The following is a 56,137-nucleotide window of genomic DNA, read 5'->3' on the forward strand; positions in this document are numbered from 1 at the left end:
TCCGACAGCGCGTCCATCGGCTTCACCAACGACATCTGCCTGAAGATCGTCGACGCGGTGAAGGCCAAGCTGGGCCTGCCCAAGCTCGAGGTGCGCTACACCATGCTCAACTCGGCCAACCGCATTCCGCTGCTGCAGAACGGCACCGTCGACCTCGACTGCGCGACCACCACCAACACCACGCAGCGCCAGGCGCAGGTCGATTTCGCGCCCAGCCACTTCGTGACCAACATCACCGCCGCGGTGCGCAAGGACTCGGGCATCAACACCTTCGCCGACCTCAACGGCAAGAACGTGGCCACCGTCACCGGCAGCACCTCGATCCAGCTGCTGCGCGGCGCGCGCAAGAGCGGCGCCATCGAGGTCCACGAGATCGCGGGCAAGGACACCTCCGACGGCTTCCTGCTGCTGTCCAGCGGCCGCGCCGACGCCTACGTGCTCGACGACGTGCAACTGGCCGGCATGATCGCCAGCGCGCCCAACCCGGGCGACTACAAGATCCTCAAGGAATCGCTGCGCCAGGAGCCCTACGGCATCATGCTGCGCAAGGACGATCCGCAATTCAAGGCCGTGGTGGACGAGACCGTCACCGGCCTCATGAAGTCGGGCGCCATCGAGCAGCTCTACACCAAGTGGTTCATGTCGCCGATCCCGCCGAGGAACGCGAACCTGAACTTCCCGATGACGGATGCGGTGCGCGAGATCTACAAGAACCCCAACAACAAGGGCGTCTGACCGATGGCAGCCGAACACAACCAGCAATACCCGCGCGGCCTGGCTTTTTCCGACGCGCTGATGCGCGAGGTGCGGCAGCGCTTCCTGGGCGTCGAGCATGATCACCACGGGCGCGAGCGCCTGTACTTCGACAACGCCGGCGGCTCGTTCCGGCTGAAGGCGGCGGTCGAGCGCTTCGCGCAGGTCGACGCCATTCCCGACAACGCCGAGCGCATCCACGCCACGGCCGTCGAGCTGCAGGACATCCAGGCCAAGGGCAGCGAAGACCTGCGCACCATCCTCAATGCCAAGGGCGGCAGCGTGTACGCATCGTTCTCCGCCTCGGGCGCCATGTTCGACATGGTGCGCGCCATTGCCGAGAACGTGCCGGGCACGAACATGGTCACCACCGTGCTCGAACACCCTTCGGCCTTCGACGCGATGAGCCTCTACGCCGAGCGCCTGGGTCGCGAGCTGCGGGTGGCGCCTAGCAACCCGGTCACCGGCGGCATCGATGTCGAAGAAATCGTGCGGCTGGTCGACAAGGACACCTGCCTGCTCAACGTGATCTACGCGTCGAACATCTCGGGCGCCAAGCTCGACATGGAGGCCATCGTGCGCCGCGCGCGCGAGATCAAGCCCGACCTGTACATCCTGGTCGATGCCGTGCAGCACGCGCCGCACGGCCTCATCGACCTGCAGAAGACGCCGGTGGACGGCATCAACCTCGCGCCGTACAAGTTCTTCGGCTGCCGGGGTTCGGGGCTGTCGTGGCTGTCGGAGCGCGCGGCCGTGCTGCCGCACCACAAACTGGCCGGCAAGAAGGCCGGCTACTGGGACCTGGGCAGCTCGGCGCCCTGGCAGTTCGCGGTGCTCACCGAGATCGTCGACTACGTGTGCTGGCTCGGCGGCCAGTTCAGCGACGCCACCGACCGCCGAGGCCTGTTCGTGGCCGGCATCACCCACATCGAGCTGCACGAGCGCGCGCTGCTGGCCCTGCTGCTGGACGGCAACGAGAACGCCACCGGCATGCGCGAGATGCGCGGCGTGGAAGTGTTCCTCGACCACGAGGACCTGACGAAGCGCGACCTGATCCTGGGCATCGGCTTCGAGCGCATCGACTGCACGCAGGCGGTGGTCGAGTACGCGAAGCACGGCGTGACGGTCTACGAGCGCGTGGCCACCAGCATCTACTCGAAGCGCATGCTCGAATCCTTCGGCATCGCGGGCACCGTGCGGGTGTCGCCGCTGCACTGCAATTCGGTCGCCGACGTAGAGAAATTTCTGCAGATCACCGCCCGGATCGCCGCTGACACCTGACTGTCATATTCAGTCATATTGCGTCGGTAGGATGTTTCTCGACCCCCGCTCACAGGGGGCGAGGAGCATGAGACTTGGAAATTCGCAAGCTGATCGCGCCGGTGCTGGCCGCGGTCCTGCTGGCCGCTGTGGCGGGCGGCGTCTGGTATTCGAACACCCGCCTGCACGATGACTCGGCCACCGCCGCGGCCGCCCGCATCGAACAAGACAAACAGGTCACGCTGCGCGGCCTGATCGGCTCCGAGAAAGAAACCTTCTTTGCCGACCCGCGCGTGCAGAAGGCCCTTGCCGCGCAGGGCATCACCGTGACAGTCGAGAAGGCCGGCTCGCGGGCCATTGCCAGCCGCTACGACGCCAGCAAGTTCGACTTCGGATTCCCCTCGGGCGCGCCCGCCGCGGCGCAGCTCAAGACGCTGGCCAAGGCGCCCAATGTCTTCAACCCGTTCTACACGCCCATCGTGCTGGCCAGCTGGCGGCCGATCGCGGAAATTCTCGTGGCCAACGGCATCGCGCAGAAGCAGGGCGACTTCTACTACGTGGTCGACCTGCCGGGCCTGATGGCCATGATCGAGAAGGGCACGCGCTGGAAGGAGCTCAAGGCGAGCAGCGCGTTTTCCACCAGCAAGTCGCTGCTCATCAACTCGACCGACGTGCGCACCTCCAACTCGGCGGCCATGTACCTGGCGCTCGCGAGCTACTTGGCCAACAGCCAGCAGATCGTGCAGAGCCAGCAGGACGTGGACCGCGTCATGCCGGTGGTGGCGCCGCTCTTCCTGCGCCAGGGCTTCCAGGAGCAGTCGTCGGCCGGCCCGTTCGAGGATTACCTGGCGCTGGGCATGGGCAAGGCGCCGCTGCTGGTGGCCTACGAGTCGCAGATGGTCGAGTTCTGGCTCAAGAACCCCGACCGCCTCAAGAGCGACATGGTGCTGATGTACCCCAAGCCCACCGTCTTTTCCAAGCATGTGCTGGTGCCCTACACGCCGGCCGGTGCGCGCCTGGGCGCGGCATTGGAGAACGACGCGGCCCTGCGCGAGCTGGCCCACGAATACGGCTACCGCACCGGCGGCGACACCAAGGGCCCCGAGACCTGGGCCGCGCGCGGCGTGAAGGTGCCCGAGGTGCTGGTCGACGTGATCGACCCGCCGAGCTTCGAGTGGCTCGAACGGATGACCGCGGGCATCGAAGCCCGCTTCAAGTGAATCGACGAACAAACAACGAACGGACCGAGGATCGACCATGAACGCGCCTGTCACCACCGCAACCACCACCACCGCAACCGCTCCCATCGACCTGCAGCCGCCGCAGGCCTTCACGCTGGAGCCGCCCGCGCCCGTCGCGCCGGTACCGGTCGAATCGGCCAGCGGCAAAGTGCGCCTGAAGCCCGAAGACGTGGCCGAGCTCGACGCGCAGGTGGCGCGCTTCATCGACGACATCACCCAGCACGACAGCCAGCATCCGCAGTTCAAGGAAGCCGTGGAGCGCATTCATTCGATGGGCAGCAAGGACATCCAGGCCTCGGCCGCGGTGTCCAACCGCATGCTCGACCGGCCCGTAGGCTCGCTGCGCAACGGCCTGTTCGACAAGGGCGCGCAGATCGGCCAGTCGCTCATCGACCTGCGCCACCAGGTGGAAGACCTCGACCCGTCGAAGCAGGGCGACCTGTTCTCCGCGCGCAAGCTGCTGGGGCTCATTCCGCTGGGCAACAAGCTGATCGCGTACTTCGAGCGCTACCAGTCGTCGCAGTCCCACCTGAACGCCATCATCGAATCGCTCAAGCGCGGCAAGGACGAGCTGCTGCGCGACAACACCGCCATCGAGCAGGAAAAGGTCAACCTCTGGACGCTGATGGAGCGGCTCGAGAAATACGTGCACATCGGCAAGGCCCTCGACGGCAAGCTCGATGCCAAGGCGCGCGAACTCGACGCCACCGACCCCGAGAAGGCCCGCGTGATCCGCGAGGAAATGCTGTTCTATTCGCGCCAGAAGGTCACCGACCTGCTCACCCAGCTCGCGGTGAACATCCAGGGCTACCTGGCGCTGGACATGATTCGCAAGAACAACCTGGAGCTGATGAAGGGCGTGGACCGCGCCACCACCACCACCGTGGCCGCGCTGCGCACCGCGGTGATCGTGGCGCAGGCGCTGTCCAACCAGAAGCTGGTGCTCGACCAGATCAGCGCGCTCAACGCGACCACGGGCAACCTCATCGCCAGCACCAGCGAGATGCTGCGCGACCAGAGCAGTGCCATCCACCAGCAGGCCGCTTCCAGCACCATCGAGATCGCCAAGCTGCAGCAGGCCTTCGCCAACATCTACCAGACCATGGACACCATCGCCGACTTCAAGAGCCGCGCGCTCGACTCCATGCAGACCACGGTGGACACGCTGACGAACGAAGTCGCCAAGAGCCGCACCTACCTCGACCGCGTGCGCCGCCAGGAAACGAACGAGGTGCTGCAGGAGCCGCGCGGCGAGGTCGCACTGTGAGCCTGTGGTCGCGCCGGCTGGCGCTCGCGTTCGTCGCGGCCCTGTCGCTGGGCCTCGCGGCCTGCGGCAAGGACGATTCGCAGGGCACCGCAGGCAGCGGGTCGCCCGTCGCCGATACGGCCGCCTTCACCATCCTCGCGGGTTCCGAGCTGAAAGACATCGAAGGCCCCATCGTCGATGCCGCCAAGGCGGCCGGCGTGGAAGTGAAATTCTCATACGCCGGCACGCTGGACATCGTCGAGCGCATCAACGCCGGCGAGCGTTTCGACGCCATCCTGCCGCCCAACGGCGCCTACCCGGCGCTGGCGCTGCAGAGCAAGCCGGTGGCGCGCGACAAGCTCTTCTACTCGCGCATCGCGCTCGGCGTGAAGAACGCCAAGGCCGCGCAGCTCGGCTGGAACAGGAAGCCGCCGGGCTGGGCCGAGATCGCCAAGGCCGCGGGCTCCGGGCAGTTGCGCTACGGCATGACCAATGCCACCAGCTCCAACACCGGCATGAGCGCGCTGTTCGCGGTGGCCTCCGCGCTGGCCGGCAAGACAGAAGACCTGACGGCGCAGGACGTGGACGAGAAAACGCTCAAGGCCTTCCTCTCGGGCCAGAAGCTCACGGCGGGCAGCTCCGGCTGGCTGGCCGACGCCTACGTGAAAGATCCGTCCGCCATCGACGCGATGGTCAACTACGAAGCGGTGATCCTGCGCGCCAACGAGAAGCTGCCCAAGGCCGACCAGCTCGCGCTGATCTACCCGCGCGACGGCATGATCTCGGCCGACTACCCGCTGATGCTGCTCAACGACCGCAAGCGCGATGCCTATACCCAGCTGGTCGGCGCGCTCAAGGCCGCGCCGTTCCAGCGCGATGCGCTGTCGGCCGCCTTCCTGCGCCCCGCCAACCCCGAGGTGCCCGCCGCCGGCGCGCTGCCCACCGCCGCCGTGGCCGAACTGGGCTTTCCCAACCGGCTGGAGGTGATCGACGCGGTACTCGGCACCTACCAGTCGCAGTGGCGCAAGCCCGCCACCTCGATCTTCGTGCTCGACCTCAGCGGCTCGATGCAGGGCGCGCGCCTGGAGTCGATGCGCGAGGCGCTCAAGCTGCTGTCGGGCGCCGACGGGGCCAGCACCGCCGCGGCCACCGCCAGCACGCGCTACAGCGCCTTCCAGAGCCGCGAGCGCGTGGTGCTGATCACCTTCGCCACCCAGGTGCAGGCCCCGGTGTGGGTACGCTTCGAAGCCGACAAGATCGACGCCGCCCGCGCCGAGCTGCGCCAGCGCGCCGATGCCATGAAGGCCGACGGCGGCACCGCCATCTACTCGGCGCTGGCCGCCGCCGAAGACCTCGCGCGGCAAGAGCAGCAGAACGACCCCGGCCGCTTCGTCAGCATCGTGCTGCTGACCGACGGCGAGAACAACTCGGGCCTGCGGCCCAATGAGTTCCGCGACCGCTATGCGGCAGGCGGCCTGCCGGCGCGCATCTTCCCGATCCTGTTCGGCGAAGGCAATGTGGACGAGATGCGGCAGATCGCGCAGCTCTCGGGCGGCCGCGAATTCGACGGCCGCAAGCTGCGGCTGGCGCAGGTGTTCAAGGAAATCCGGGGCTACCAGTGATGCCGGAGCGTTCGCTGAAGTTGCGCGCGCTGCTGTTCCTCTACGGCAACGGCAACATCCTGGGCTGCGCGCTGGCGCTGCTGGGGCCGGCGCTGCTGTTCGCGGGCGTGATCGACCGGGGCTGGCTGCTGATCACCGCGGGCCTGTACGTGGCCGGCGGGTTGATGGGCCGCAAGGCGCCCGAGCTGGAGCGCCGCATCGAAGACAGCCTCAGCGTCGAGCAGACGCTGGAACGGCTCGACCGCGTGGTCGCGCAGGCGCAGCCGCACCTGACCGACGACATGCGCAAGAGCCTGGACAACGTGCGCGGCTCGGTGGGCGAGGTGCTGCCGCGCCTCGTGGGCGCGGGCTCGCACGGCGACGATCTGTTCACCGTGCGCGAGACCGTGCTGCGCTACCTGCCCGAAACGCTCGCCAACTACGTCGCGCTGCCGCCGGCCTTTCGCATCACGCATGCGGTGAAGGACGGCAAGACGGCGCGCCAGCTGCTCGGCGAGCAGCTGGGCCTGCTCGATGCCAAGCTGCGCGAGATCGTCGCCAACGTGGCGTCGAGCGATGCCGCCGCGCTGGTGGCCAACGGGCAGTTCCTCGAAAAGAAGTTCCGCCAGCCCGACTTCCTGGCGGGCTGAACGCAGCGGCCCTGAAGCTCAGAACGGATAGTGACGCGGCGTCGTCTGCACCGTGATCCAGCGCAGCTCCGTGAAGGCTTCCACCCCGGCCCGGCCGCCGAAGCGCCCGTAGCCTGAGGACTTCACCCCGCCGAAGGGCATCTGCGCCTCGTCGTGCACCGTGGGGCCGTTGACGTGGCAGATGCCGGCCTCGATCCGTTGCGCCACGTTCCATGCGCGCGCCACGTCGCGGCCGAACACCGCCGACGAGAGGCCGAATTCGTTGTCGTTGGCGATCGTCACCGCTTCTTCCACGCCGCTGACGCGCACCACGGCCTTCACCGGCGCGAAGGATTCCTCGCGGTAGATTTCCATCGCGGGCGTCACATGGTCGAGCACGGTCGCGGGCATCAGCGTGTTCTCGGCCTTGCCGCCGCACACCAGCTTCGCGCCCTTGGCCAGCGCGTCGTCGATGAGCGCGTTGCAGCGCTTCACAGTGCTCATGTCGACCACCGAGCCGAGCACGACCGGGCCTTCGCGCGGATCGCCGAGCGGCAGCGCCTGCGCGCGCGCCGCGAACTTCGAGACGAATTCGTCGGCCACCGCGTTGTCGACCACGATGCGTTCGGTCGACATGCAGATCTGCCCCGAGTTGGCGAACGAACCGAAGATGGCCGCGTTCACGGCGGCATCGATGTCCGCGTCGTCCAGCACCACGAAGGGCGCCTTGCCGCCGAGTTCGAGCACCGCGGGTTTCAGGTACTTGGCGCAGGTCTGCGCGATGAGCCGGCCCACGCGCGTGGAGCCGGTGAAGTTGACGCGCCGCACGGCAGGGTGTGCCACCATCGCCTCGACCACCGCGCCGGCATCGGCGGGCGCGTTGGTCACGAAGTTGACGACGCCCTGGGGCAGGCCGGCCTCGATGAGCGATTCGATGATGAGCGCATGCGTCTCGGGGCACAGCTCCGAGCCCTTCAGCACCACCGTGTTGCCGCAGGCCAGCGGCGTGGCGATGGCGCGCGTGGCCAGGATCACCGGCGCGTTCCACGGCGCGATGCCGATTACTACGCCCGCGGCCTGCCGCACGCCCATGGCCAGGCTGCCGGGCACGTCGGACGGAATCACCTCGCCGGCGATCTGCGTGGTGAGCGAGGCGGCTTCGGTGAGGATGCCGGCCGCCAGATGCACGTTGAAGCCGGCCCACAGGGCCGAAGCGCCGGTCTCGCGGGCCATCGCTTGCACGAAGGCGTCGGCGCGCGCTTCGAGTGCGTGCGCGGCCTTCAGCAACGCGGCGCGACGTTCGTTGGGGCCGGTGGCCGACCAGGCGGCGAAGGCGCGATGCGCGGCCTCGACGGCGGCGACAGCGTCGGCCGGCGTGGCTGCCGGCGCGCGCGTGGCGACGGCGCCGTCCAGCGGGTTGCGGCGCTCGAAGGTGGCGCCGCCGGTGGCCGCGCGGCGTTGGCCGTCGATGAGCATGGAAATGTCTGTCATGGGTGTCCTTGCAAAAAGAGGGAAGGGAGGGCGTCAGGCCACGCCGAGGTAGGCCTGGCGCACCGCGTCGGAATGCAGCAGCGTCTGCGCGTCGCCCGAGGCGACCACGCGCCCGCGTTCGAGCACGTAGCCGCGGTCGGCGGCTTGCAGCGCCTTGCGCACGTTCTGCTCGACCATCAGCACCGTCACGCCTTGCGAGGCGATGCGGCGCACGATGGAAAGCAGCTCGTCGACCATGCGCGGCGCGAGGCCGAGCGAGGGCTCGTCGAGCATCAGCAGGCGCGGCCCGCTCATCATGGCGCGCGCCACCGCCACCATCTGCTGCTCGCCGCCGCTCATGGTGCCGGCGAGCTGCGTGGCGCGCTCCTTCAGGCGCGGGAAGTCGTCGAAGGCGCGCGCGAGGCGTTCGGCGCGCAGGCGTGCCGGAATGAGCCAGCCGCCGAGCTCGAGGTTCTCGGTGACCGTCATCTGCGCGAACAGCTGCCGGCCCTCGGCCACCAGCGCGAGGCCGCGCCGCACGCAGGTGGTGGCCTCGTTGGACGGCAGCGCCGCGCCGTCGAGCGAGACTTCGCCCGTGCGAGGCAGCAGCCCCGCCAGGGCCTTCAGCAGCGTGGTCTTGCCCGCGCCATTGGGCCCGAGCACCACGGTGACGCCGGGCGCCACGTCGAGGTCCATGCCCTGGATCACCTGGAAGCCGTGGTAGCCGGCGCTCAAGCCGCGCACGGTGAGTCGACTGGCGGCGTTCATGCCGTGGCCTCCATTTCGTCGCCGAGGTAGGCCTCGACCACCTCCGCGTTGCGCACCACCTCGGCCGGCGTGCCGTCGGCGATCTTGCGGCCCTGGTGCAGCACCAGCACGCGCTCGACGTACTTCAGCAGCGTGGCGACCGCGTGCTCGATCCACACGACCGTGAGGCCGTGCTCGTCGCGCAGCCGGCGGATGCGCCGCGCCATCGCGTCGACCTCCGCTTCGGTCAGGCCCGCCGCCACTTCGTCGAGCAGCAGCACGCGCGGCCGGGTGCCAAGCGCCATGCCTATTTCCAGCAGCCGCTGCTGCGACGGCGTCACGTCGGCGGCCATGTTGTTCGCCAGGCCTCCCAGGCCCAGCATGTCGAGAATCTCGCCCGTGCTGCCCAGCCCGGCGATGGGCGCGCGATGCCTGCCCGCGAACTGCATGCCGAAGCGCACGTTGTCCTCCAGCGTCATGCCGTCCATCACGCGTGGCGTCTGGAAGGTGCGCGCGATGCCGTGCGCGGCATAGAGGTGCGGGCCGCGCCGCGTGAGGTCAACGCCGCTCTCGACCAGCAGGGTGCCCGAGGTCGGCATGACCACGCCGGAGATCGCATTGAAGAAGGTCGTCTTGCCCGCCCCGTTCGGGCCGATGATGCCGACGATCTCCCCGGCATGCAGCGCGGCGCTGACCGCGTCGACCGCGGTGAGGCCGCCGAAGCGCACCGTGAGCTCGCGGGCTTCGAGCAGAGGCTGCTGCTTATCCATGGCCGTGCCTCCGCAATGCGGCCGCCTTGCGCTGCCACAGCGACGCCAGGCCGTTGGGCAGGTACATCACGCACAGGATCAAGAGCAGGCCGAGCACCATCATGTAGCCGTAGGGCAACTGCAGGCGCAGCGTTTCCGACAGCAGGCTGAACACGATGGCCGCGGCCACCGGGCCGCCGATGCTGGTGGCGCCGCCGATCATCGCGATCAGCACCGTCTGGAAGCCGATGAAGGGGCTGAACACCGCGGGCGGGTCGATGTAGGTCCAGCGCACCGCCATGGCCGCGCCGACCGCGCCCGCGAAGGCGGCGGTGAGCGCGAAGCCCATGACCTTCGCGCGGCGCGTGTCCACGCCCAGCGTCTGCGCGCGTTGCTCGTCGGCGCCGATGCCGGCCAGTGCCAGCCCGAAGCGGCTGCGCTTGACCAGCAGCGCCGTGGCGATCGCCGCGCCGGCAATCGCCAGCACCGTGAGGTACACCGTCTCGTTCGAAGGCACGACAGTGAGCACGCGCCCCACTGTGCCGGAGACCTGCTTCTCGACGAAGGTCACCGCATGGCGGATCAGCTCCGTCATGCCGAAGGTCAGCACCGCGAAGTAGGTGCCGCGCAGGTGCAGCACGGCCGCGCCCATCAGCACCGCCACCGCGCTCGCGATGGCCGCGCCGCTCAATATGACCAGCGGCCACGGAAGCACGTCGAGCAGCGTGGCGCTCGCATAGGCACCCAGGCCGAAGAAGGCCGAGGTGGCGAGCGACAGGTAGCGCGTGGCGCCGCAGAACAGCGACCAGCTGGTGGCCAGCGCGATGTACATCAGGCAGCCGAGCGCGACCGAGGCCACGAACTCCGACGCGACCCATGGCACGGCAGCCGCCAGCACGAGGCCGATGCACAGCACCAGCCACGGCTTGTTTCTTGGAAGGGAAAGAATCATTTTCTGGAGAACAGTCCGTTGGGCCGCCAGATCAGCACGCCGATGAACACGGCATACGACAGCAGCATCTTGAGCGAGGGGCTCGTGTAGTACATGCCCAGCGCCTCCACCACGCCCAGCAGCAGGCCGCCCACCAGGCTGCCCGCGATGCTGCCGAAGCCGCCGAGAGTGATGACGATCAGCGCCGTCACCGTGTAGGGCTCGCCCATGGAGGGCGAGATCTCGTAGGTCATCGACAGCAGCGCGCCGGCCACGCCCGACAGGCCCAGGCCGATGCCGAACATCAGCGGATGCAGCCGCTTCGTGTTGATGCCCACGAGCTGCGCGCCGGTGGGCGACTGCATCAGCGCGCGCACCGCCTTGCCCAGCAGCGTGAGCTTGAGCAGCGCGATGAGCAGCAGGCTCAGCGCCAGCGCCACGCCGAACAGCACCAGCTTGTTGGCGGTGAAGCGCATCTCGCCAACCTGCACCGGGTCGGCCAGGTAGTCGTAGCCGCGCAGGTCGCCGCCCCAGACGAGCAGGGCGGTGTTCTGCACCAGGAACATCAGGCCGAAGCCCACCATCAGGCTGCGCGCCTCGAACACGTCGACGTTCGGCGCGCGCGCCGCCACCTGCCGGAAGCACAACCAGTGCACAGTCATGCCCAGCGCCATCAGCAGCGCGAAGGCCACCGGCATGAACAGCAGCGGCGAAATGCCCAGCGCGGTGTGCGCCCACCATGTCGCGAAGGCGCCCAGCATCAGGAACTCGCCGTGCGAGATGTTCATGATGCGCATCAGCCCGTACTGCAGGTTCAGCCCGATGGCCACCAGCGCGTAGATGCCGCCCGTGATCAGTCCGCCGGCAAGAAGCTCGGCCCATCCAGTGAGAGACACGTCGTTATTTCCAGGCCGTCTTGGGCATCAGTTGCGCGGTGGCGCGGTCTTTGGGCCAGACCACTTCGAAGTCGCCGCCCTGCCATTGCGACACCGTGCCGGGGATGGACGCGTTCTCGCTGCCCTCGAAGCGGATCGGCCCTAGGATGGTCTTGAACTCGTTCTTCGCGATCTGCTCGCGCAGCGCCTTGCGGTCCAGGCCCACCTTCTCCACCGCCTGCTGCAGGATCTGCAGGCCGGCCCAGGCATGGCCGCTGGCCCAGCGATCGGGCTCCTTGCCGAACTTCTTCGTGTGCGCGTCGAAGTAGGCCTTGGCCTCGGGGCTGGTCTTGCCGTTCCACGAGCCCATGCCGATCACGCCTTCGGTGTTGGCCGCCATCACGTTCTTGTAAAGCTGGAAGGCCGTGCCCACCGACGCATAGAAATACTTCGGATTGAAGCCCACTTCGCGCGCCTGCCGGCTCGCAAGGATGGTGTCCGGCGGATAGGTGATGCCGATGAAGGCGTCGGGGTTCAGGTCCTTCATGGTGCGCAGCACCGGCGCGAGGTCTTTCACGCCCAGCGGGTAGCTCTTGCGGTCGAGCACCTGGATGCTGGTTTTCTTCAGCGCGTTGTTCAGCGCCGCGAAGTTCTCCAGCCCGAACAGGTCGTCCATGTAGACGATGGTGATGGTCTTCACGTTCTGCGACACCAGCATGTCGACCAGCGCGCCCATCATCTTGTCGGGCTGCTGCAGCAGCGAGAAGAAGAAGGGCAGGCGCATGTCGATCAGCTTGCGCGAGAGGGCCGTGGGCGCCAGCAGCGGATAACCGAAGCGGTTGGCCAGCGGTGCCACCGCGAAGTTGGCGCCCGAGCCCCAGGGCGGCAGCACCAGGTCGACCTTGTCGCTGCCCATGAGTTTTTCGAAGGTGCGCACGCAGGTCTCGGTCTCGCTGCGATCGTCGTAGCCGATCAGCTCGATGGGGCGCTTCGTGCCCTTCACCGACAGCCCGCCCGCGGCGTTGACCTGTTCGGCCCACAGCAGGTAGTTGGGTTCCTGGCTCACCTGCGCGCCGGCGGCCCACGGGCCGGTGCGCGCGATGGCGTAGCCGATCTTCACGGGGCCGCCCGAACTGCTGCCTTGTGCGAACAGCTGCGGTGCGACGGCGGCCGCGCCCAGGGCGGTGGCGGTGCCCTTGATCCAGTGGCGGCGATTGGATGGAAGCATTGGGGTCTCCTCCGGGCGTCGACATGCGCCCGCTGCCTGGAATCGTAGAAACGAGGCGCTCCGGGCGCTGTGCCCGCCGCGCACAAAGCACTTGACGCAGCGTGCATGCGCCTAGTGGTTAACCCGCAATCCCTTGGACTTCGAAGGCGCTTCACAATGCGCGGCACCCCGGCTTCGTGTTGAAATCTTTCGTTCTCGTCGTCCTTGCAGTCCCGTCCGCATGACCGCTTCGTTGCTCCTGTCCACCGACCAGATCCCGCCGAAGGAGCGCGGGCCGCTGTGGTGCGAGTGGGTGTGGCGGCACTTCGGCGGCCTGGGCTCCGACCTGTACGACGACAGCGAATTCGACGGCCACCTCGCGGCCTCGCACGCAGGCGACGTGATCCTCACGCGGCTGGAAGCCAACCGCCACCGGGTGCTGCGCACCACGCAGATGGCGCGCCTGAGCGAAGCGCCGTACCTCAAGATCGTCGCGCCCTGGCAGGGCTCGGCCGAAGTCACGCAGCGCGGCCGCGCCGCCGCCGTGCGATCGGGCGGATGGACGCTCTACGACACCACCGCCGACTACACCGTGGCCAACCCCGAACGCAGCGACCACCTCATCGTGATGCTGCCGAAGGACCAGCTCGCGTCACCCGCGCTGCCGCTCAACGACCTGGTGGCACGGCGCATCGGCGGCGCCAGCGGCATCTCGCGCGTGGCGCTGGAGACGATGCGCAGCACCTACCTGGAGCTGCCCTTCATGAGCGAGGCCGCGGCGCGCGGCGCGGGCGAACTGCTCATCCAACTGGTGCGGTTGTCGTTGATGGAACTGGCAGGGCAGGAAACGCCGCTGACGCAACGCGAGGCCCTGAAGGACCGCATCCGTCACCACGTCGCGCAGAACCTGCACGACCCGGCGCTGTCGATCGACAGCATGGCTCTGGCGCTGCGCTGCAGCAAGCGCCTGCTGCACAGCGCCTTTGCAGGCGACGACGAAACGCTGAACGGCTACATCCAGCACCAGCGGCTGGCCGCGAGCATCCGCGACCTGCTCGAGCCGGCGAACGCGGCGCGTTCCATCACCGACATCGCGCTGGCCTCGGGCTTCAGCAACCTCTCGCACTTCAGCCGCGTGTTCCGCGAGCACACGGGCGGGAGTCCGAGCGAGTTCAGGCGGCAGGCGGTGAAGCGCTAGCAACCCATACGAGTCAAGGCATCACCTGAACATGGGATGTTCCTTGATGCATGCGCTCTCGAAGAATGCCGGGATTCCGCATCCTTCCGCTTGCGCAAGATCTGCTTCCGGTGCCCGAGTGGTCGGTGGACAGCGGCAATGAATCTGCTCCTTTTCGGAGTCAAGAACCTGGGTAGCAAGAATCATGGATATGTTGAAAGCCGCCGGCTTCTCATTGCTCGTTGTCACCTCGTTCACGGCTTGGGGCGCGAGTCCGTTCTTCTATCCGCGCACGCCTGATGTTTCCCACTTCGCCGTGCCCCCTGCCTGGTTGCTCAACGCCAAGGGCGATGACGGTTATGTGATGGTCACGGCCGAAACCGATCTGCCGCGGGATAAGGGATGCATCCCGCTTGGCGATGCTGGTTGGCTGAAGACCTTCTTCAAGAAAGAGATTCAGCTGTCGACCTCTGTCGTCGTAGACGGTTTCGATATGCCCCAAAGCGGTCGCGAGTCAATGTTGCTGACGCTGGATGGCAGAAACAACGCCGGAGGATGTGTTCTTGCCAGCACTGCGCGACAACTCATTGTTCCCTTGACTCCGACGAAAAAGATCGGTCCAGGTGATGCGGGCGATTTGAAATTCACGGTACTCGTACGGTCCACGACTGATTCCAAGGCAAATCTCGTTGCTCCGGCGCAATCGATGCTGGCAGTCGCGGCGGTTTTTGCTACCGGAGGCACCGCGGCGACTGTTGCTGGTCTCTCCACGACACTGACCAAACCTGCGTTCGACAGGGCGGAGAAATTCATAGACCTTCAATTCGGCAATACATTGCCTTCGCAGAAGACCGCGTCCCTCACCTGGAAAGATCACATCTACGCAGGTGTTCAAACAATTCAGGTGCCGGTTTATCTCGGGGAGACAAAGAGCGGGCAGACAGTCCTGCAGGCAAGTGAGGCACTCCAAAAAACTACCCCCGAAGAAGCCAAGAAAGCGTTCACGGTCCGACTCCAGTTCCGGTACTACAAATCGGTGTTCGATCCCACGTTGCCGACCGAATCGGCAGTTCCGTCAATCGATTCAGTTGGATCCGCCGAAGTGCTCGCCTATCCGAATCGTCCGGAGCAAATGAGCTTGCTCCAGACTCTGATGAGCGGAGGCGCTGAATCCAACCTGCTTCAACGACTGGGAGCCTCTTCGGGAGGCGAACTCGCTGAGGCATGCTCCGACGTGCTCAAGATCTTGTCCAGATCGGGGCTGAACAAGCTGGATCGTGCAATTACTCTGAAAGCTTTTCTCGACGTAGCCAACAAGGGTACCGGGTGGTATGGCAACGCCAAGTATGAAAGCTGCTTCACCGGGCGCCAGGACATCAGACAAATAATCAGGCAGGTATATGGCGATGAGCCCAGTATCAAGTTCGTCAGTCTTGAATCTCAGTCTTTGCCTGGAGTCGCGGCGGTGGCTCAAAAAAATTGGGAAGAGAGCATCCCTATCTTGAGCCGTATCCAGCGCGCGCTGAGTGCCGAAATTGGTAGAGAAGAGCTGATGATGACGATAGCCGCGAATGGCGACATCGCGCTTGGCGTCAGTTCCGCCGGTTGGCCAGCGCCGGTGGCAGCGGTCGCCGGTGCGAATGCAGCCACACCGAGTACCGCGACGTTTCCTGGTATTCAACGGCTGGTGGCGAAACGGGTCAAATCAGCTGGCTGCTTCATGGCTGGTGCCGATCCTGCGAGGGAGAACGCCATGCTCTTACTCGACGAACAAGACGAGGTATGGCTGGCGAGATTCGGGTACGGAGTGGGAGAAGCTCGAAAAATTCAGAGTGTTGAACTATCGAAACTTGCGAGCATGCCGGAGTGGCGCAATCACGTAGCGACGTTGAAGGGGCGCTCTCTCTTTCCGGAGGGAGGGGAGTGCAGCTCGAAGATCCTGCCCAAGGCTTTGTAGATCCGCTCACCGAATGACGGGGGCATGAGGTTGGTCTGCTATCTGCGGATTTCTGGTGCTTGCTGGCCATTGCCTGTCTGGGGTGCATAGTCTGGCCGCACCGCATCGTCCACGCTCCAGGGCGCATACACCTCCGCGTGCAGATCGGGCGAATTCACCTTGGCCAGCAGGTCGCGCACGTCGTCCTTCACCCGTGCCAGCGACAGGCGCAGGCCGCGCACGCGCACGTAGGCCGCGAAGTCGCACAGCGCCTCGATGCTGGTGGCGTCGAGGTCGGATGATTCCTCCAGGCTCAGTACCATGCGCCGCAGGCTTGGCGTGGCGTCGATGCGCGCGCGGATCGACGCGAACACCGCATCGGCATTGCCGAAGAACAGCGGCACCTCGGGCCTCGCGATCAGCACGCCCGGCGGTACCGCCGCCTCGGGGTGGCGCGCGGTGTCGACATAGTCGTGGCTCTGGCCCAGCCGGCCGAGCCAGCTCACCGTGGTGCGCGAGAAGCCGCGCAGCAGCAGCAGCAGGCTCACGCCGATGGCCGCCAGCAGCCCGTCGAGCACGCCCAGCACCAGCACGGCGGCCACCGCCACCAGCGCCACCAGCCGGTCGCGCCGCCAATGGAAGTAGGGCCGCAGCGCCGAAGGGTTCAGCGAATGGCTCACCGCGTTGATCACGATGGCGGCCAGCAGCGGCTCGGGCGTGTGCGCGATCCACGGCAGCAGCGTGAACACCGCCACTCCCACCACCAGCCCGGCCACGATGCCCGCCGCGCGGCTCTGCGCGCCGGCCGATTCGTTGGCCGATGTGGCCGAATAGCCCGCGCCCACCGGCATGCCCTGGAACAGCGCCGACAGCATGTTCGCGCCGCCCAGCGCCAGCAGGTCGCGGTTGGCCGAGACGTTGTCGCCGTGGCGCATGGCGAAGGTGCGGATCGAGCCGTACGACTCCGCATAAAGAATCAGCGCCATCGCGAACGCGAGTCCGCCCAGGTTCTGCCATTGCGTGCGGTCGAGCTGCGGCACGCCGGGGTGCGAGAAGTCGAGCGAGATCGGCCCCACCGCGGCCACGCCCCAGGCATGGCAAAGCCCGCTCACGTCGAGCGCGATGCCGGCCACGATCACCAGCAGCGCGGCCGGCACCGCGCGCCAGCGCGAGAGCCCGCGCAGCAGCACCAGCGCGACCAGCGCCATCGCCGCGCCGGCCAGGTTCCAGTGCCGCCATTCGCCCAGCAGCCCGCCGATGAGGCGAAAGAAGTCGCTGTGCGCCGGCTGCACCGCCAGCACCTTGGGCAGCTGCTTGACCACGATGGTCAGCGCCAGCCCCAGCGCGAAGCCGCGCAGCACCGGCTTGGCGATGAGGCTGGACACCGCGCCCAGCTTCGCCATGCCCGCGATCACGAAGAACACCCCGGCCAGCCCGACGATGGCCGCGCCCATCGCGAGCCGCGTGGCCATGTCGATGCCCGGCATCGACGTGGTGGCCGCGAACAGCACGGCTGCCGACGACGAGGTGGCCGAGACGATGGCGAAGCGGCTGCTGCCGAAGAGGCCGTAGACCAGCAGCCCGGTAAAGAGCGCGATCACCCCCGCCTGCGGCGGCAGGCCCGCGATGCCTGAATAGGCCACCGCCTCGGGCAGCAGCAGGCCGGCAATGGAGACGCCGGCCACCAGGTCGGCAAGGCCGGGGCGGCGTGTGGCGGTGGGCTGCGGGGCTGCTTCTGCGGTCATGGACAAGGCCTTTTGCTTTTGTTGTGGCGGGATGCTGGCAGCCGCCGGCGGACCGGAAGCTGACGATGAGGACTTTCGTTGGCGATTGCCCTCTGCCCTCTGAAGTGCGCCGGCCGGATGCCGGCGGATTTGGCAAAGCCCAAGCGCATTTTTCAAACTGGCGCTATGGTGCAGTGCCGGCCCCCGATGAAACAAGCAGAAAAGGCAGCGCCATGATTGATATCAATATCAACGGCCAGTCCGTTGTCGTCAACGCTCCCGACGACATGCCCTTGCTCTGGGCATTGCGCGACATCGTCGGGCTCACCGGAACCAAGTTCGGTTGCGGCATCGCGCAGTGCGGTGCCTGCACCGTGCACCTCGACGGCCAGCCCGTGCGCTCGTGCGTGCTGCCTGTCGGCGCGATCGGCAAGAAGGCCGTCACCACCATCGAGGCCGTCTCGCAGACCCCGGCCGGCCAGCGCATCCAGAAGGCCTGGCTCGACGTCGACGTGGTGCAGTGCGGCTACTGCCAATCGGGGCAGATCATGTCCGCCGCGGCGCTGATACAGCGCACGCCCGACCCGAGCGACGCCGACATCGACCTCGCCATGTCGGGCAACGTCTGTCGATGCTGTACCTACTCGCGCATCCGGGCGGCCATCAAACAGGCCGCGACAGGCAAGCCCGAGGTGCTGCAGTCGGTGGTGACGATGCCGGCCAGGAGCGCATCGTGAGCGCCGCCGCCGGGATCAGCCGGCGCGCCGCCCTGCAGGCCGGCGGCCTGGCGCTGGCCTTCACCTGGGTCGGCGGCGGCAAGGCCTTCGCGGCCATCAGTGCCCGCCAGCAACCCGCGGATGCGGCTGCCGCGCTCGCGGACGGCAACCCGGCCTTCGCGCCGAACGCCTTCATCCGCATCGACGCCGACGGCGGCGTGCGCCTGGTGATGCCGATGGTCGAGATGGGCCAGGCCATCTACACCGGCTCCGCGATGCTGCTGGCCGAGGAACTCGGCGTCGAGCTCGACCAGGTGCGCGTGGAGCATTCGCCGCCCAACGAAGCGCTCTACGGCATGCCGCTGCTCGGCGGCCAGATCACCGGCGGCTCGACCAGCACGCGCGGCACCTACGCCGTGCTGCGCGAGGCCGGTGCCGTCGCGCGCACGCTGCTGGTCGGCGCCGCTGCCGCGCAGTGGAGCGTCGACCCCACGAGCTGCACGGTCGCGCGCGGCGTGGTGAGCCATCCGGCTTCGAACCGGCAGCTCGGCTTCGGCGCGCTTGCGGCGGCGGCGGCGAAGCTGCCGATGCCGGCCAAGGTGGCGCTGAAGGAGCCCAAGGACTTCAAGCTCATCGGCCTGCCGCTGCGGCGCGTCGATTCGGCCAGCAAGGTCGACGGCAGCACGCAGTTCGGCATCGACGTGCGCGTGCCGGGCATGAAGGTGGCGACGGTCAAGGCCAGCCCCACGCTCGGCGGCGTGCTGGCTTCGGTGGACGACAAGGCCGCGCGCGCGATTCCCGGCGTGCTCGACGTGTTGCGCATCAAGGACGCGGTGGCCGTGGTGGGCGAGCATTTCTGGGCCGCGAAGCGGGGCCTCGATGCGCTGAAGATCCAGTGGACGCCGGGCCAGAACGCCACGCTCACGACGCAGCAGCTGCGCTCGGCGCTGGCCGATGCGCTCGCGAAAGACAAGGCGATCGTCGGCAAGGAAACCGGCAAGCGGCCCGAGGGCACGCTGGTGCAGGCCACCTACGACCTGCCGATGCTGGCGCACGCGACCATGGAGCCGCTCAACACCACGGTGCATGTGCGGCCCGACGGGTGCGAGATCTGGGTCGGCACGCAGGTGCCGGCGCGCTGCGTGAGCGTGGCCGCAAAAATCACCGGGCTGGCCGCGGACAAGGTCGTGCTGCACAACCAGTACCTGGGCGGCGGCTTCGGCCGGCGGCTGGAGACCGACTCGGTCGAGCAGGCCGTGGCCTTCGCCAGGCAGGTGCCGTATCCGCTCAAGGTGGTGTGGACGCGCGAGGAAGACATCCGCCACGACATCGTGCGGCCGATGTATCACGACGACATCTCGGCCGTGGTCGACGGCGACGGGCAGATCCTGTGGTTCGGCGACCGCATCTCGGGCGGCACCGTGCTGGGCCGCTGGGCCCCGGCCTTCATGGGCAAGGACGGCATGGACGGCGACCTGATCGAATGCGTCGCCGAGCCCTGCTACGACCTGCCGAACCTCAAGGTGGAGTGGGTGCGGCACGACATGCCCAGCGGCCTGAACGTCGGCTGGTGGCGCGGCGTGGGGCCGACGCACAACCTCTTCGTGCTGGAGAGCTTCATCGACGAACTGGCGCAGCGCGCGAAGAAGGACCCGGTGGCCTACCGGCGCGCGATGCTGAAGAAGAACCCGCGCACGCTCGCGGTGCTCGACCTTGCCGCCGACAAGATCGGCTGGGGCAAGGGCGCGCTGCCGCCGCGCGTGGGGCGCGGCGTGGCCGTGGGCGACCCGTTCGGCAGCCGCGTGTGCGCCATGGTCGAGGTCGAGGTCACGCCGCAGGGCGAGGTGCGGCTGCGGCGCGCGGTGGTCGCGCTCGACTGCGGCATTGCGGTGAACGCGAGTTCCATCGAGGCGCAGATCCAGGGCGGGCTGCTGTTCGGCCTCAGCGCCGCGCTGTTCAGCGAGATCACGCTGCGCGAGGGCGCCATCGAGCAGAGCAACTTCCACGACTACCGGATGCTGCGCATCAACGAGTCGCCGCCGGTCGAGGTCCACACCGTCAGGAGCAGCGAAGCGCCCGGCGGGCTCGGCGAAGTCGGCACCGCCATTGCCGCGCCGGCGCTGGCCAATGCGATCTTCGCGGCCACCGGCGTGCGCCTGCGCGCGTTGCCCGTGAACCGCGCGCTGCTGGTCCAGGACAAGGAGGCGCTGAAGAAGAAGATCGCCGATGCCGGGTATGCGGCGCCTGACGAAAGGAGCGCGGCATGAAGCGACTCTTCAAGTTCCTGGTGGCGGTGTTCGTGGTGGGCGCGGCGCTGTATTTCTTTCTCAACCGCGCCGACAAGTCCGAGGGCGAGGCGCCCGTGCTGGCCGGTGCGCCGGCCGATGCGGCGCTGCTGGTGCGCGGCGAATACCTCACCAAGGCCGCCGACTGCATCGCGTGCCACACGGTGCCAGGCAAGGGCGAGCCCTTTGCGGGCGGGCTGCCTTTCGTGCTGCCCTTCGGCACCATCTACTCGTCGAACATCACGGCCGACCCGGCCACCGGCATCGGCAACTGGAGCGACGAGCAGTTCGTGCGCGCCGTGCACGACGGCGTGCGCGCCGACGGGCAGCGCCTGTACCCGGCGTTCCCGTACACCGCGTACACCGCGCTGAGCCGCAAGGACGTGCTCGCGATCAAGGCTTATCTCTTCAGCCTGCCCCAGGTGAAGCAGCCGAACCGCGAGGCCGACCTGGGCTTTCCGTTCAACCAGCGCTGGGCCATGGGCTTCTGGAACGCGGCCTTCTTCAAGAGCCGCCGCTTCGAGGCCGATCCGTCGCAGCCGCCCGCGTGGAACCAGGGCAAGTACCTGGCCACCGCGCTGGGTCATTGCGCGGAGTGCCACACGCCGCGCAACTTCGCCTTCGCGCTGGAGACGAGCAACAACCTGGCGGGTGAATCGGTCCAGGGCTGGCGTGCCTACAACATCACGTCGGACGTGAAGAACGGCATCGGCGCATGGAGCGACGCGGAGATTGCCGCGTACCTCACCACGGGGCACGCCGATGGCCGGGGCTCGGCATCGGGGCCGATGGGCGAGGCGGTGGAGCACAGCCTGCAGCACCTGAAGGCGGAAGACACCGCGGCGCTGGTGAGCTACCTGCGCACGGTGCCCGCGAAGGCCGGCAAGGAGCCGATCGAGATCGACGCGAAGGCGCCCTGGGCCGTGGCCGCGAGCGCGGCGGCGCCGGCGGCCAACACGGCCGAAGGGCATGAGCAAGGCCTCAGGCTCTTCGCCGCGGCATGCGCCAGTTGCCACCAGTGGAACGGGCAAGGGCAGCAGACGAATTACGCGTCGCTGCTGGGAACGCGCGGCGTGAACGACCCGGGCGGCATGAACGTCACGCAGATGATCTTGCGGGGCGTGAAGATGCGCGTGCGCGACAACGAGGTCTACATGCCCGCGTTCGACAAGGCATACACCGACACCGAAGTCGCGGCCCTCGCGAACTACGTCATCGCGCAGTTCGGGAACAAGCAGGGGACGGTGACGCCGGAGTTCGTGGCGAAGCAGCGCGCGCAATGAGTGCTTAAGCAGAGGCCACGCAACGGCCCGCGCGGAACTTAACTCTTCCTACCTATCGGCCATGTCGGCGCGGCGCCGACACCGAAAAAAAGAGCCCCGCCACGGCACGTTCATGCGCGTTCGGGCTGCATCGCACTGTTAAGGTGTGCCCCTGTTTTTTCAATTCACGCACTGCGCCCGCTGTCCACGCATTGGGCAGTTCACATGCCTATCCGTCACGCCAGAATCTTTCCGCGCCACGCGTTCTACTGTGTGATGGGCGGGCTGGCCGTGGTCTATGCGCTGTGCGCGGTGATGCTGGTCCCCGCGCGGATTTTCATTCTTCCTTTCCTGTCCGATGGCGAGCCGGTGTCCGACGAAGGCATGGTCTTCCTCGCGGCGATGGCCGTGCCGGTTGGGCTTTACCTCATCGTGTGGCGGGGCGGCGATTTCTTCGCGTGGTGGCGCACGCCGCCGATGCTGACGCTCGGCGCGCACGGTTTGCAGCTAGGGCGGCGCACCATCGCCTTTGCCGACGTGACACGGCTGCGCCATCGTCACGGCCGCGACCACATGCTGATCACCACGCGCCGCGGCAAGACCACGCGGCTTCGGCTCGGCCTGTGGGACCACGCAGCGGCGCTGCGGGCCGAGGTCGACGAGGCGATCGGCAGGGTGCTGCGCGGCGAGGTCGAGCGGCGCGTGCATGCCGGCGACACGGTGGACTTCGGCGCGCTGGGCATGAATGCGGAAGGGCTGGTGCACAAGGGGCAGCTCATTGCATGGTCGAGCATCGACACGGTGCGCACGCAATCGGAGACCGACGGCGTGCTGGTGGACGAGCATCTGGTGATCGTCGCGAACGGCCAGACGCGCCGCATCGACCGCTCGAAGATCGAGAACGAACCGGTGTTGCTGGCCTGCCTGATGCAGCGTTTGCCGGCCGGTTGATACGGCTTTTGGCGGGCCGCCGGCGCGGGTTCGATAAACTGGGGGTGTGAAATCCTCCTCCGAGCCTCCCAGTAGGCCGCTGGCCTGCGCCAGCTTCCGCCCGTCTCCGTGCGTCGCGACCGACCCTTTCGCGGCTCCCGTCCATCCCGCCTTTTCCCCCTTGTCGCCCGACATGGCCCGCGCCATGCCGGGCCGCACGCGTTTGCGCGTCTTCTTCTTCCACCATGATCGTTGAACTGCTCACCGACCCCGCCGCCTGGATCGGTCTCCTGACGCTCGTCGTCCTGGAGATCGTGCTGGGCATCGACAACCTGATCTTCATCGCGATCCTCGCCGAGAAGCTGCCGCCGCACCTGCGCGACCGCGCGCGGCGGCTGGGCCTGGGCCTGGCGCTGTTCATGCGGCTGGGGCTGCTGTCGGTGGTGTCGTGGCTGGTCACGCTGACCACGCCGCTCTTCACCGTGTTCGGCCAGGGCTTCTCGGGGCGCGACCTCATCCTGCTGATCGGCGGCCTGTTCCTGCTGTTCAAGGCCACGTCGGAGCTGCACGAGCGGCTCGAGGGCGTGACGCACACGGCCAGCGGCTCGACCGCCTATGCGAGCTTCGGCCTGGTGGTGACGCAGATCGTGGTGCTCGACGCGGTGTTCTCGCTCGACGCGGTCATCACCGCCGTGGGCATGGTCGACCACCTGCCGGTGATGATGGCGGCGGTGATCATCTCCATCGGCATCATGCTGTGGGCGTCGAAGCCGCTCACGCGTTTCGTCAACGCGCACCCGACGGTGGTGGTGCTGTGCCTGAGCTTCCTGCTGATGATCGGCCTGAGCCTGGTGGCCGAGGGCCTGGGCTTCCATATTCCGAAGGGCTACCTGTACGGCGCCATCGGCTTCTCCGTGATGATCGAGACGCTGAACCAGTGGGCCAAGCGCAATGCGCTCAAGCACGAGGCGCGCCGCCCGCTGCGCGACCGCACGGCCGAATCCATCCTGCGGCTGCTGGGCGGCCGCGGCCCGGGTGAGCCTGTGCCCGCCGGCGCCACCGCCGACGGCGAAGCGCCGCTGCCCGAGCCCGCATTCGCGATCGAGGAGCGCAACATGGTCAGCGGCGTGCTGTCGCTGGCCGATCGCAACGTGCGCTCGGTGATGACGCCGCGCGCCGACATCTCCTGGGTCGACCTGAACGACGACCCGGACGCGGTGCGCGAGCAGCTGCTCGACACGCCGCACGGCATCTTCCCGGTGTGTCGCGGCTCGCTCGACGAAGTGGTCGGCGTGGCGCGCGCGAAAGACCTGCTGGGCCACCTGCTGCGGCACGGAAAGATCGACGAGAGCGGCGGCCTGCGCGCGCCGATCTACGTGCCGGAGTCGACCACGGTGATCCGCCTCATCGACACGCTGCGCGGCGCGCGCGGGCAGCTCGCGCTGGTCAACGACGAGCACGGCACGCTGACCGGCGTGGTCACGCCCATCGACGTGCTCGAGGCCATCGCGGGCGAGTTTCCCGACGAAGACGAAACGCTGGAAATCCAGCAGACCGCCGCCGACACCTGGACCGTGTCCGGCAGCGCCGACCTGCACCTGCTGGAGCAGGCATTGCAGACGCACGGCCTGCTGAGCGACGACGACAGCTACACCTCGGTCGCCGGCTTCCTGCTCGCGTGCTTCGGCGGCCTGCCGTCGCCGGGCCAGACCTGGGTGCACGACGGCTGCGAGTTCGAAGTGACGGACGTCGACGCGCAGCGCATCCGCACGGTGATCGTGCGGCGCCTGCCTGCGACAGAATCGGCGAACTGAACTGTTTGTTGTTGCCAGGGCCCATGCCATGAACGCCTCCCACCGCCTGTCCGTTCCCCTCGACAAGGCCTACCGCCTGCTGAACCACGGCCCCACCGTGCTGGTGAGCGCGGCGCACGGCGGCCAGCGCAACATCATGGCCGCGGCCTGGGCCATGCCGCTGGACTTCGCGCCGCCCAAGGTGGCTGTGGTGCTCGACAAGAGCACCTGGACGCGCGTGCTGCTCGAAGGCGCCGGCAGCTTCGCGCTGCAGGTGCCCACGCGCGCGCAACTCGACCTGACGGAGGCACTGGGCAACAGCTCGGGCCGTGAGATCGTCGAGCAGTCGGGGCACGACAAGTTCGCCGCCTACGGCCTGCAGACCTTCGCGGGCACAGCCACCGATGCGCCACTGCTCGAAGGCTGCGCCGCATGGCTCGAATGCCGACTGCTGCCCGAGCCGCACATCCAGCAGAGCTACGACCTGTTCCTGGGCGAGGTGATCGCCGCGCAAGCCGATTCGCGCGTTTTCGCCAACGGGCGCTGGAACTTCGACGGGCACGACGAACTGCGCACGCTGCACCATGTGGCGGGCGGCCACTTCATCGTCGACGGCGAGGCGGTCGATGCACGGCCGCTGCCGCCGGTTCGTTCCTAGCGAGGATCGGATCGGAGCTTGCTGCCCGCTTGTGCGGACAGCGGCGTGACGTCCCCGGCCCTATCCCGGCTGGTACATCCAGAACCGCGCTGCATCCGTGGGCGGCAGATGCTCCTTGGCGCGGCGGCCTGAAATGCAGTCGTCCAGATCCGGGAAGAAGCCGGCCTTCCCGTCGTAGCCAAGCAATCCGGTGTCGGGCTCGTTGATGTACAGCCTGGCGTCGGTGCCCAGCGTTCCACCGCATGCGATGCCGTGTCGCCCGACAGAGATGTAGCATGCCCAGCGACCGGTGGCGGCCACGTCGGCCTCGGCCAGCCGGGCGGCGTCGAACTGCTTGATCTGCTTGATGCCCGTGGGCATTCCCAGCTTCTCGAACCGCGCGACATGGCTGTCGATGTGCTCGCCGAAGTCTTGCACCATGGTGGCCTGATAGCGCAGGAAGTCGGTGTAGTAGTCCTCGTAGAGTGCGGGGTCGGTCGTCTCGGGAACGCCGTTGAGAAAGGCGACGACCCATGTGGAAGCGATGCCCTTGCCGATTTCCTGTGCGTCGGGATTGGTGCTCGACGCGGCCAGACGGTCCAGCGTGTCGTCGTTCTTGAACCAGTCGGCCGCCGAAGGCGTGCGGTTGCCGCCATGCGTCGCCTTGTTCCGATAGCGGCTGGAAAGCTCAGGGTTCGCGTTGGGGAAGTGAGGCATGTCCGTGTTCCTGGTTGCTGTCAGGCCGAGGTGCGCCGCGCCGGCCTGGCCACCAGCATCAGCCGCAGCACCAGTGTGCCGCACACGGCGGCCGTCAGCGCCAGCAGCGCAACCCACAGCAGGCGCGCGGGCGACGCGGCGTCGAGCCAGTCCGCGAACAGCAGCGTGGCGCTGTTGTACGCGGCATGCAGCGCAATGCAGGGAATGAGCGAGCGCGTGCGTTCGTAGAGCCACGCCAGCACCGTGCCCATGACGAAGCCGACCACGAACTGGTAGATGTTCATGTGCGCCGCACCGAACAGCAGGGCCGAAAGAAAGATGGCCTGCCAGCGCGGATAGCGCTGCAGGAAGCCGCGCAGCACGATGCCGCGGAACAGCATTTCTTCCAGTAGCGGCGCGACCACGCACACCGCCAGCACGGCCGCCACGCTGCCGTCGGCCATGCGGCTGAACATGGCTTCTTCCCACGCCGACAGGGGCGCGATGCGCACCAGCAAATTGAACGCGGAGGTGATGGTCAGCAGCAGCGCGGGCACCAGCAGCAGCACCGGCGGCACCACCAGCAGCAGCGTGACGCGGGCGGACGCGCGCGATTGGTGGAACAGATCGCGCCATGTGAGCTGCTGCGCATGCATCACCGCCGCGAACACGCAGCCGTTGCCCAGCACGGCGGAGAGCACGCCGATCTGCATGCCGTTCAGGCCCAGCCACCGGTTGGCGTCGCGCAGCGCCGCGCCCACGACGATCTCGCACAGGCACAGCGCCAGGAACAGCAGCGCGGCTTGCGCCGCCGAGGGGAAGGCGGTGCTTTTCGGGGAGGGCATGGGGCGTCGGGCTGCGCGGGTGAGGAAGAGGCGCGGATGTTAGCGCCCCCATGTTGCATATGGCGCGGGGCCCGGGGCCGTGGCTATCGTGCCGGCGGAGCGAGCGTCGTGTGGCCGGCGTCCGCCACCGCCGGATCAGGCGATGAAAGCGATGAAGATGACGATGGCAAGTCGGGCCTACGCATGTACGAGTTCGCCGTGCCGCAAGACCTGCGACAGCGGCGTGATCGCGATCTCGCCGGCCTGCCCGTGCCCCTGCAGCGAAAGCACGCGCAGCACCGCGTATTCGCGCATGCGCGCTGCGCCGTGCGGGTCGCCGGGCTGGATGCTGGTCGACGGATGGCACATCAGCACGTCGCCCGTGCGGCAGGCCGCGAGCCACTCGGCCAGGTGCCGCTCATAGCTCTGAATGTCGCCGGTGAAGTCGTACACGCCCAGCAGGCGCCGGCTCACCGGAATGCCGTGCTTCGTGGCGAGCGCCGCCAGCCCCGCGCCGCCCAGTGCATGGATCACGCGGGCCTTCAGCCGGTCGGGGCCGCGGCGGCTGCCCGGTGCGGTGTAGCGCACCCACGGCGGGGACGTCGGGTAGCGGCGCAGGATTTCGTCGACCAGCAGTTCGCGCACCACCGGGAACTGGTGCACGTGCCGGTGGCCGTCGACGTACGCGGGCGGGCGGCCCATGGCGTCTTCGAAGCGGGTGAACTGGTCGCGGATGTCGGCGTAGAGCACGGGCGAGAACACGGTGCGCGAGTAGGTGCGCGCGATCAGCCCCGCCAGGCCGGGTTCGGGGCCGTCCGGCGTTTCTGGGCGGGTGAGGTCCAGGTGCAGGCCCACGTCCAGCCGCGCGGGGTCGAGCCGGCGCAGCGCCCGCGCGCCCGTGGCCCACGCCCCGCGCCGCACCATGCCGCTGGTCGCGGAGATCTTGCCGAGTTCGGCCAGGTCGAGCACGGCGGCGTTGACGCCGGTGCTCATGCCGAAATCGTCCGCGCACACGCAGAGGTGGCGCAACGTCGGCCCCGGAGGGCCGGAAGTGTCAGTCATTGCCATTCGTCTTGGGCACGGGCGCGGAAGGAGAGGGTGCGGTGGTCGTGGAAGCGGCGGCCGCGGCGGTGCCCAGGCAGCCCGGGTCGCTCGTGGCGCTGCCCGGAAAGCGCCAGGCGGCGATGCTTTCGTTGAGCGCCACCACCTGCGCCTTGCCCAGCCAGGGGTTCGACAGCTGCGAGGCGATCGGCCCGACCAGCCAGGTGGTGTGCGGCACGCACAGCACGGGCGCTAGCTCCGTGCGATTGACCAGCGTGGCGTCGGCGCGCGCGGGCTCGAAGCGGCTCGCGTCGTAGATCTCCTTGCGCCAGTTGTCGCGGGTGTCGGTGGCGGCGGCCTTCCAGTCGTCCGAGATGAGCACCGGCGAGCGCAGGTTCCAGTAGAACGGGATCTCGTAGTAGTAGCTGTCGAGCATCATCACCTGGTCGCCGGGCGCGACCACCTGACCCGCGGGCAGCCGCAGCCGGGTGCCCGGCGGCACCGAGTAGATCGCGACCGCGCCCACGCACGCCACGCACAGCACGGCGGCGGCCACGGCCGTGGCGCGCATCCTGGGCAGCATCTTCTCGACGACGCGGCCGGCCAGCACGCGCTGCGCGACCAGGTAGGCCAGCGGCGGCAGCGCGGGCAGCACGTAGCCGACCAGCTTGGATCGCGGCATCGAGAAGAAGGCCACGATCACCACCAGCCAGATCCACATGAGCCAGTCGACATCCGACAGCCGCGAGCGGGCCTCGCCGTTCTTGCCGCGCGGCACGAACACCCAAGCGAACCACGGCAGCGTGAGCACCGCCAGCACCGGTATGTAGAACCAGAACGGGTGCTCGTTATTGAAGCCCGACGAAGCGAAGCGCCGGAAGTGCTGCGTGATGACGAAGTAGTCGAAGAACTCGGGGTACTTCAGCTGCATCGCGACGAACCACGGACCCGCCACCGCCAGCAGCACCGCCCACCCCGGCAGCCAGAGCGCGAGCTTGAGCACCACGGTCTTGCGCGTTGCCGCGCACCACAGCACCAGCACCGCGCCGGGCAGCACCAGGCCGATCAGCCCCTTGGCCAGCAGCCCGGCCGCGGCCATCAGGTAGGCGCCCGCGAGCAGCGCGCGCCAGGGCTCGTCGCGCTCCCGGGCCAGCGCCGCGCCGGCGCCCAGCAGCACCGTGGCCGAGATGCACCCGGCCACCAGCATGTCGAGGTTGGCGAACTGCGCACCCAGAAAGAAGAAGGGCGTCGTCACCAGCACCACGGTCGACAGCAGCGCCTGCCATGCTGTCGACCAGCGCCGCAGGAACAGGAACAGCGCCGCCGCCGCCACACCCGCGCCGATGATCGAAGGCAGCCGCGCCGCCCATTCGGTCGGGCCGGTCAGGGACATCGCCGCCGCGCCGATCCAGTAGAACAGCGGCGGCTTGTGGAAGAACGGCAGGCCGTCGAGCCGAGGCACCAGCCAGTCGCCGGAATGCAGCATCGCGAGCGCCACGCCGCCGTAGCGCCCTTCGTCGGGAGCCATCAGCGGCCGCACCCATGCGGTCGCGAGCAGCCACGCGAACAGCGCGGCAATGAGCCAGAGGGGTCGGGGCGAGTTCCACCAGGCAGAGCTGGGCCTGCTCATGGCTTCCCGGTCCGGGACTCGAGTCCCTTGCCGTGTTCGCGCCGGACCACGTACAGCGGACGGCCCTTGACCTCCTCGTAGATGCGGGCGATGTACTCGCCCACGATGCCGGTGGAAATCATCTGGATGCCGATGAAGAACATCAGGCTCACGACGATGGTGGTCCAGCCGGACACGGAATTGCCGAACAGCAGGTGGTCGATGGTCACGTAGGTGCCGTAGCCGAAGGCCGGCACCGCGAGCAGCAGGCCCACGACGCTCACCATGCGCAGCGGCCAGGTGGTGAAGGCGGTGAGGCCGTCGATGGCCAGGCCGACCAGGCGGCGCGCGTTGAACTTGGTGGTGCCTTCGGCGCGCGGCGCGGGCGTGTAGGGCAGCGCCACGGCGCGGAAGCCGACCCAGGCGTACAGGCCCTTCATGAAGCGGCTGCGCTCGGGCATGCTCATGAGCGCGTCGACCACCTTGCGGTCCATCAGGCGGAAGTCGCCCGCGTCCTTCGGCACCTCGAAGCGGTCCGACGAATTGACGAGGTTGTAGAAGAGCTTGCTGCCGAACTGCTTGAAGCGGCTTTCGTCGCTGCGCTCCTGGCGCACCGCGTACACCACCTCTGCGCCGGCCGTCCACTGGGCCAGCATCGCGTGGATCAGCTCGGGCGAATGCTGCAGGTCGCCGTCGAGCAGCACCACGGCGTCGCCGGTGGCAGCGGCAAGGCCGGCGGTGAGGGCGGCTTCCTTGCCGAAGTTGCGCGACAGCGAAACGCAGCGAAAGCCCGCCAGCTCGCACCAGGCCTCGGCCACGGCGGCGGTGTCGTCGGTGCTGCCGTCGTCGACCACGATGATTTCCCAGCGCAGCCGCGTGGCCCACAGGATGTCCTCGAGCAGCGGCAGCATGAGGCGCAGGTTGGCGGCCTCGTTGTAGCAGGGGATGACGCACGAGATGCTGCGCGCGTCGGCGGCGGGCGCGTCAGGCACGCCGGATTGGGCCAGCGGCTCGGGGGCACCGGGTGTGCCGGCGGGGGCGGCCATGTCGGAGGAAATGCCGGCGCCGGCGCGCGAATGTCTTGCGGTGGACGATGAGATCATGAGGGTCTCCAGAGAGAGCTGGTCGCCGGGCTGTCGCCGGGGGCGCGGCCAGTTCGCGGGACGAAGAAGAGAAAAAGCCAGCGCGCGATGGCGATCGCACCGGCAACCACCGCGCCCAGCAGCAGGCCGGCGACGATGTCGACCGGGAAATGCACGCCCACGTAGACGCGCGCCCAGCCGGTGAGGGCAGCCAGCGCCAGCAGCGGCACGCCGATCCGGCGCAGGCCGGGGCGCAGCAGGAAGGCCAGCGCGACCATGAACATGACGGCCGCGTGCGTGCTCGGCAGCGAGCCGCGGCTGGCGTGCTCGATGTAGGCCGGCCCGAATCCCGCCATGAAGGGGCGGGGAACATTGAGCGCGGTGGCGATGGCATGTGACAGTAACGAGGTCGCGCCGGCCGCAGCCGACACGACGAGCAGGTAGGCGCGGTCGGCGCGTTGCCGCCACAGCGTGACGGCGACGATGCCCGCGCAGAGCCAGCTGCCCCAGAGCGCGAAGGCGATGGCGACCGCAAGCACCCAGGGCGTGGGATGGCTGCCGGCGGAAATCCATTGAAAAAGAGCGAGGTTCAGGGCGTTCATGGCGCCACCCCTTGCGGGCGATTGAAATTGACGGGCGCAGTGCCCCGCGCAGTGCGGTCGGCACGACGTAAAAATCTGGACATGGCAGTCCTTTCGACGAGGAAAAGAGGCCCGCCGCCAGAAGCAGCGGGGGGACGCGACGCGAACGAGGCGTCGGCTTCTCAGATCCCGTAGGGGGGCGCGGCCGAGGGCGGCAGGCGCAGCCAGGGCTGCGCCGGAGGCGGGGCGCCGCCGTGCGGCGGCACGTGTTCGGGCGCCTCGCGCACGATGGGCGCGGACAGCCGCGCAACGGCTATCGCCAGCGGCAGCATGGCCAGCACGATCGCCATGAACGTGCTCAGCGCAAAGTCGAAGGTGTCGGGATGGTCGATGCTCGCCGGGGTCTGGGCGAAGACCGTGGTCTCGCGGTCGCTCGGATGGTCGGCGCGGTCGTCGGGCTCGAACTGGGTGGTGTCGCTGGCGCTGCGCACCCGCAGCATCGGCTCGTCTTCCAGCCCGTCGCTGCGGAAATGCACCGCAATGAAGGGCTGCAGCAGGATCAGCAGGACGCCCGCGACGCACCACAACCTGTGGTGCGTTTCAGCGAAATGGCGGACGCGTGCGAGCAGCATGCGCGGATGCTAGAAGGTTCGTGTGAACGGAACCTGATCGGCCTCGTCAGCATCCCGCAAGGTAGTGGCAAGCGCCTGGGGTATAAGGCGCGCCCCTGGCCGGGGCGGCTACAGCACGAACGGAATGAAGCGCCGCGTGCCGCGCATGTAGTCGCGATAGGCATCGCCGAAGTGCGCGATGCATTCCTGCTCGTCGCGCAGGGCGGTGAGCACCAGCAGCACCGTGGCCGCGAGCACCAGCGCCAGCGTGAGCCAAGTGAACTGCTTGAGGAACGCGCCCCAGGCCAGCAGCAGCAGCGCTGTATACATGGGGTGGCGGATGTAGCGGAAGGCGCCGGTGCTGACGATGGCCGAGGTTTTCTCGAAACCGTAGAGCGCGGGGTCGTCGCCGCGCACTTCGCTGGGCTTGCCCTTGGCCTTCAGCAGCCGCACCGCGTGGATCGGCAGCCAGATCGACAGCACGAAGAAGGTGCTGGAGATGATCTGCTTGGCCGAGAACGGATCGTCATGCCACCACGGCAGGTTCACCAGCGCCAGCACGAGCATGCATTCCCATGCGAAGAACCGGTAGAAGCCGTGCGAGCCGGGCCGGCTCAGCGGGCCGCGCGAGACATAGAGCAGCGCGGCGGTGCCGGCGACGAAGGCGAAGATCTGGAACCAGAAGAGCATGGCGGCCGAATTTACACGGCCACGGTGAACTATCCGGCTATAGAAAACCCGCCGTCCACGGGAATCGCGGTGCCGGTCACGTAGTCCGAGGCGGCGCTCGCGAGGAACACGGCCGTGCCGGCGATGTCCGCGGGCTGGCCCCAGCGCCCTGCGGCGGCGCGAGCCGTCACGCGCTCGTACAGGCCCGGGATCTGGCTGCGCGCGCCGTCGGTGAGTTCGGTCTCGAACCAGCCAGGCAGGATGGCGTTGACCTGGATGTTGTCGGGCGCCCACGAGAGCGCGGTCGACTTGGTGAGCTGCACGATGCCGGCCTTGCTGGCGGCATAGGCAGGCGCATAGGGAGCGCCGAAGATCGACATCATCGAGCCGATGTTGATGATCTTGCCGCCGCCCGCGGCCTTCAGGTGCACATGCGCGGCGCGGCTGCACAGGAAGGCGCTGGTGAGGTTGGTGTCCATCACCTTGTGCCACTCGCTGAGGGCAAGCTGGTCGACGGGCTTGCGCACCGTGGTGCCGGCGTTGTTGATGAGGATGTCGAGGCGGCCGCAGCGCGCGGCGGCCTCGTCGAACAGCCGCTGCACCGAAGCCTCGTCGCTCACGTCGGCCTCCAGCGCGAAGCTGTCGCTGCCCAGCGCCTTCAATGCCTCGACCGCGGCGGCCGACTTCTGCGCATTGCGCGCGGCCACGACGACGCGCGCGCCGGCCTTTGCCAGCCCTTGCGCCATGCCCAGGCCGATGCCGCCGTTGCCGCCCGTGACCAGCGCGACCTTGCCCGTGAGGTCGAACATCGTCGTCATGCCTGCACCGCTTCCGGCTTCTTGGAGACCAGCGTCAGGATGTCGTAGCTGGCGACCAGTTCGCCGTCCTGGTTCGTCACTTCCACGTCCCAGGCCACCACGCCCTGGCCCTGGCCGCTGGCGTCTTTCTTGTTGCGGTCGATCTTGCGCTTGCAGGTCAGGCGCGCCTGGATGGTGTCGCCGATGCCCACGGGCTTGGTGAAGCGCAGCGTGTCCAGGCCGTAGTTGGCCAGCACCGGGCCGGGCGAGGGCGACACGAACAGGCCCGCTGCCGCCGACAGCACGAAGTAGCCGTGCGCGATGCGCTTGCCGAACGGCGACTGCTTCGCAGCCACGTCGTCGAAGTGCATGTAGAAATAGTCGCCCGAGATACCGCCGAAGGCCACGATGTCGGCCTCGCCGACGGTGCGTCGATGCGTGAGCAGCGAATCGCCGACCTGCAGGTCTTCGAAATAGCGGCGGAACGGATGCACCTCGCTCTCGCGCACGGCCGCGCCGCGCACATGCTCGCCGGTGATGGCGGCCAGCATGGTGGGCGAGCCCTGCAATGCGGTGCGCTGCAGGTAGTGCTTCACGGCGCGCAGGCCGCCCAGTTCCTCGCCGCCGCCCGCGCGGCCGGGGCCGCCGTGCTTGAGCTGCGGCAGCGGCGAGCCGTGGCCGGTCGATTCGGCGGCGGCTTCGCGGTCGAGCACCAGCAGGCGCCCGTGCCATGCGGCCGCCACGGGAATCGCCTTGGCGGCGATGGCCGGATCGCGCGTGACCAGCGTGCCCACCAGGCTGCCCCGGCCGCGTGCGGCCAGTGCCAGCGCCTCGTCGATGCCGTCGTAGGGCATCAGCGTGCTGACGGGGCCGAAGGCCTCGACATCGTGAGCGGCGTCGTGCTCCAGCGGCTTGCGGCTCAAGAGCAGCGTGGGCGCGAAGAAGGCGCCTTCGCCCACGCCGTCGCCAACAGGAGAGAAGCCGTCGCGTTCGCCGTACACCAGTTCCGCCCCCTTGAGCAGCGTGGCGACGCGCTCGGCCACGTCGGCCTGCTGGTCGCGCGAGGCCAGCGCCCCCATGCGCACTTCTTCGCGCGACGGGTCGCCCACCACGGTCTTGGCCAGCCGCGCGCGCAGCCGCTCGGCCACCGCATCGAGGTGCTGGCGCGGCACGATCGCGCGGCGGATGGCGGTGCACTTCTGGCCCGCCTTGATGGTCATTTCGCGTGCGACCTCTTTCACGAAGAGATCGAACTCTTCGTCGTCGGGCGTCACGTCGGGCGCGAGGATCGCGCAGTTCAGCGAGTCTGCCTCGGCATTGAACGGGATCGACTGGCGCACGATGTTCGGGTGCACGCGCAGCTTCGCGGCGGTGTCGGCCGAGCCGGTGAAGGTGACCACGTCCGGCCCTTCGAGCCGGTCGAGCAAATCGCCCGTGCTGCCGATGACCAGCTGCAGCGCGCCTTCGGGCAGGATGCCCGACTGCACGATCAGCCGCACCAGTGCTTCGGTCAGGTAGCTGGTGGCCGTGGCCGGCTTGCCGATGCAGGGCATGCCCGCGAGGAAGCTGGGCGCGAATTTTTCGAGCAGGCCCCACACCGGGAAGTTGAAGGCGTCGATGTGCACCGCCACGCCGCCGCGCGGCACCAGGATGTGCGTGCCCGCGAAGCCGCCTTTCTTGCCGAGGGGGAAAGCCGGGCCTTCATGCACCAGGTTGCCCGAGGGCAGCTCGTTGGTACCGATGCCGGCGTAGGCGCTCAGCGTGCCGGCACCGCCCTCGATGTCGATCCAGCTGTCGGCGCGCGTCGCGCCCGTGTGGGCCGAGATGGCGTAGAGCGTTTCCTTGTTCGCGGCCAGGTACTTGGCCAGCGCCTTCAGGCGTTCGGCGCGCTGCTGGAAGTCGAGCTTCATCAGCGCGGGAATGCCGGTGCGGCGCGCGTATGCCAACGCTTCCGCGAAGTCGATGGCCTCGGCATGCGTGGCTGCCACGGGCTTGCCGTTGACGGCGCTGCGCAGTTGCTGCGCGGCCTGCTGGCCGATCCAGCGGCCGGCGATGTAGCTTTGGAGGGTGGTGGTCATGGTGCGAGTCCTTTGCGTGTTGCTCCTTCCCCCTCTGGGGGAAGGCTGGGATGGGGGCAGCCCCGTCCTCGAAGGCTGCGCGGCGGTGGAGGCCGCCGTGCCCCCACCCCTGCCCTCCCCCAGCGGGGGAGGGTGAAAGTCAAGTCACTCCTTCTTGCCGATACCCAGGTAGGTATCGATGATCCGCTGGTCATGCAGCAGATCGCGCGCCTTGCCCTCGAGCGCCACGGCGCCCATCTCGAGCACATAGGCGCGGTCGGCCACCTGCAGCGCGGCGCGGGCGTTCTGCTCCACCAGCAGCACCGACACGCCGTGGCTGCGCAGCTGCGACACCACGCGCAGCACTTCGCGCACCACCAGCGGGGCCAGGCCCAGCGAAGGTTCGTCGAGCATCAGCAGTCGCGGCCGCGCCATCAGCGCGCGGCCGATGGCCAGCATCTGGCGTTCGCCGCCGGAGAGCGTGGACGCCATCTGCGGGCGGCGTTCCTTCAGGCGCGGGAAGATCTCGAAGATCTCGTCCATGCGCGCGCGCTGGTCGCGCTTGCCCTTGCGCCACTGGTAGAAGCCGCCGAGCACCAGGTTGTCTTCGACCGACATCTCGCCGAACAGCTCGCGCCGCTCGGGCACCAGCGCCACGCCGCGCGCCACCATGGTCTCGACGCCGGGCCGCGCGATGCGCTCGCCGTCCAGCATCAGCTGGCCGGTGGACGGCAGCAGGCCCATGGCCGCGCACAGCAGCGTGGTCTTGCCGGCGCCGTTGGGGCCGATCACGGTGACGATCTCGCCTTCGTTCACCTGCAGGCGCACGCTGTGCACCGCTTCGACGGTGCGGTAGGCGACGCAGAAGTCTTCCAGTTGAAGAATGGGATGGCTCATCGTGCGTCTTCCAGCAGTTCGTCGTCGGCGCCGCCCAGGTAGGCCTCGAGCACGCGCGGGTTGGCCTGCACTTCGGCGGGCGTGCCGGTGGCGATGACGGTGCCGAACTCCAGCACCGTGATGCGGTCGGCCAGGTTCATCACGAACTCCATGTCGTGCTCCACCACCAGGATGCCCAGGCCCTCGGCGCGCAGCTGGCCCAGCAGCTCGGAGAGCGCGCGCTTTTCCAGGTGGCGCAGGCCGGCGGCGGGCTCATCCAGCAGCAGCACCGAGGGCTGGCTGGCGAGCGCGCGGGCGATTTCCACCACGCGCTGCTGCCCGAGGGAGAGCGAGGCGGCGGGCGTGTCGGCATGCGCGCCGAGGCCGCAGCGTTCGATCTGCCTGCGGGCTTCGGCCATCAGCGCGGCCTCTTCGGCGCGGTCAAGCCGCAGCATCGCCGCGAGCCAGCCGCGCTTCGCGCGCAGGTGGGCGCCGAGCGCGACGTTCTCGACCACGCTGCGCTGGCCCAGCAGGCGCACGTGCTGGAAGGTGCGGCCCAGGCCCAGCGAGGCGAAGGCGCGCGAAGGCTTGCCCGACATCGGCTGGCCCACCAGGCGCACTTCGCCCGTGGTCGGGTCGTCCACGCCCGAGATCATGTTGAAGAAGGTGCTCTTGCCGGCGCCGTTGGGGCCGATCAGCGCATGCACCTCGCCGGCCTTCAGCGTCATCGAGATGTCGTTGTTGGCCACCAGCCCGCCGAAGCGCTTGCTCACGCCGTCGGCCTGCAGCAGCAGGGTGCCGGCGGCGGGCACCGCGCGCTGCGCGAGTTGCGCCGTGGTCGATGCGGCGGGACCGGCACCGGCGGCGCGCGGCACTTCGCGCACCCAGCGGCGAGCGAGCCGCGCGATCGTGGGCCACAGGCCGTCGGCAAAGCGCTGCAGCACGAACAGCATCAGCAGGCCGAACACCACCACCTCGAAGTTGCCGCTGGTGCCCAGCAGCGCGGGCAGCACGTCCTGCAGCTTCTCCTTGAGCAGCGTGATCAGCGTGGCGCCCAGCACCGCGCCCCACAGGTGGCCCGCGCCGCCGACCACCGCCATGAACAGCATCTCGATGCCGATGTTGAGGTTGAAGGGCGTGGGGTTCACGAAGCGCTGCATGTGCGCGTAGAGCCAGCCCGAGATGGCCGCGAGCAGGGCCGCCAGCACGAACAGCTTGATGCGGTGGCGCGCGGTGTCCACGCCCATCGACTCGGCCATCAGCCGGCCGCCCTTGAGCGCGCGGATGGCGCGGCCCTCGCGCGAGTCGAGCAGGTTGTGCATGGCCCACAGCGCGAGCAGCAGCACGGCCCAGATCACCACGCCCAGCATGCGCGGCGTGGCGAAGGAGACACCCGCCACCACCAGCGGCGGAACGCCGGTGATGCCGGTCTGGCCGCCGAGGAACTCCATGTTGCCCAGCAGGAAGTACAGGCTCAGGCCCCAGGCGATGGTGCACAGCGGCAGGTAGTGGCCCGAGAGCTTGAGCGTGACCGCGCCGAGCGCCCAGGCCAGCGCGAAGGTCAGCACCAGCCCCAGCAGCAGGCCGAGCCAAGGCACCAGCGCCGAGCCCGCGAGGCCGCCGAGCCAGCCGGCGGCCGTGGGCGAAGTGCAGATCCAGGCCGTGGCGTACGCGCCCATGCCGACGAAGGCGGCCTGGCCGAAGGAGGTCATGCCGCCCACGCCGGTCAGCAGCACCAGGCCCACCGCCACGAGGGCATAGAGGCCGATGTTGCTGAGCACCGAGACGGTGAACTCGGGCAGCCAGCCCCAGGCCAGCGCCAGCGCGACGATGAAGACCAGGGTGAGCACGCGCGGCGTCACCAGCGGACGGCCCTCGGGCGCCGCGTTCGCGGCAGTGGAAGCAGTGGAAGTCGACGAAGGCGTGTTCATTCCTCGTCCTCCACGTGATGGCTGTTCAGTGAGCGCCACAGCAGCACCGGGATGATCAGGGTGAAGACCAGCACTTCCTTGTACGCGCTGGCCCAGAAAGAGGAGAAGGCCTCGAGCAGGCCGACCAGCAGCGCGCCCGCGAGCGCCAGCGGATAGCTCGCGAGCCCGCCGACGATGGCCGCCACGAAGCCCTTCAGGCCGATCAGGAAGCCGGTGTCGTAGTAGACCGTGGTGATGGGAGCGATCAGCAGGCCCGAGATGGCGCCGATGACTGCGGCCAGCGCGAAGCTCAGGTCGCCCGACAGTTCGGTGGGAATGCCCGACAGCCGTGCGCCGACGCGGTTGATGGCGGTGGCGCGCAGCGCCTTGCCGATCATCGAGCGGCCGAAGAACCAGAACATGGCGATCACCAGCACCAGCGTGACGCCGACCACCACCAGCGACTGGCCGTTGACCGGAATGCCGCCGAGGTCGAAGCGCGCTTCGGAGAACGCGCTGGTGCGCGAGCCCTCGGCACCGAAGAAGAAGAGACCCAGGCCGACCAGCACGCCGTGCAGCGCCACCGAGACGATCAGCAGCATCAGCACGCTGGCGTCGGCCAGCGGGCGGTAGGCGACGCGGTAGAGCAGCGGGCCCAGCGGCGCGATCAGCACCAGCGTGGCGAGCGACTGCATCGCGAGCGACGTGGGCTTGAAGCCCAGTATCAGCACGGCGGCCACGGCCGGGAAGGCCACGCACCAGGTCAGCGCCGAACGCCAGTCGACGGTGGCGCCGCGCTTCCAGCGCCAGGCCTCCACCACCAGCACGATCGCCGCCAGCGCCAGCAGCAGCCACAGCGTGGAAGGCGCGCGGCCGCCCTGCAGTGCGGCCATGGAGAGCGCGCCGAAGGCGACGAACTCGCCCTGCGGGATGAAGATCACGCGCGTGACCGAAAACACCAGCACCAGCGCGAGCGCCATCAGTCCGTAGACCGCGCCGTTCACGATGCCGTCCTGCCCCAGCAACAGGGCAATCTGCAAATCCATATAAAACCCTCGGGCTCGGCCCTTGTATCGAATCAGTGTGAGCAGCAGACGCCTTCAACCGCGCTGCATTGCTCCTTCCCCCTCTGGGGGAAGGTCGGGATGGGGGCAACCCCTGCGCTCAAGGCCGCGCGAAGTCGGATGCCGTCGAGCCCCCACCCCTGCCCTCCCCCAGAGGGGGAGGGGGCAAGGCAGGAGATCAGGGCTGGTATTTCCAGGCGCCGTTCTCGATCTTCACCATCACGCGCGCGCGCTGGTCCAGGCCCAGGTGGTCCTGCGCGGTCATGTTGAACACGCCATGCGCGCCGGCCACGTCCTTGGTCTGCTCCAGTGCGTCGCGCAGCGCGGCACGGAACTCGGGCGTGCCCGGCTGCGCCTTCTTCAGCGCGATCGGCACGGCCGAGCTCATGACCAGGCCGGCGTCCCAGGCGTGCGCGCCGAAGGTCGAGACCGAGCCCTTGCCGTAGGCGGCTTCATACGCCGCCACGTAGGCGAGCGCGGACTTCTTCACCGGGTTGCTGGCGGGCAGCTGCTCCGCCACCAGCACCGGGCCGGCGGGCAGGAAGGTGCCTTCAACGTCCTTGCCGCCCACGCGCAGGAAGTCGGCGTTGGCCACGCCGTGGGTCTGGTACATCTTGCCGCCGTAGCCGCGTTCCTTCAGCGTCTTCTGCGGCAGCGCGGCCGGCGTGCCGGAGCCGGCGACCAGCACCGCGTCGGGCTTGGCGGCCATGATCTTCAGGGCCTGGCCGGTCACCGAGGTGTCGGTGCGGGCATAGCGCTCGTTGGCCACGACCTTGATCTTCTTCAGGTCGGCAGCCTTGGCGAATTCCTGCGACCAGCCTTCGCCATAGGCGTCGGAGAAGCCGATGAAGGCGACGGTCTTCACGCCGTTGGCGGCCATGTGCTCGGCGATGGCCAGGGACATCATGATGTCGTTCTGAGGCGTCTTGAACACCCACTTCTTCTTGGCGTCCATCGGCTCGATGATGCGCGCCGATGCCGCCACCGAGATCATCGGCGTCTGCGCTTCGCTGGCCACGTCGATCATGGCCAGCGATGCCGGCGTGGTGGTCGAGCCCAGGATCACGTCGACCTTGTTCTCGGCGATCAGCTTGCGCGTGTTGTTGACGGCCGCGGTGGTGTCGGAGGCGTCGTCCAGCACGATGTAGTTGATCTTCTGCCCGCCGATCGTCTTGGGCATCAGCGAGATGGTGTTCTTCTCGGGGATGCCCAGCGATGCTGCCGGGCCGGTGGCCGAGATGGTCACGCCGACGTTGACGTCGGCCCACGAGGCGGCGGCGGTGGCGCAGAGCGCGGCGATCAGCAAGGGCTTGAAGAATTTCATTTGGGCTTGTCTCCGGGTTGAAAAATCGTTGAGGGCTGAAGTATCTATCACCGCTCGTCGAAGGAGAGGGTGACGCTTTCGGTAAGGGGGTGCGCCTGGCAGGTCAGTACGAAGCCCGCGGCGACCTCATTCTTGTCGAGCGCGAAGTTCCGTTCCATTCGGACTTCCCCGTCCACGCATTTGGCGCGGCAGGTGCCGCACACGCCCGAGGTGCACGAGAACGGCACTTCGAGCCCGGCCGCCGATGCCGCGTCGAGGATGCTGGGCTGGCCCTCGGTGAAGGTGATCTCGCGCTGCAGGCCGTCGCGCACGATGGTGATGCGCGACTGCTTGGCGTCGCCCGGCTGGGCTTCGTGCACCACCGCGCCCACCTGCGTGGCCGAGGGCAGCGCGACGCCGAAGCGCTCGATGTGGATGCGGTCTTCCGGCACGCCGGCGGCCAGCAGCGCGGCCTCGGCCTCGTCGTTCATCTGGAACGGGCCGCACACGTACACATGGTCGATCTGCGCGGCGGGCACCACGCCCTGCAGGAATTCGCCGATCTTCTCGCGGTTCATCACGCCGAAGCCCAGGGGCGAGTCGGTGTGCTCGTCGGAGAACACGTGCTGCAGCACGAGGCGCGTCATGTAGCGGTTCTTCAGGTCCTCGATCTCTTCCTTGAACATCGTGGACTGCAGCTGGCGGTTGCCGTAGATCAGCGTGAAGCGGCTGCGCGGCTCGCGCGCCAGCACCGTCTTCATGATGGACAGGATGGGCGTGATGCCGCTGCCGCCCGCGATGCCGACGTGGTGCCGCGCCGAGGAAGGCTCGATGGGCACGAAGAAGCGGCCCTGCGGCGCCATCACCTGCAGGGTGTCGCCGGGGTGCAGGTTGGCGTTGATCCAGTTGGAGAACACGCCGCCGCGCACCTTGCGCACGCCGACGCGCAGTTCGCCGTCGTCGAGGCCGGCGCAAATCGAATAGGAACGGCGCAGGTCCTGGCCGTCGATGTCCTTGCGAAGCGTGAGGTACTGGCCCTGCGTGAAGCCGAACACTTCCTGCAGGTCGGTCGGGACTTCGAAGGAGACGATGACGGCCTCGGCCGTGTCGGGCTCGATGGCCTTCACGCGCAAGGGGTGGAAGAGGGTGCTCATCGCTTGGGGCGCTTCTTAGATTGGCTTGAAATGTTCGAACGGTTCGCGGCAGGCCATGCAGCGATAGAGGGCCTTGCAGGCCGTGGAGCCGAATGCCGACAGGCGTTCGGTGCGCTCGCTCGCGCAGCGCGGGCAGGCGATGCGCTCTCCGGCGATGCGGCCGAAGAGCTTGATCGGCATGGCGGTGTTGGCGGCCGCTTCGGGCGTGAGGTGCGCCGGCGGCGCGATGCCGTAGGCCTTGAGCTTGGCGCGGCCTTCGTCGCTGATCCAGTCGCTCGACCATGCGGGCGCGCGGCGCAGCGTGGCGCGGGCACGGCCCAGGCCGGCGTTCTCGATGGCGGCCAGCACGTCGTGCTCGATGGCTTCGGTGGCGGGGCAGCCGGAGTAGGTCGGCGTGAGAACGATCTCCAGGCCGTCGTCGTGCTCGATCACCTCGCGCACGATGCCCAGGTCGCAGACCGACACGGCCGGCACCTCGGGGTCGAGCACCGTGTGCAGCACGGCCCACGCCGCATCGACGCGCGACGCCAGTGCGTTCACCACACGCCTCCGGGGAAGCTGCGCTGCAGATGCTGCATCTCGGCCAGGATGTAGCCCATGTGCTCGCTGTGCACGCCTTGCTTGCCGGTGCTGCGGAAGGCGGCTTCCTTCGGCATGGCGAGGCCTGCTGCATCCAGCACCTGCTGCATGTCGGCGAGCCAGGGCTCGCGCAGCTCGCTCCAGGCCGGGCCGAGGCCGCTGGCGCTGGCTTCGGCATCCACCGCGTCGCTCTCGAACAGCTCGGGCATGTAGAGCCACAGCCGCTTCAACGCCTTCTCGATGCGGCGGCGCGATTCCTCGGTGCCGTCGCCCAGCCGCACCATCCAGTCGGCCGAATGCTGCTGGTGGTAGCGCGCTTCCTTCAGCGCCTTGCCGGCGATGGCGGCCACCTCGGCGTCGCTCGACGCGGCCAGGCGCTGCCACAGCAGCTTGAGCAGCGTCGACACCATGGTGTTGCGCACCACGGCGAAGGCGAAGTCGCCGCGCGGCAGCTCGGCGATGGTGAGGTTGAAGTAGTCGCGCTCGTCGCGCAGGTAGGCCAGCTGGTCTTCGTCGTGCTCGCGGCCAGCGCCCTCGAGCTTGCCGGCATGGGTGAGCAGCGCACGCGCCTGGCCCACGAGGTCGAGCGCGATGTTGGCCATCGCGATGTCTTCCTCCAGCACTGGCGCGTGGCCGCACCACTCGCCCAGGCGCTGCGCCAGCACCAGGCAGGTGTCGCCGATGCGCAGCAGGTATTGCACGGCGGGCGTGCGGTTCAGTTCGATCGATGCTTGCATGACGTTCCGTCCGCTCACATGTGGTCGACCGACTTCGGCAGCGCGTAGAAGGTGGGGTGGCGGTACACCTTGTCTTCCGCCGGGTCGAAGAACATGTCCTTGTCGCCCGGGTCGCTGGCCACGATCTGCTCGGAGCGCACCACCCAGATGCTGCTGCCTTCCTGGCGGCGGGTGTACACGTCGCGCGCCATCTGGATCGCCATCTTCGAATCGGCCGCGTGCAGGCTGCCGCAGTGCTTGTGGTCCAGGCCCGCCTTGCTGCGCACGAACACTTCCCACAGGGGCCACTCTTGTTTCTGTTCGACGGTCATGCCGCCTCCTTCATCGGTTGTTTGTTGGCGTGGGCCATCGCGGCTTCGCGCACCCATGCACCTTCTTCCCAGGCGTCGACGCGGGCCTGCAGCCGCTCGCGGTTGCAGGGGCCGTCGCCGCCGATCACGCGCCAGAACTCGCTCCAGTCGATGGTCCCGAAGTCATGCGCCTGGCGCTCCTCGTTCCACTTCAGGTCGGGGTCGGGCAGGGTCACGCCGAGGATGGCGGCCTGCTCCACGGTGGCGTCGATGAACTTCTGGCGCAGTTCGTCGTTGCTGAAGCGCTTGATGCCCCAGCGCATCGACTGCGCGCTGTTGGGCGACTGGTCGTCCGGCGGGCCGAACATCATGATCGAGGGCCACCACCAGCGGTTGACCGCGTCCTGCACCATCGCCTTCTGCGCGTCGGTGCCGTGGGTCATCATGGTGAGCAGGGCCTCGTAGCCCTGGCGCTGGTGGAAGCTCTCCTCGCGGCAGATGCGGATCATGGCGCGCGCATACGGCGCGTACGAGCAGCGGCAGATCGGCACCTGGTTCATGATGGCCGCGCCGTCCACCAGCCAGCCGATGGTGCCCATGTCGGCCCAGGTGAGCGTGGGGTAGTTGAAGATCGAGCTGTATTTGGCCTTGCCGCTGTGCAGTGCGTCGAACATCTGGTCGCGCGAAGTGCCCAGCGTTTCGGCGGCGGCGTACAGGTAGAGGCCGTGGCCGCCTTCGTCCTGCACCTTGGCCAGCAGGATGGCCTTGCGCTTGAGCGTGGGCGCGCGGCTGATCCAGTTGCCCTCGGGCAGCATGCCGACGATTTCCGAGTGCGCATGCTGGCTGATCTGGCGCACCAGCGTCTTGCGGTAGTGCTCGGGCATCCAGTCTTTCGCCTCGATGAAATCGCCGGCGTCGATGTGCGCGTCGAAGCGTTCCTCGAGCCGCATTTCCTCGGCGGAGCGCACGGCCTTCTGCTTGCCGTCGCCTGCGTCCTTGCCCATGGTGTCCATGGCTTGTGTGTACATCGCGGTTCTCCTTGAGGGTGAGTGTGGGTGCGCCGGGTCGGCGCTCAGTAGCTCAGCTGTATGGTCGATTCGGCCCGACGGTCCACCTCGGCCGGCGTCAGTGCCTCGCTCTTGCATCCGAAGTCCTTGAACAGGGCCATCTGGTCGGCATAGTGCGCCGATTTGCGACCGTCGGGTGCGACAAAACCGCTCTGGCCGGGAGGGGCCGCGGTGCACAGCGTGACGCCGCCGGCACCCAGCACGACCTTGTCGTTCTGCGAGCCCCGGTTCATGAAGCTCGGCAGCGTGAGCAGCTCGTCGGCGCCGGCCTGGGGTGCGCCGATGAAGTTGCTGGTGAGAAAGGCGTGCTTCACCACCGGCGTGCGCCATTTCGTGGTGTCGCTGCCAAGGCGCTGCTGCAGTTCGTTCATGGCCTGGGTCAGCGTGGCGCGCAACACCGCGTTCTTGTCTTCGCCGTTGAAGAAGTCGAAGGTCTGCGGCACGCCGGCCTTGGGCCCGAGCAGGGCGTTGTAGACCAGCTTCAGGCCGTTGCCCGGGCGGATGCTCGCGACCTGAGTTTCGCCGGCATAGCCGTTGCCTGCATAGGCCGCGAAGACTTCGGGCGGCAGGTCGTCGGCAAGCACTTTCTTGTAGAGGATCGGCAGCCAATGCATCATCAGCGTGGTCGCCGGGCTGTCGTAGACACCGTGCTCGGCCGGGTCTTCGTTGAGCATGTTCCAGCCGGCCAGCATCTGCGCGGCGCGCCGTGCCGGATCATTGGCCGGCAGGTTGCGCGTGGCCTCGATGGCGAAGGGCACGATGTAGCGTGCGTTGGTGTCGGCATAGGCCGTGGTGCGGTTCAGCGCCCACAACTCGTCGGCCGTGAACCTGGGCTTGGCCTCGAGCCGCGCGGTGAACTCGCGCACGCGGTCGACCACCGAGTAGTTGCCGCCGTCGCTCACGGCGCCGGGCGCCGACTGGTTGTTCCAGTTGGCGATGTAGCCCTGCGGCGGGTTGAACACCTTCGGGTCTTCGCTGAAGGGCCGGATGCCGAGCCATTCCATCGAGCCGTCGCCGATCGCGGGCAGGCGGATGTCCTGCGTGGCCGGCCGGATCGGCAGGCGGCCGGGCGAGACGTACCCGATGTTGCCGCTGGTATCGGCGTAGTACCAGTTGATGGTGATGGCCACGCGCGAGGCCTGTGCAAGCCATTGGTCCCAGTTCGTCGCCTGCATCGAATGGATCCAGCCGAGCAGGGATTCGAGCTCGTAGCCGTCCCAGCTGCGCTTCATCGAATAGGCGGTGCCGTTGGGAATGTCGAAGTTGGTGACGGTGCCGTGCACCGTGGCGTAGATGTCCAGGCTCTGGTCGGGCTGGCCCTTGACCTTGATGACCTCGGTGCGCTTCGTCATCGGGCGCATCGCGCCGTTGAAGCGGTACTCGTGCGGGTTGGCCGGGTTGAGCTGCTCCTGGTACATGTCGTTCACGTCCAGCGGTCCGGCGGTTGCGCCCCAGGCGATTTTTCCGTTGGTGCCGAAGAGCACGACCGGGTGCGCGAACGGCGTGTTGCCGGTCACGTCGAAGCCCGCGCCATGCAGGCCGATGCCGAACACGTACGACGGGTTGAACCAGTTGAACTGCGGGCCGTTGATGAGGACGGCGTTGCCGTCGGTGGTCTTCGCCGGGCCGGCGATCCAGAGATTGCTGGCGATGGGGCGCGTCCAGGGTTCGGCCACGCCCCGGCGGGCGGCGTCGATCTCGTTGCTTGCAACCAGCAGTTCGGGCGAGACGGGGGCGAGGCGCGAGACGACATCGCCGCCGGCGGCCGGTTGCGCGGAGGCCTGGCTGCGCGTTCCGGTGCGCGGCACGGTGGTCGGCGCCAGCGGGTCCTCGACCCAGCGGATCTGGTCGAACAGCTGGCGGCCGGCGACATCGCCGCGTGCCTTGCGCAGTTGTTCCAGCAGGCGCAGGTTGGCGACTTCGCTGCTCACGTTGGAATAGCGGTTGGCCATGGTGCCGACCCAGATCATGGCCACGTCATAGCCCGTCCAGTCGGCCTTGGGCTTGAAGCCGGCGTCGTTGAACTGCTTGGGCAGCAGGGTCGCCTGCGCGGCCAGCACCTCTTTGACGCGGGCGTTGAAGCCGGCGGCATAGCCGTCGAAGATCGCCTTGTCGTCGCCCGACAGCTTGTCCATCTGCGCGCGGATCGAGGCGGGGGTGAAGCCCGCGCGGCTGCCCTTGTCGAGCGCCACGTAGGCCGGCCCCATGACCTCCGACACGGTGCCGAGCACCGCGCGGCGCGCCATTTCCATCTGGTACAGCCGGTCTTCGGCCACGGCATAGCCGAAGCCGTGGAACAGCCCGCGCACGTCGTTGGCGTACACGTGCGGAACGCCGTGGCTGTCGCGCTTGATCGTGACCTTGCCGGTGGGAACAGAGGGCGTGGCGGCGCAGCCGGCCAGCGCCAGGGCGACGCAGGCAAGGGCGATCGGTCGGAAATTCAATGTCATGAGTGATGTTCTCTGGGAGGCGACGCGCTCAGCGCGGGCGCGTGTCGACCACGCGGCGTGCCTTGCCGGTCTGGGTGCGTTCCATCTCGTCGGGGGCGTGGACCACCACGCTGGTGGAGATGCCGATGAGCGTCTTCACGCGGTGCTGCACCCAGTCGCCGATGGCGGCGCGGTCGGCCGCGGCGGCGTCGGAAGGCTTGAGCTCGCAGTGGATCTCGACCTGGTCGAGCTTGTCGGCGCGGCTCACGTGCACCTGGTAGAGGCCCGAGAGCGCCTGGTGCGCGAGCACGATCTCCTCCACCTGCGTGGGGAAGACGTTGACGCCGCGGATGATCATCATGTCGTCGCTGCGCCCGACGATCTTGCCCATACGGCGGAACGCGCGCGAGGTGGGCGGCAGCAGGCGCGTCAGGTCGCGCGTGCGATAGCGAATGATCGGCATGGCCTCCTTGCTCAGCGAGGTGAAGACCAGTTCGCCTTCTTCGCCGTCGGCCTTCAGCTCGCCGGTCTCGGGGTCGATGATCTCGGGGTAGAAGTGGTCTTCCCAGATGACGGGGCCGTCCTTGCTTTCCACGCATTCGCTGGCAACGCCGGGGCCCATCACTTCGCTGAGGCCGTAGATGTCCACGGCGTCGATGCCGGCCCTGGCCTCGATGTCGCGGCGCATGGCTTCGGTCCATGGTTCGGCACCGAAGATGCCGATCTTCAGCGAGCTGTCCTTCGCGTCCAGGCCCTGGCGCTCGAACTGCTCGATGATCACCTGCATGTAGCTGGGCGTGACCATGATGATGTTCGGCTTGAAGTCCTGGATGAGCTGCACCTGCTTCTCGGTCTGGCCGCCCGACATCGGAATGACGGTGCAGCCCGCGCGCTCGGCGCCGTAGTGCGCGCCCAGGCCGCCGGTGAAAAGGCCATAGCCGTAAGACACATGCACCATGTCGCCGGGCCTGCCGCCCGCCGCGCGGATGGAGCGCGCGACCAAGTCGGCCCAGGTGTCGATGTCGTTCTTCGTGTAGCCCACCACGGTCGGCTTGCCGGTGGTGCCCGACGATGCGTGTATGCGCGCGACCTGCGTGCGCGGCACGGCGAACATGCCGAAGGGGTAGTTGTCGCGCAGGTCGCTCTTCACCGTGAACGGGAACTTCGACAGGTCGGCCAGCGACTTCAGGTCGTCCGGGTGCACGCCCTTGGCGTCGAAAGCCTTGCGGTAGTGCGGCACGTTGTCGTAGGCGCGCTGCAGCGTGGCGCGCAGGCGGCTGAGCTGCAGTGCCGCGATCTCGTCGCGGCTGGCGGTTTCGATGGGGTCGAGTTCGCCGGGGGCGGGGTGTCTGGCTGTCATGGTGCTTTGTCTCCTGTGGCCACGGCGGGGCGGCCCTTGGCCGTGTAGGAGCGGCCGCGGAACATCGCGATGCGCTCGCCGCGCTGGTTGGTGATTTCGGTGTCGTACACGCCGGTGCGGCCGGCCTTCGACACCTCGTGGCAGCGCGCGGTGAGCAGGTCGCCCTCGCGCGCCGGGGCGATGAAGTCGATGGAAAAGCCCGAGGCCACGGTCAGCTCGTTGTACGAGTTGCAGGCGAAGGCGAAGGTGGAGTCGGCCAGCGTCGCCATGAAGCCGCCGTGGCAGGTGGCGTGGCCGTTGAGCATTTCGGAGCGCACGCACATCTCGATCGTGGCCTGGCCGGGGCCGACCTCGACGATGCGCATGCCCAGGCCCTTGGTGGCGTTGTCGTTGGCGAACATGCCGTCGCGGACGTATTCGGCCGTCTGCTGCGGCGTGCGTTGGGTGTCGGTCATGGCTCAGCGGTCCTTGAAGACGGGGGCGCGCTTGGCGCGGAAGGCCTCGACGCCTTCGCGGTAGTCGTCGGCGTTGCCCATGTCGCGCTGGATGCGGGCCTCTTCGGCGAGGGCGGTGCCCAGGTCCATGTCCTGCGCGGCGGCCATGGCCTGGCGGGTGGCGACGAGGGCGCGGGTGGGCATGCTGGAGAGCTTGGTTGCGAGTGCGGCGGCGGTGTCGGCCAGCGCCGCGTCGTCCACGCACTGCCAGATCAGGCCGATGCGGGCGGCTTCTTCGGCGGGCAGCTTGTCGCCGAGCATCGCGATGCCCAGCGCGCGGGCCGAGCCCACGAGGCGCGGCAGCAGCCAGGTGCCGCCGGTGTCGGGCACGAGGCCGATCTTGGTGAAAGCCTGGATGAAGCTGGCCGAACGGCCCGCCACCACCAGGTCGCAGCACAGCGCCAGGTTGGCGCCCGCGCCAGCCGCCACGCCGTTGACGGCGGCGACCACGGGCACCCGCATCGAGCGCAGGCGCGCGACGAGCGGGGCGTAGTACGTGGAAATGACGTGGCCCAGGTCCTTGGGCGCGGCGCCGGGTGTCGGGTCGGGCGCGACCGACGGATCGGCCAGGTCCTGCCCGGCGCAGAAGGCGCGGCCGGCGCCGGTGAGCACCACGCAGCGCACGCTCGCGTCGCCCGCCGCCGCTTCGAGTGCCGCCAGCAATTCGGCATGCAGCCCCGTGGTGAAGCTGTTGAGTGCCGCGGGGCGGTTCAGGCTCAGCGTGCGTACCGCGCCGGCGTTGCTGATGAGTACCAAAGGCTCAGTCATTGCGTGTCTCTTTCGTCCTTCGTGGGAGCCGGTCCGGGGTGCAAACACTATTGACCGACCGTTCGGTTGATTTTAGGATCGACCTTGATTACTACACAAGCGGGGTTGATTCAGGGCAAACCCTGAGACCCGAAGACAAAGGAGACCGAATGCCCAGCTATTCCATCGACGGCGTGATTCCGGTCGTCGACCCGAGCGCGTACGTGCACCCCACGGCCGTGCTGATCGGCGATGTGATCGTCGGCCCCAACTGTTATGTAGGCCCCTGTGCCAGCCTGCGCGGCGACTTCGGCCGCATCGTGCTGGAGGAGGGCTCGAACGTGCAGGACCACTGCTGCATCCACGGCTTTCCCGACAACGACACGGTGGTGGAGGTCAACGGCCACATCGGCCACGGCGCGATCCTGCACAGCTGCATCGTGCGGCGCGACGCGCTGGTGGGCATGAACGCGGTGGTGATGGACGAGGCCGAGATCGGCGAAAAAGCCATCGTCGCGGCCTGCGCCTTCGTGCCGGCCGGCATGAAGGTGCCGGCGCGCTCCCTGGTCGCGGGCATTCCGGCGAAGGTGAAGCGCGAACTGACGGATGACGAGATCGCCTGGAAGCTCGAAGGCACCCAGACCTACCAGGCGCTCACCGTGCGCAGCCTCGCGAGCCTGCACGAGGTGGCGCCGCTCGCCCGGGTGGAGCAGGACAGGCCGCGCCTGCCGGCCACGGACGTGCGCTCGCTCATCGCCACGAAACGCGGCTGACGGCGCCGTCCGCGCTTCGTGCAAGATCGCGAGTTGCCTTCAACCGTACAACCCAGGAACAAGAACCGATGCCGCGTGGAAGATCCGCCACCTACGACGACCAGCGCGAGCTGATCCTCGCGCAGGCCGCGCAGCTGTTCGCACGCAGCGGCTACCCCGCCACCTCGATGAACCAGGTGGCAGAGGCCTGCGGCCTTTCCAAAGCCACGCTCTATCACTACTACAAGGACAAGAGCAGCCTGCTGATCAGCATCGCCGAGACGCACGTGTCCAAGCTGGCAGCGCTGGTGGCAGAGGAAGAGGCGTCGACGCACACAGACGAACAACGCCTGCGCCGCTTCATCTACCGCATCGTCGAGGAATACGCGGGCGCGCAGGACGCGCACCGGGTGCTGACCGACGACGTGCGCTTCCTGGAAGAGGCCGACCGCGAGCGCGTGCTCGACAAGGAGCGCGAGGTGGTCGCGGGCTTCGCGCGCGCCGTCTCCGCACTGCGCCCCGGCGCGCCGAGCGACGACCTGGCCAAGCCGCTGACCATGCTGCTGTTCGGCATGATCAACTGGATGTTCACCTGGATGAAGCCCGGCGGGTCGCTCGACCACGCGGCCATCGCGCCGATCGTGGCGGACCTGTTCCTGGGGGGCATCGGGGCGGTCAAGTCGCCGGACTACGGGGCCATAGAGGCCCGGGCCGCCGAGGCCTCGGCAGCCGTGGAAACCCAGCCTCAGGCCGCGACCGAATAGCGCGCCGCCGGCGTGCCGCGCTGCGAGCCGAGGAACAGCTTGCCGCTGGCCTCGGTGAAGCCGGCGAGCAACGCGGCTTCGTTCACCGACGGCATGGTGATCGGCTCGCCCAGGTCGAGGCCGGCGAGCGCCGCGTCCACGCACTGCTCGGCCGTCATGACCGTGCCTTCGGCGAGGCTGCTCACCGGCACGCCCGACAGCTCCCAGATGTCGGTCGCCGTGGCGGCCGGCAGCACCAACTGCACCTTCACGCCGGTGCCCGCCACTTCTTCCTGAAGGCCGCGCGTGAACGCCAGCACGAAGGCCTTGGTGCCGCTGTAGATGCTGCTGACCGGCAGCGTGTGGAAGCCCAGCACCGAGCCGATGTTGACCAGCGTGCCGCGGTTGCGCGCCTTGAAGGCCGGCAGCACCGCATGGCTCAGGCGGGCCAGGGCCTGGATGTTCACGTCGAGCATCGATTGCAGCTGCGCCGCCGAGGTCTGGGCGACAGGGGCCAGGGTGGAGGTGCCGGCGTTGTTGACCAGCAGCGTGATCGCCGGGTCGGTGGCCAGCGCGTTCGCCACGCGCTCGAGGTCGTCCGCCGCGCCGAGATCGGCCACCAGCGTCCGCACCTTCACGCCGTATTCGGCGCGCAGAGCCTTGGCCACTTCGTCGAGCCGGTCGCCGCGCCGCGCGACCAGCAGCAGGTCGTGGCCGCGGCGGGCCAGGCGGTCCGCGTAGATCTTGCCGAGGCCCGCCGATGCGCCCGTGACGACGGCGGTGCCGAGGGTTGCTTGTTCGCTCATTTCGAATCCATTCAAGGTAGGTTGCGATTCAAGCATGATGATCATCATGTTTGATGGGGCGAAGCATGATGGTTATCATGATTGGCGTCAACCCAGTGTTGGAAGTACCCCGGAACAGGACGAGGTCACATGCGATACCCCGCAGCGGAAACCGCCGAAAAGCACCAGAAGATCCTCGCCGAGGCCTCGCGCCTGTTCAAGGAGCGTGGCTTCGGCGTGAGCGTGAGCGAGATCATGAAATCCACCGGGCTCACGCACGGGCCCTTCTACAACCACTTCGAGTCGAAGGAGGCGCTGATGGCCGAGTGCATCACGCACTCCGCGGCCGATGCGCTCGTCGAACTCGATGCGGCCGGGCAGACGCCCGAAGGCATGCGTGCCTACGTGCGCGACTACATGAGCCATGAGCATCGCGACGCGCGTGCCGAAGGGTGCCTCGTGGCGGCGTTCGCGGGGCAGGCGGAGGGCAGCGCGGGTGTCGACGCGTCGTTGACGACGTACCTCAAGTCCGTCATCGACCGCTTCACGCGCAACTTTCCGTGGCGCGCGAAGAAGACAGCGCAGCAGAACGCACGCGGTGACGCGATACGCATGCTGGCCTCGATGTACGGCGGCGTGGTGCTGGCCCGCGCCGTGGACGACGAGGCGCTGTCGGAGGAAATCCTGCGCGAGGTGCTCGCGGGCCTTCAGGCGGCTGAAGGCCTTCGCAAGGCCTAGAGGATGCGGTTGAACCAGAGCAGCGACAGCCCCGCCGACACCAGCGTGAGCAACGCCGCGCCCAGCGCGAACAGCGCGGAAATCTCGGTCTCCTTCTTCTCCACGGTGAGCTTGGAACTCAGCGTTTCGTAGACCTTCTTCAGGTCGCTCGCGGTGCCGGCGTAGAAGTATTCGGCGTTGGTCTTCTGCGCGATGGCCTTGAGCGTGTCCTCGTCGAGGCGCACGCGCATCGACCAGCCCTCGAAGCCGATGGTCTCGCCGTCGACCGTGCCCACGCCCACGGTGTAGATGCGCACGCCGCGGTCGGCCGCGGCCTTGGCGGCATCGAGCGGATCGACGCCGGTGGTGCGCTGTCCGTCGGTCAGCATGATGATCGCCGCCGAGGTGAACGAGCCGGGCGCCACGGGCGTGAAGTCCTTGAGCTTCTTCTCGGACGAGTCGATGGCCGCGCCGCGCTGGCGGCTGGGCGCGCTGAACTGCTCCACGTCCAGGCCCGCGTCGGGGAACAGCGTGGCCAGCGACACCACGATGGCGTTGCCGGTGGCGGTGGCGCGCTGCAGCTGGAAGCTGTCGATGGCGGTCACCAGGTCTTCGTGGTTGGTGGTGGGCAACTGGGCCACCTGCGCGCTGCCCGCGAAGGCCACCACGCCCACCTTCACGCTGCGCGGCAGGTCCTTGATGAAGCTCTTGGCCGCGTCCTGCGCCGCCACCAGCCGGTTGGGCAGCACGTCGGCCGCGCGCATGCTGCCCGAGACGTCCATCGCGAGGATGATGGTCTGCTGGTTCGACGGCAGCACCACCACCGCCATCGGCCGGGCCGCGGCGACCAGCATCGCGGCCATGGCCAGCAGGAACAGCGCGGGCGGAATGTGGCGGCGCATCGTCTGCCCGGCGCCCATGGCCTCGCGCACGATCGACAGGCTGGCATAGCGCACCGCCAGCTTCTTCTTGCGGCGTATCAGCCAGAGGTAGAGCAGCACCAGCAGCGGCAGCGCCGCCAGCAACCAGAGGAATTGAGGCCAGAGAAAAGTCATGCTGCCACCGCTTTCATGCCTGCGAGGCCGATGCGCGTGCGGCGCTTGCGCATATCGGCGAAACGGACGATGGCTTCCACCAGGTCGTCGCTGGTCGAGAGTTCGAGCGCATCGACGCCCGCCTTGGCGAGCGCGCTGCGCAGCGCGGCTTCGCGCTCGGCCGCGATGCGGGCGAAGCGCTTGCGAAAACCCGCATCGTGGGTGTCGACCCAGAGCTGCTCTCCGGTCTCGGCGTCGCGCAGCGGCACCAGGCCGAGGTCGGGCAGCTCGAGTTCGAGCGGGTCGAACAGGCGCACCGCAATCACTTCATGGCGCAGCGCCAGCTGGCCCAGCGGGCGCTCCCAGCCGGGCTCGCTCAGGAAGTCGGACACCACGAACACCGTGGAGCGGCGCGGCATCAGCGCGGCGGCCGACTTGAGCAGGGTGTCCAGCCGCGTCATGCCTTTCTGCTGGGGCGTGCTCTCGGCCTTGTCGGCGCGCTTGTCCATTGCGTGCAGCAGGTGCAGCACATGGCGGCGGCCGCTGCGCGGCGGAATCACCGCCTCCAGGTCGCTGCCGTAGACCAGCGCGCCGACCCGGTTGCCGTGCCGGGTGAGCAGGCGCGCGAGCACGCCGACGAAGCCGGCCGAGATCTCGCGCTTGGCCTTCAGGCCCGAGCCGAAGTCGACCGAGCGGCTCAGGTCGAGCACGAACCAGGCGGCCATCTCGCGGTCTTCGGTGAACACTCGCACATGCGGCGTCTGCAGCCGCGCGGTGACGTTCCAGTCGATATGACGCACGTCGTCGTGGTGCTGGTATTCGCGCAGGTCGGCCAGGTCGAGCCCGACCCCGCGCATCAGCGTGCGGTAGTCGCCCTGCAGCAGGCCGTCGAGGCGGCGGATCACGGTCCACTCGAGCCGGCGCAGGGCGCGCTCCGCACCCCCGGCCTGGATCATGAGCCGTTCGTCGTTCGCGGCCGCGGGGGCCTTACGCCACCAGCTTTTCATGTTCGAGCGGCTTGGGGGGAGCGGGGACCGCGCGCATGATCTTGTCGACCAGCCCGTCGGGCGTCAGGCCCTCGGACAGGCCTTCGTAAGACAGCGTCACGCGGTGGCGCAGCACGTCGGGCACCAGTGCCGTCATGTCCTCGGGCAGCGCGTAGCTGCGGCCGCGCAGCAGCGCCAGGGCGCGCGCGCCTTCGGTCAGGCTGATGCTGGCGCGCGGGCTGGCGCCGAAGGTGATGAAGCGGCGCAGATCCTTCAGGCCGTGCTTCTCGGGCGTGCGCGTGGCCGACACCAGCTTCACCGCGTACTGGATGAGCGAGGGGTCGACGTACACGCGCCGCGCCTCGGCCTGCAGCTCGGCCAGCTGCTCGGTGGTGGCCACCGGCGTGGCGGCCACGGGCGGGCCGATCACGCGCTGGACGATGACGAATTCTTCCTCGTCGCTCGGGTAGTCGACCATCACCTTCATCATGAAGCGGTCGACCTGCGCCTCGGGCAGCGGGTAGGTGCCCTCGGTTTCGATGGGGTTCTGCGTGGCCATCACGAGGAAGGGGCGCGGCACCTTGTGGGTCTCGCCGGCGATGGTCACCTGCCGCTCCTGCATCACTTCGAGCAGCGCGCTCTGCACCTTGGCCGGCGCGCGGTTGATTTCGTCGGCCAGCAGCAGGTTGGCGAACACCGGGCCCAGCGAGGTGCTGAACTCGCCGGTCTTCTGGTTGTAGATGCGCGTGCCCACCAGGTCGGCCGGCACCAGGTCGGGCGTGAACTGGATGCGCTTGAACTGGCCGCGCACGGTGTCGGCCAGCGTCTTGATGGTGAGCGTCTTCGCAAGGCCCGGAACGCCTTCCACCAGCAGGTGCCCGCCCGCGAGCATGGCGACCATGACGCGCTCCAGGAAGCGGTCCTGGCCGACGACCACGCGCTTCACTTCGTAGAGGATCTGCTCCATCAGTTCGGCGGTGCCGGCGGGCGTGGGGGCGGCTGTCTCTGTGCTCATGCGAAGTACTTTCGAAGAAGAAAAGAGGCTGGGGACGACAAGATCAGAACGGCGGCGAACCGGCGGCCGAGGCCGCGTTCTCGATGGGCACCGCGAAGCCGATGCCGATGAAGGTGCGCTGCTGCGTCGGATTCAGGATGGCGGTGACGATGCCGAGCACCTCGCCGTCCATGTTGATGAGCGGGCCGCCCGAGTTGCCCGGGTTGGCGGCGGCGTCGAACTGGATCAGGTTGCCCAGTTCCTGCTTGCCCTCCGGCGAGCGGAAAGAGCGCTTGAGCCCCGACACCACCCCGGCCGACACCGACGGCCCGATGCCGAACGGAAAGCCCACGGCGGCCACCTGGTCGCCGGAGCGCAGGTCGGCGGTGGAGCGCATGGTGGCGGGAATCAGGTCGTCGGGCACCGTCTGCGCCTGCAGCACCGCGAGGTCGTTCTCGGGCTGCACGCCGGTGACCGTGGCCACGGCTTCCAGGCCGTCGAAGAAGGTGACCTTGATCTTGTCGGCACCCGCGACCACGTGCAGGTTGGTGAGGATGACGCCCTTGTCGACGATGACCACGCCGGTGCCCACGCCGCGCTCGAACTCGCCCGAGGGGCCGCCGTCGTTCGGGGCTTCGGGCGGCTTGCCCTTGGCCATGTTGCGGCCGCGCTTCTGGATCTTGGCTTCGGGCGTGTTCTTCTCTTCGCCGTAGCTCACCACCCGCACCACCGACGGCCGGATGATGTCCGCCGCCTTGGCGGCCGGCGAGGGCAGGGTGTTGGTCTGCAGCGTGCGCAGCACGGCGGCGTCGATGTCTTTTTGTGCAAGTGCCTTGCCGCCGGGGCGGGGCGCCCACAGCACGGTGCCGGCGACGAGGGCGGTGCACAGCACGATGAGCAATGCGAAGCTGCGGCGGCCGGGCTGCCAGCCTGTCTTGGCGGGGGTGGCGGGAACAATCGGCGGTGCGGCGCGGCCCGTG

At 68.3% G+C, this 56,137-nt stretch carries 52 protein-coding genes (2 of these 52 only partly in view); 17 read left to right on the forward strand and 35 right to left on the reverse strand.

The window, feature by feature from the left end; translation table 11 throughout:
• The 6 genes from L3V85_RS09175 to L3V85_RS09200 form a co-directional block, all read left to right on the forward strand.
• Nucleotides 1–735 carry the 3' portion of a transporter substrate-binding domain-containing protein gene (locus tag L3V85_RS09175; RefSeq protein ID WP_237679000.1) on the forward strand. 162 nt of this gene lie to the left of the window's left edge, so only the last 735 of its 897 coding nucleotides appear in the window; the start codon falls outside the window, past its left edge; the stop codon is at nt 733–735.
• A gap of 3 nt (nt 736–738) precedes the next feature.
• The gene (locus L3V85_RS09180; RefSeq protein ID WP_237679001.1) at nt 739–2,034 is read left to right on the forward strand and encodes an aminotransferase class V-fold PLP-dependent enzyme; all 1,296 of its coding nucleotides are present in this window, start codon (nt 739–741) and stop codon (nt 2,032–2,034) included.
• Between the two features lie 74 nt (nt 2,035–2,108).
• Nucleotides 2,109–3,233, forward strand: coding sequence for a hypothetical protein (locus L3V85_RS09185; RefSeq protein WP_237679002.1), 1,125 nt, complete (start codon nt 2,109–2,111; stop codon nt 3,231–3,233).
• A gap of 37 nt (nt 3,234–3,270) precedes the next feature.
• Complete coding sequence (locus L3V85_RS09190) at nt 3,271–4,521, forward strand: toxic anion resistance protein (RefSeq protein WP_237679003.1); 1,251 nt, start codon at nt 3,271–3,273, stop codon at nt 4,519–4,521.
• Complete coding sequence (locus tag L3V85_RS09195; protein WP_237679004.1) at nt 4,518–6,122, forward strand: vWA domain-containing protein; 1,605 nt, start codon at nt 4,518–4,520, stop codon at nt 6,120–6,122. The genes L3V85_RS09190 and L3V85_RS09195 overlap by 4 nt, the downstream gene beginning before the upstream one ends.
• A complete protein-coding gene (locus L3V85_RS09200) occupies nt 6,122–6,751 on the forward strand; it encodes a hypothetical protein (RefSeq protein WP_237679005.1) in 630 nt (209 codons plus the stop codon). Before L3V85_RS09195 ends, L3V85_RS09200 begins: the two co-directional genes overlap by 1 nt.
• A gap of 18 nt (nt 6,752–6,769) precedes the next feature.
• Here the strand turns inward: L3V85_RS09200 and L3V85_RS09205 are convergent, their stop codons facing one another.
• Genes L3V85_RS09205 through L3V85_RS09230 form a run of 6 tightly spaced genes read right to left on the reverse strand, consistent with a single transcriptional unit; the run spans nt 6,770 to nt 12,730 of the window.
• The gene (locus tag L3V85_RS09205) at nt 6,770–8,221 is read right to left on the reverse strand and encodes an aldehyde dehydrogenase (RefSeq protein WP_237679006.1); all 1,452 of its coding nucleotides are present in this window, start codon (nt 8,219–8,221) and stop codon (nt 6,770–6,772) included.
• 33 nt (nt 8,222–8,254) lie between these two features.
• Nucleotides 8,255–8,968 (reverse strand): ABC transporter ATP-binding protein, encoded by a 714-nt coding sequence (locus L3V85_RS09210; protein ID WP_237679007.1) that lies wholly within the window; start codon nt 8,966–8,968, stop codon nt 8,255–8,257.
• Nucleotides 8,965–9,717: an ABC transporter ATP-binding protein gene (locus tag L3V85_RS09215; RefSeq protein ID WP_237679008.1), complete on the reverse strand. Its 753-nt coding sequence runs from the start codon at nt 9,715–9,717 to the stop codon at nt 8,965–8,967. Before L3V85_RS09215 ends, L3V85_RS09210 begins: the two co-directional genes overlap by 4 nt.
• Entirely contained in the window at nt 9,710–10,648 is a 939-nt protein-coding gene (locus L3V85_RS09220; protein ID WP_237679009.1) for a branched-chain amino acid ABC transporter permease, read from the reverse strand. The genes L3V85_RS09215 and L3V85_RS09220 overlap by 8 nt, the downstream gene beginning before the upstream one ends.
• Complete coding sequence (locus tag L3V85_RS09225; protein ID WP_237679010.1) at nt 10,645–11,523, reverse strand: branched-chain amino acid ABC transporter permease; 879 nt, start codon at nt 11,521–11,523, stop codon at nt 10,645–10,647. Before L3V85_RS09225 ends, L3V85_RS09220 begins: the two co-directional genes overlap by 4 nt.
• Before the next feature lie 4 nt (nt 11,524–11,527).
• The gene (locus L3V85_RS09230; RefSeq protein WP_237679011.1) at nt 11,528–12,730 is read right to left on the reverse strand and encodes an amino acid ABC transporter substrate-binding protein; all 1,203 of its coding nucleotides are present in this window, start codon (nt 12,728–12,730) and stop codon (nt 11,528–11,530) included.
• A gap of 220 nt (nt 12,731–12,950) precedes the next feature.
• Here L3V85_RS09230 and L3V85_RS09235 point away from each other — a divergent pair, with 220 nt between their 5' ends.
• Both L3V85_RS09235 and L3V85_RS09240 read left to right on the forward strand, forming a co-directional pair.
• Nucleotides 12,951–13,907, forward strand: coding sequence for a helix-turn-helix domain-containing protein (locus L3V85_RS09235; protein WP_237679012.1), 957 nt, complete (start codon nt 12,951–12,953; stop codon nt 13,905–13,907).
• 190 nt (nt 13,908–14,097) lie between these two features.
• Complete coding sequence (locus L3V85_RS09240; protein ID WP_237679013.1) at nt 14,098–15,843, forward strand: hypothetical protein; 1,746 nt, start codon at nt 14,098–14,100, stop codon at nt 15,841–15,843.
• Between the two features lie 38 nt (nt 15,844–15,881).
• Here the strand turns inward: L3V85_RS09240 and L3V85_RS09245 are convergent, their stop codons facing one another.
• Nucleotides 15,882–17,567 carry a SulP family inorganic anion transporter gene (locus L3V85_RS09245; RefSeq protein ID WP_237679014.1) on the reverse strand — a complete coding sequence of 562 codons (1,686 nt, stop codon included), beginning with the start codon at nt 17,565–17,567 and terminating at the stop codon, nt 15,882–15,884.
• Nucleotides 17,568–17,779: 212 nt separating this feature from the next.
• On the opposite strand from L3V85_RS09245, the gene L3V85_RS09250 reads away from it, so the two are divergent.
• The 6 genes from L3V85_RS09250 to L3V85_RS09275 all read left to right on the forward strand — a co-directional run bounded on the left by L3V85_RS09250 (nt 17,780) and on the right by L3V85_RS09275 (nt 25,190).
• A complete protein-coding gene (locus tag L3V85_RS09250; protein WP_237679015.1) occupies nt 17,780–18,283 on the forward strand; it encodes a (2Fe-2S)-binding protein in 504 nt (167 codons plus the stop codon).
• Entirely contained in the window at nt 18,280–20,529 is a 2,250-nt protein-coding gene (locus tag L3V85_RS09255) for a xanthine dehydrogenase family protein molybdopterin-binding subunit (RefSeq protein WP_237679016.1), read from the forward strand. Before L3V85_RS09250 ends, L3V85_RS09255 begins: the two co-directional genes overlap by 4 nt.
• Complete coding sequence (locus tag L3V85_RS09260; protein ID WP_237679017.1) at nt 20,526–21,830, forward strand: c-type cytochrome; 1,305 nt, start codon at nt 20,526–20,528, stop codon at nt 21,828–21,830. The genes L3V85_RS09255 and L3V85_RS09260 overlap by 4 nt, the downstream gene beginning before the upstream one ends.
• Before the next feature lie 204 nt (nt 21,831–22,034).
• Nucleotides 22,035–22,760 carry a hypothetical protein gene (locus L3V85_RS09265; RefSeq protein WP_237679018.1) on the forward strand — a complete coding sequence of 242 codons (726 nt, stop codon included), beginning with the start codon at nt 22,035–22,037 and terminating at the stop codon, nt 22,758–22,760.
• A 224-nt stretch (nt 22,761–22,984) separates the two neighbouring features.
• Nucleotides 22,985–24,553, forward strand: a complete 1,569-nt coding sequence (locus L3V85_RS09270; protein ID WP_237679019.1) for a TerC family protein — start codon at nt 22,985–22,987, stop codon at nt 24,551–24,553.
• 28 nt (nt 24,554–24,581) lie between these two features.
• The gene (locus L3V85_RS09275) at nt 24,582–25,190 is read left to right on the forward strand and encodes a flavin reductase family protein (protein WP_237679020.1); all 609 of its coding nucleotides are present in this window, start codon (nt 24,582–24,584) and stop codon (nt 25,188–25,190) included.
• A 60-nt stretch (nt 25,191–25,250) separates the two neighbouring features.
• Here L3V85_RS09275 and L3V85_RS09280 read toward each other — a convergent pair whose 3' ends face one another.
• The 23 genes from L3V85_RS09280 to L3V85_RS09390 all read right to left on the reverse strand — a co-directional run bounded on the left by L3V85_RS09280 (nt 25,251) and on the right by L3V85_RS09390 (nt 49,167).
• Nucleotides 25,251–25,886 (reverse strand): hypothetical protein, encoded by a 636-nt coding sequence (locus L3V85_RS09280; protein WP_237679021.1) that lies wholly within the window; start codon nt 25,884–25,886, stop codon nt 25,251–25,253.
• 20 nt (nt 25,887–25,906) lie between these two features.
• Nucleotides 25,907–26,710 carry a CPBP family intramembrane glutamic endopeptidase gene (locus L3V85_RS09285; RefSeq protein ID WP_237679022.1) on the reverse strand — a complete coding sequence of 268 codons (804 nt, stop codon included), beginning with the start codon at nt 26,708–26,710 and terminating at the stop codon, nt 25,907–25,909.
• Between the two features lie 177 nt (nt 26,711–26,887).
• A complete protein-coding gene (locus L3V85_RS09290) occupies nt 26,888–27,751 on the reverse strand; it encodes a ChbG/HpnK family deacetylase (protein WP_237679023.1) in 864 nt (287 codons plus the stop codon).
• On the reverse strand, nt 27,744–29,360 hold the full coding sequence (locus L3V85_RS09295) for an ArnT family glycosyltransferase (protein ID WP_237679024.1): 1,617 nt from the start codon (nt 29,358–29,360) through the stop codon (nt 27,744–27,746). The genes L3V85_RS09290 and L3V85_RS09295 overlap by 8 nt, the downstream gene beginning before the upstream one ends.
• Nucleotides 29,357–30,442, reverse strand: coding sequence for a glycosyltransferase family 2 protein (locus L3V85_RS09300; protein WP_237679025.1), 1,086 nt, complete (start codon nt 30,440–30,442; stop codon nt 29,357–29,359). The genes L3V85_RS09295 and L3V85_RS09300 overlap by 4 nt, the downstream gene beginning before the upstream one ends.
• Nucleotides 30,439–31,023, reverse strand: coding sequence for a phosphatase PAP2 family protein (locus L3V85_RS09305; RefSeq protein WP_237679026.1), 585 nt, complete (start codon nt 31,021–31,023; stop codon nt 30,439–30,441). Before L3V85_RS09305 ends, L3V85_RS09300 begins: the two co-directional genes overlap by 4 nt.
• Nucleotides 31,024–31,184: 161 nt before the next feature.
• Nucleotides 31,185–31,634 carry a hypothetical protein gene (locus L3V85_RS09310; protein ID WP_237679027.1) on the reverse strand — a complete coding sequence of 150 codons (450 nt, stop codon included), beginning with the start codon at nt 31,632–31,634 and terminating at the stop codon, nt 31,185–31,187.
• Nucleotides 31,635–31,742: 108 nt separating this feature from the next.
• Entirely contained in the window at nt 31,743–32,303 is a 561-nt protein-coding gene (locus L3V85_RS09315) for a methyltransferase family protein (RefSeq protein ID WP_237679028.1), read from the reverse strand.
• A 29-nt stretch (nt 32,304–32,332) separates the two neighbouring features.
• Nucleotides 32,333–33,100, reverse strand: coding sequence for an SDR family NAD(P)-dependent oxidoreductase (locus L3V85_RS09320; RefSeq protein WP_237679029.1), 768 nt, complete (start codon nt 33,098–33,100; stop codon nt 32,333–32,335).
• Complete coding sequence (gene paaZ / locus L3V85_RS09325; protein ID WP_237679030.1) at nt 33,097–35,157, reverse strand: phenylacetic acid degradation bifunctional protein PaaZ; 2,061 nt, start codon at nt 35,155–35,157, stop codon at nt 33,097–33,099. Before paaZ ends, L3V85_RS09320 begins: the two co-directional genes overlap by 4 nt.
• Nucleotides 35,158–35,301: 144 nt before the next feature.
• Nucleotides 35,302–36,033 (reverse strand): ABC transporter ATP-binding protein, encoded by a 732-nt coding sequence (locus L3V85_RS09330; protein ID WP_237679031.1) that lies wholly within the window; start codon nt 36,031–36,033, stop codon nt 35,302–35,304.
• Nucleotides 36,030–37,943: an ABC transporter permease subunit gene (locus tag L3V85_RS09335; protein WP_237679032.1), complete on the reverse strand. Its 1,914-nt coding sequence runs from the start codon at nt 37,941–37,943 to the stop codon at nt 36,030–36,032. The genes L3V85_RS09330 and L3V85_RS09335 overlap by 4 nt, the downstream gene beginning before the upstream one ends.
• Complete coding sequence (locus L3V85_RS09340; RefSeq protein ID WP_237679033.1) at nt 37,940–38,968, reverse strand: branched-chain amino acid ABC transporter permease; 1,029 nt, start codon at nt 38,966–38,968, stop codon at nt 37,940–37,942. The genes L3V85_RS09335 and L3V85_RS09340 overlap by 4 nt, the downstream gene beginning before the upstream one ends.
• 196 nt (nt 38,969–39,164) lie before the next feature.
• Nucleotides 39,165–40,310 (reverse strand): ABC transporter substrate-binding protein, encoded by a 1,146-nt coding sequence (locus tag L3V85_RS09345; RefSeq protein WP_237679034.1) that lies wholly within the window; start codon nt 40,308–40,310, stop codon nt 39,165–39,167.
• A 47-nt stretch (nt 40,311–40,357) separates the two neighbouring features.
• On the reverse strand, nt 40,358–41,443 hold the full coding sequence (gene paaE, locus L3V85_RS09350; RefSeq protein WP_237679035.1) for a 1,2-phenylacetyl-CoA epoxidase subunit PaaE: 1,086 nt from the start codon (nt 41,441–41,443) through the stop codon (nt 40,358–40,360).
• Between the two features lie 15 nt (nt 41,444–41,458).
• On the reverse strand, nt 41,459–41,983 hold the full coding sequence (gene paaD / locus L3V85_RS09355; protein WP_414080201.1) for a 1,2-phenylacetyl-CoA epoxidase subunit PaaD: 525 nt from the start codon (nt 41,981–41,983) through the stop codon (nt 41,459–41,461).
• Entirely contained in the window at nt 41,980–42,759 is a 780-nt protein-coding gene (paaC, locus tag L3V85_RS09360) for a 1,2-phenylacetyl-CoA epoxidase subunit PaaC (RefSeq protein WP_237679037.1), read from the reverse strand. The genes paaD and paaC overlap by 4 nt, the downstream gene beginning before the upstream one ends.
• 14 nt (nt 42,760–42,773) lie before the next feature.
• Entirely contained in the window at nt 42,774–43,070 is a 297-nt protein-coding gene (gene paaB, locus L3V85_RS09365; RefSeq protein WP_081265691.1) for a 1,2-phenylacetyl-CoA epoxidase subunit PaaB, read from the reverse strand.
• Nucleotides 43,067–44,077: a 1,2-phenylacetyl-CoA epoxidase subunit PaaA gene (gene paaA, locus L3V85_RS09370; protein WP_237679038.1), complete on the reverse strand. Its 1,011-nt coding sequence runs from the start codon at nt 44,075–44,077 to the stop codon at nt 43,067–43,069. The genes paaB and paaA overlap by 4 nt, the downstream gene beginning before the upstream one ends.
• A gap of 44 nt (nt 44,078–44,121) precedes the next feature.
• Entirely contained in the window at nt 44,122–46,566 is a 2,445-nt protein-coding gene (locus L3V85_RS09375) for a penicillin acylase family protein (protein ID WP_237679039.1), read from the reverse strand.
• Nucleotides 46,567–46,594: 28 nt separating this feature from the next.
• A complete protein-coding gene (paaK, locus tag L3V85_RS09380) occupies nt 46,595–47,905 on the reverse strand; it encodes a phenylacetate--CoA ligase PaaK (protein ID WP_237679040.1) in 1,311 nt (436 codons plus the stop codon).
• Nucleotides 47,902–48,360, reverse strand: a complete 459-nt coding sequence (gene paaI / locus L3V85_RS09385; protein ID WP_237679041.1) for a hydroxyphenylacetyl-CoA thioesterase PaaI — start codon at nt 48,358–48,360, stop codon at nt 47,902–47,904. The genes paaK and paaI overlap by 4 nt, the downstream gene beginning before the upstream one ends.
• Nucleotides 48,361–48,363: 3 nt before the next feature.
• Complete coding sequence (locus L3V85_RS09390) at nt 48,364–49,167, reverse strand: enoyl-CoA hydratase-related protein (RefSeq protein ID WP_237679042.1); 804 nt, start codon at nt 49,165–49,167, stop codon at nt 48,364–48,366.
• A 149-nt stretch (nt 49,168–49,316) separates the two neighbouring features.
• On the opposite strand from L3V85_RS09390, the gene L3V85_RS09395 reads away from it, so the two are divergent.
• Both L3V85_RS09395 and L3V85_RS09400 read left to right on the forward strand, forming a co-directional pair.
• Nucleotides 49,317–49,919, forward strand: a complete 603-nt coding sequence (locus L3V85_RS09395) for a phenylacetic acid degradation protein PaaY (protein ID WP_237679043.1) — start codon at nt 49,317–49,319, stop codon at nt 49,917–49,919.
• Nucleotides 49,920–49,987: 68 nt separating this feature from the next.
• On the forward strand, nt 49,988–50,662 hold the full coding sequence (locus L3V85_RS09400; RefSeq protein ID WP_237679044.1) for a TetR/AcrR family transcriptional regulator: 675 nt from the start codon (nt 49,988–49,990) through the stop codon (nt 50,660–50,662).
• Here the strand turns inward: L3V85_RS09400 and L3V85_RS09405 are convergent.
• Nucleotides 50,644–51,447 carry an SDR family NAD(P)-dependent oxidoreductase gene (locus L3V85_RS09405; RefSeq protein ID WP_237679045.1) on the reverse strand — a complete coding sequence of 268 codons (804 nt, stop codon included), beginning with the start codon at nt 51,445–51,447 and terminating at the stop codon, nt 50,644–50,646. The genes L3V85_RS09400 and L3V85_RS09405 overlap by 19 nt on opposite strands.
• Nucleotides 51,448–51,576: 129 nt before the next feature.
• Here L3V85_RS09405 and L3V85_RS09410 point away from each other — a divergent pair, with 129 nt between their 5' ends.
• Nucleotides 51,577–52,164 (forward strand): TetR/AcrR family transcriptional regulator, encoded by a 588-nt coding sequence (locus L3V85_RS09410; protein WP_237679046.1) that lies wholly within the window; start codon nt 51,577–51,579, stop codon nt 52,162–52,164.
• On the opposite strand, the gene L3V85_RS09415 is transcribed toward L3V85_RS09410, so the two are convergent.
• The 4 genes in view from L3V85_RS09415 to L3V85_RS09430 are tightly spaced (at most 43 nt apart) and all read right to left on the reverse strand, a layout consistent with a single transcriptional unit that may run on beyond the window.
• Complete coding sequence (locus L3V85_RS09415) at nt 52,161–53,198, reverse strand: VWA domain-containing protein (RefSeq protein ID WP_237679047.1); 1,038 nt, start codon at nt 53,196–53,198, stop codon at nt 52,161–52,163. The two genes, L3V85_RS09410 and L3V85_RS09415, sit on opposite strands and share 4 nt — an antisense overlap.
• Entirely contained in the window at nt 53,195–54,184 is a 990-nt protein-coding gene (locus L3V85_RS09420; RefSeq protein ID WP_237679048.1) for a DUF58 domain-containing protein, read from the reverse strand. Before L3V85_RS09420 ends, L3V85_RS09415 begins: the two co-directional genes overlap by 4 nt.
• Entirely contained in the window at nt 54,165–55,178 is a 1,014-nt protein-coding gene (locus L3V85_RS09425; protein WP_237679049.1) for an AAA family ATPase, read from the reverse strand. Before L3V85_RS09425 ends, L3V85_RS09420 begins: the two co-directional genes overlap by 20 nt.
• Before the next feature lie 43 nt (nt 55,179–55,221).
• Nucleotides 55,222–56,137: the 3' portion of a S1C family serine protease gene (locus tag L3V85_RS09430; RefSeq protein WP_237679050.1), read on the reverse strand. 104 nt of this gene lie beyond the right edge of the window; 916 of the gene's 1,020 nt are visible here — the last part of the coding sequence; the start codon falls outside the window, past its right edge — the gene reads right to left on this strand; it ends in the stop codon at nt 55,222–55,224.

This window comes from Variovorax paradoxus (assembly GCF_022009635.1).
Lineage (GTDB): Bacteria > Pseudomonadota > Gammaproteobacteria > Burkholderiales > Burkholderiaceae_C > Variovorax.

Bases quoted from the DNA above. Each gene is read 5' to 3' on its own strand.
- L3V85_RS09335 (WP_237679032.1), bottom strand. From the start codon at position 37,943: ATGAACACGCCTTCGTCGACTTCCACTGCTTCCACTGCCGCGAACGCG.
- L3V85_RS09190 (WP_237679003.1), top strand. From the start codon at position 3,271: ATGAACGCGCCTGTCACCACCGCAACCACCACCACCGCAACCGCTCCC.
- L3V85_RS09270 (WP_237679019.1), top strand. From the start codon at position 22,985: ATGATCGTTGAACTGCTCACCGACCCCGCCGCCTGGATCGGTCTCCTG.
- L3V85_RS09240 (WP_237679013.1), top strand. From the start codon at position 14,098: ATGTTGAAAGCCGCCGGCTTCTCATTGCTCGTTGTCACCTCGTTCACG.
- L3V85_RS09310 (WP_237679027.1), bottom strand. From the start codon at position 31,634: ATGCTGCTCGCACGCGTCCGCCATTTCGCTGAAACGCACCACAGGTTG.
- L3V85_RS09200 (WP_237679005.1), top strand. From the start codon at position 6,122: ATGCCGGAGCGTTCGCTGAAGTTGCGCGCGCTGCTGTTCCTCTACGGC.
- L3V85_RS09180 (WP_237679001.1), top strand. From the start codon at position 739: ATGGCAGCCGAACACAACCAGCAATACCCGCGCGGCCTGGCTTTTTCC.
- L3V85_RS09245 (WP_237679014.1), bottom strand. From the start codon at position 17,567: ATGACCGCAGAAGCAGCCCCGCAGCCCACCGCCACACGCCGCCCCGGC.
- L3V85_RS09260 (WP_237679017.1), top strand. From the start codon at position 20,526: ATGAAGCGACTCTTCAAGTTCCTGGTGGCGGTGTTCGTGGTGGGCGCG.
- L3V85_RS09330 (WP_237679031.1), bottom strand. From the start codon at position 36,033: ATGAGCCATCCCATTCTTCAACTGGAAGACTTCTGCGTCGCCTACCGC.
- L3V85_RS09250 (WP_237679015.1), top strand. From the start codon at position 17,780: ATGATTGATATCAATATCAACGGCCAGTCCGTTGTCGTCAACGCTCCC.
- L3V85_RS09300 (WP_237679025.1), bottom strand. From the start codon at position 30,442: ATGATCTCATCGTCCACCGCAAGACATTCGCGCGCCGGCGCCGGCATT.
- L3V85_RS09230 (WP_237679011.1), bottom strand. From the start codon at position 12,730: ATGCTTCCATCCAATCGCCGCCACTGGATCAAGGGCACCGCCACCGCC.
- L3V85_RS09320 (WP_237679029.1), bottom strand. From the start codon at position 33,100: ATGACGACGATGTTCGACCTCACGGGCAAGGTCGCGCTGGTCACGGGC.
- L3V85_RS09400 (WP_237679044.1), top strand. From the start codon at position 49,988: ATGCCGCGTGGAAGATCCGCCACCTACGACGACCAGCGCGAGCTGATC.
- paaA (WP_237679038.1), bottom strand. From the start codon at position 44,077: ATGTACACACAAGCCATGGACACCATGGGCAAGGACGCAGGCGACGGC.
- L3V85_RS09415 (WP_237679047.1), bottom strand. From the start codon at position 53,198: ATGACTTTTCTCTGGCCTCAATTCCTCTGGTTGCTGGCGGCGCTGCCG.
- paaZ (WP_237679030.1), bottom strand. From the start codon at position 35,157: ATGACCACCACCCTCCAAAGCTACATCGCCGGCCGCTGGATCGGCCAG.
- L3V85_RS09405 (WP_237679045.1), bottom strand. From the start codon at position 51,447: ATGAGCGAACAAGCAACCCTCGGCACCGCCGTCGTCACGGGCGCATCG.
- paaE (WP_237679035.1), bottom strand. From the start codon at position 41,443: ATGAGCACCCTCTTCCACCCCTTGCGCGTGAAGGCCATCGAGCCCGAC.
- L3V85_RS09305 (WP_237679026.1), bottom strand. From the start codon at position 31,023: ATGAACGCCCTGAACCTCGCTCTTTTTCAATGGATTTCCGCCGGCAGC.
- L3V85_RS09315 (WP_237679028.1), bottom strand. From the start codon at position 32,303: ATGCTCTTCTGGTTCCAGATCTTCGCCTTCGTCGCCGGCACCGCCGCG.
- L3V85_RS09215 (WP_237679008.1), bottom strand. From the start codon at position 9,717: ATGGATAAGCAGCAGCCTCTGCTCGAAGCCCGCGAGCTCACGGTGCGC.
- paaB (WP_081265691.1), bottom strand. From the start codon at position 43,070: ATGACCGTCGAACAGAAACAAGAGTGGCCCCTGTGGGAAGTGTTCGTG.
- paaI (WP_237679041.1), bottom strand. From the start codon at position 48,360: ATGACCGACACCCAACGCACGCCGCAGCAGACGGCCGAATACGTCCGC.
- L3V85_RS09395 (WP_237679043.1), top strand. From the start codon at position 49,317: ATGCCCAGCTATTCCATCGACGGCGTGATTCCGGTCGTCGACCCGAGC.
- L3V85_RS09345 (WP_237679034.1), bottom strand. From the start codon at position 40,310: ATGAAATTCTTCAAGCCCTTGCTGATCGCCGCGCTCTGCGCCACCGCC.
- L3V85_RS09410 (WP_237679046.1), top strand. From the start codon at position 51,577: ATGCGATACCCCGCAGCGGAAACCGCCGAAAAGCACCAGAAGATCCTC.
- L3V85_RS09275 (WP_237679020.1), top strand. From the start codon at position 24,582: ATGAACGCCTCCCACCGCCTGTCCGTTCCCCTCGACAAGGCCTACCGC.
- L3V85_RS09290 (WP_237679023.1), bottom strand. From the start codon at position 27,751: ATGACTGACACTTCCGGCCCTCCGGGGCCGACGTTGCGCCACCTCTGC.
- L3V85_RS09340 (WP_237679033.1), bottom strand. From the start codon at position 38,968: ATGGATTTGCAGATTGCCCTGTTGCTGGGGCAGGACGGCATCGTGAAC.
- L3V85_RS09295 (WP_237679024.1), bottom strand. From the start codon at position 29,360: ATGAGCAGGCCCAGCTCTGCCTGGTGGAACTCGCCCCGACCCCTCTGG.
- L3V85_RS09280 (WP_237679021.1), bottom strand. From the start codon at position 25,886: ATGCCTCACTTCCCCAACGCGAACCCTGAGCTTTCCAGCCGCTATCGG.
- L3V85_RS09390 (WP_237679042.1), bottom strand. From the start codon at position 49,167: ATGACTGAGCCTTTGGTACTCATCAGCAACGCCGGCGCGGTACGCACG.
- L3V85_RS09205 (WP_237679006.1), bottom strand. From the start codon at position 8,221: ATGACAGACATTTCCATGCTCATCGACGGCCAACGCCGCGCGGCCACC.
- paaK (WP_237679040.1), bottom strand. From the start codon at position 47,905: ATGACAGCCAGACACCCCGCCCCCGGCGAACTCGACCCCATCGAAACC.
- paaC (WP_237679037.1), bottom strand. From the start codon at position 42,759: ATGCAAGCATCGATCGAACTGAACCGCACGCCCGCCGTGCAATACCTG.
- L3V85_RS09210 (WP_237679007.1), bottom strand. From the start codon at position 8,968: ATGAACGCCGCCAGTCGACTCACCGTGCGCGGCTTGAGCGCCGGCTAC.
- L3V85_RS09285 (WP_237679022.1), bottom strand. From the start codon at position 26,710: ATGCCCTCCCCGAAAAGCACCGCCTTCCCCTCGGCGGCGCAAGCCGCG.
- L3V85_RS09265 (WP_237679018.1), top strand. From the start codon at position 22,035: ATGCCTATCCGTCACGCCAGAATCTTTCCGCGCCACGCGTTCTACTGT.
- L3V85_RS09220 (WP_237679009.1), bottom strand. From the start codon at position 10,648: ATGATTCTTTCCCTTCCAAGAAACAAGCCGTGGCTGGTGCTGTGCATC.
- L3V85_RS09235 (WP_237679012.1), top strand. From the start codon at position 12,951: ATGACCGCTTCGTTGCTCCTGTCCACCGACCAGATCCCGCCGAAGGAG.
- L3V85_RS09425 (WP_237679049.1), bottom strand. From the start codon at position 55,178: ATGAGCACAGAGACAGCCGCCCCCACGCCCGCCGGCACCGCCGAACTG.
- L3V85_RS09375 (WP_237679039.1), bottom strand. From the start codon at position 46,566: ATGACATTGAATTTCCGACCGATCGCCCTTGCCTGCGTCGCCCTGGCG.
- L3V85_RS09420 (WP_237679048.1), bottom strand. From the start codon at position 54,184: ATGAAAAGCTGGTGGCGTAAGGCCCCCGCGGCCGCGAACGACGAACGG.